48 protein-coding genes and 4 tRNA genes (1 of these 52 only partly in view) are annotated in these 43,000 nt (G+C 61.1%); 2 read left to right on the top strand and 50 right to left on the bottom strand.

Features of this window, described 5'->3' with window-relative positions; all coding sequences use genetic code 11:
* Positions 1-553 carry the 5' portion of a c-type cytochrome gene (locus tag FFS49_RS12280; RefSeq protein ID WP_011350684.1) on the bottom strand. Its footprint begins 101 nt before the window's first position, so the window shows 553 of its 654 coding nt (coding positions 1-553); the start codon lies at positions 551-553; the stop codon falls past the left edge of the window.
* 214 nt (positions 554-767) lie between these two features.
* Here FFS49_RS12280 and yihA point away from each other — a divergent pair, with 214 nt between their 5' ends.
* Positions 768-1,427: a ribosome biogenesis GTP-binding protein YihA/YsxC gene (gene yihA / locus FFS49_RS12285; protein ID WP_039366777.1), complete on the top strand. Its 660-nt coding sequence runs from the start codon at positions 768-770 to the stop codon at positions 1,425-1,427.
* A gap of 252 nt (positions 1,428-1,679) precedes the next feature.
* A complete protein-coding gene (gene hemB / locus FFS49_RS12290) occupies positions 1,680-2,678 on the top strand; it encodes a porphobilinogen synthase (RefSeq protein ID WP_105815682.1) in 999 nt (332 codons plus the stop codon).
* A gap of 154 nt (positions 2,679-2,832) precedes the next feature.
* Here hemB and dsbD read toward each other — a convergent pair whose 3' ends face one another.
* The 49 genes from dsbD to FFS49_RS12540 all read right to left on the bottom strand — a co-directional run bounded on the left by dsbD (position 2,833) and on the right by FFS49_RS12540 (position 40,830).
* Positions 2,833-4,695 (bottom strand): protein-disulfide reductase DsbD, encoded by a 1,863-nt coding sequence (dsbD, locus tag FFS49_RS12295; protein WP_105815683.1) that lies wholly within the window; start codon positions 4,693-4,695, stop codon positions 2,833-2,835.
* Positions 4,688-5,014, bottom strand: coding sequence for a divalent-cation tolerance protein CutA (cutA, locus tag FFS49_RS12300; RefSeq protein WP_105815684.1), 327 nt, complete (start codon positions 5,012-5,014; stop codon positions 4,688-4,690). The genes dsbD and cutA overlap by 8 nt, the downstream gene beginning before the upstream one ends.
* 202 nt (positions 5,015-5,216) lie before the next feature.
* A complete protein-coding gene (rplQ, locus tag FFS49_RS12305; protein ID WP_039366787.1) occupies positions 5,217-5,612 on the bottom strand; it encodes a 50S ribosomal protein L17 in 396 nt (131 codons plus the stop codon).
* Positions 5,613-5,749: 137 nt separating this feature from the next.
* Positions 5,750-6,727 (bottom strand): DNA-directed RNA polymerase subunit alpha, encoded by a 978-nt coding sequence (gene rpoA, locus FFS49_RS12310; RefSeq protein WP_006477176.1) that lies wholly within the window; start codon positions 6,725-6,727, stop codon positions 5,750-5,752.
* Between the two features lie 124 nt (positions 6,728-6,851).
* Entirely contained in the window at positions 6,852-7,475 is a 624-nt protein-coding gene (gene rpsD, locus FFS49_RS12315; protein WP_021161733.1) for a 30S ribosomal protein S4, read from the bottom strand.
* Between the two features lie 154 nt (positions 7,476-7,629).
* On the bottom strand, positions 7,630-8,031 hold the full coding sequence (gene rpsK / locus FFS49_RS12320; protein WP_004197937.1) for a 30S ribosomal protein S11: 402 nt from the start codon (positions 8,029-8,031) through the stop codon (positions 7,630-7,632).
* 28 nt (positions 8,032-8,059) lie between these two features.
* Positions 8,060-8,425, bottom strand: coding sequence for a 30S ribosomal protein S13 (gene rpsM / locus FFS49_RS12325; RefSeq protein WP_006477178.1), 366 nt, complete (start codon positions 8,423-8,425; stop codon positions 8,060-8,062).
* A 38-nt stretch (positions 8,426-8,463) separates the two neighbouring features.
* The gene (gene rpmJ / locus FFS49_RS12330; protein ID WP_004199844.1) at positions 8,464-8,580 is read right to left on the bottom strand and encodes a 50S ribosomal protein L36; all 117 of its coding nucleotides are present in this window, start codon (positions 8,578-8,580) and stop codon (positions 8,464-8,466) included.
* A 20-nt stretch (positions 8,581-8,600) separates the two neighbouring features.
* Complete coding sequence (gene infA / locus FFS49_RS12335; protein WP_004521905.1) at positions 8,601-8,819, bottom strand: translation initiation factor IF-1; 219 nt, start codon at positions 8,817-8,819, stop codon at positions 8,601-8,603.
* A 7-nt stretch (positions 8,820-8,826) separates the two neighbouring features.
* Entirely contained in the window at positions 8,827-10,176 is a 1,350-nt protein-coding gene (gene secY / locus FFS49_RS12340; protein WP_006482915.1) for a preprotein translocase subunit SecY, read from the bottom strand.
* Positions 10,177-10,218: 42 nt separating this feature from the next.
* Positions 10,219-10,653, bottom strand: a complete 435-nt coding sequence (gene rplO / locus FFS49_RS12345; protein ID WP_006477180.1) for a 50S ribosomal protein L15 — start codon at positions 10,651-10,653, stop codon at positions 10,219-10,221.
* 26 nt (positions 10,654-10,679) lie between these two features.
* Positions 10,680-10,862 (bottom strand): 50S ribosomal protein L30, encoded by a 183-nt coding sequence (gene rpmD, locus FFS49_RS12350; RefSeq protein WP_006400644.1) that lies wholly within the window; start codon positions 10,860-10,862, stop codon positions 10,680-10,682.
* A gap of 15 nt (positions 10,863-10,877) precedes the next feature.
* Entirely contained in the window at positions 10,878-11,396 is a 519-nt protein-coding gene (gene rpsE / locus FFS49_RS12355; RefSeq protein WP_006482895.1) for a 30S ribosomal protein S5, read from the bottom strand.
* Positions 11,397-11,410: 14 nt separating this feature from the next.
* The gene (rplR, locus tag FFS49_RS12360; RefSeq protein WP_006477183.1) at positions 11,411-11,776 is read right to left on the bottom strand and encodes a 50S ribosomal protein L18; all 366 of its coding nucleotides are present in this window, start codon (positions 11,774-11,776) and stop codon (positions 11,411-11,413) included.
* Positions 11,777-11,788: 12 nt separating this feature from the next.
* Positions 11,789-12,319 (bottom strand): 50S ribosomal protein L6, encoded by a 531-nt coding sequence (gene rplF, locus FFS49_RS12365; RefSeq protein ID WP_006758786.1) that lies wholly within the window; start codon positions 12,317-12,319, stop codon positions 11,789-11,791.
* 18 nt (positions 12,320-12,337) lie between these two features.
* Entirely contained in the window at positions 12,338-12,733 is a 396-nt protein-coding gene (gene rpsH, locus FFS49_RS12370) for a 30S ribosomal protein S8 (RefSeq protein ID WP_011350677.1), read from the bottom strand.
* Positions 12,734-12,747: 14 nt separating this feature from the next.
* Positions 12,748-13,053, bottom strand: coding sequence for a 30S ribosomal protein S14 (rpsN, locus tag FFS49_RS12375; protein ID WP_011350676.1), 306 nt, complete (start codon positions 13,051-13,053; stop codon positions 12,748-12,750).
* A 7-nt stretch (positions 13,054-13,060) separates the two neighbouring features.
* A complete protein-coding gene (rplE, locus tag FFS49_RS12380) occupies positions 13,061-13,600 on the bottom strand; it encodes a 50S ribosomal protein L5 (protein ID WP_006477186.1) in 540 nt (179 codons plus the stop codon).
* Between the two features lie 16 nt (positions 13,601-13,616).
* Positions 13,617-13,925, bottom strand: coding sequence for a 50S ribosomal protein L24 (rplX, locus tag FFS49_RS12385; RefSeq protein WP_006477187.1), 309 nt, complete (start codon positions 13,923-13,925; stop codon positions 13,617-13,619).
* Between the two features lie 9 nt (positions 13,926-13,934).
* Positions 13,935-14,303, bottom strand: a complete 369-nt coding sequence (rplN, locus tag FFS49_RS12390) for a 50S ribosomal protein L14 (protein ID WP_006482918.1) — start codon at positions 14,301-14,303, stop codon at positions 13,935-13,937.
* Between the two features lie 309 nt (positions 14,304-14,612).
* Positions 14,613-14,885 carry a 30S ribosomal protein S17 gene (rpsQ, locus tag FFS49_RS12395; protein WP_006477189.1) on the bottom strand — a complete coding sequence of 91 codons (273 nt, stop codon included), beginning with the start codon at positions 14,883-14,885 and terminating at the stop codon, positions 14,613-14,615.
* Positions 14,882-15,076, bottom strand: a complete 195-nt coding sequence (gene rpmC / locus FFS49_RS12400; protein WP_006400652.1) for a 50S ribosomal protein L29 — start codon at positions 15,074-15,076, stop codon at positions 14,882-14,884. The genes rpsQ and rpmC overlap by 4 nt, the downstream gene beginning before the upstream one ends.
* 9 nt (positions 15,077-15,085) lie before the next feature.
* Positions 15,086-15,502 (bottom strand): 50S ribosomal protein L16, encoded by a 417-nt coding sequence (gene rplP / locus FFS49_RS12405; RefSeq protein WP_006482873.1) that lies wholly within the window; start codon positions 15,500-15,502, stop codon positions 15,086-15,088.
* A gap of 2 nt (positions 15,503-15,504) precedes the next feature.
* Entirely contained in the window at positions 15,505-16,305 is an 801-nt protein-coding gene (gene rpsC, locus FFS49_RS12410; protein WP_006482899.1) for a 30S ribosomal protein S3, read from the bottom strand.
* 11 nt (positions 16,306-16,316) lie between these two features.
* A complete protein-coding gene (rplV, locus tag FFS49_RS12415) occupies positions 16,317-16,646 on the bottom strand; it encodes a 50S ribosomal protein L22 (RefSeq protein WP_004199272.1) in 330 nt (109 codons plus the stop codon).
* A 12-nt stretch (positions 16,647-16,658) separates the two neighbouring features.
* A complete protein-coding gene (rpsS, locus tag FFS49_RS12420) occupies positions 16,659-16,934 on the bottom strand; it encodes a 30S ribosomal protein S19 (RefSeq protein ID WP_004199273.1) in 276 nt (91 codons plus the stop codon).
* Positions 16,935-16,944: 10 nt separating this feature from the next.
* A complete protein-coding gene (gene rplB, locus FFS49_RS12425; RefSeq protein ID WP_006482900.1) occupies positions 16,945-17,772 on the bottom strand; it encodes a 50S ribosomal protein L2 in 828 nt (275 codons plus the stop codon).
* Positions 17,773-17,774: 2 nt separating this feature from the next.
* Positions 17,775-18,089, bottom strand: coding sequence for a 50S ribosomal protein L23 (gene rplW, locus FFS49_RS12430; RefSeq protein WP_004199275.1), 315 nt, complete (start codon positions 18,087-18,089; stop codon positions 17,775-17,777).
* A complete protein-coding gene (gene rplD / locus FFS49_RS12435; protein WP_011350675.1) occupies positions 18,086-18,706 on the bottom strand; it encodes a 50S ribosomal protein L4 in 621 nt (206 codons plus the stop codon). The genes rplW and rplD overlap by 4 nt, the downstream gene beginning before the upstream one ends.
* The gene (gene rplC / locus FFS49_RS12440; RefSeq protein WP_006482922.1) at positions 18,706-19,356 is read right to left on the bottom strand and encodes a 50S ribosomal protein L3; all 651 of its coding nucleotides are present in this window, start codon (positions 19,354-19,356) and stop codon (positions 18,706-18,708) included. The genes rplD and rplC overlap by 1 nt, the downstream gene beginning before the upstream one ends.
* A 178-nt stretch (positions 19,357-19,534) precedes the next feature.
* Complete coding sequence (gene rpsJ / locus FFS49_RS12445; RefSeq protein ID WP_004199280.1) at positions 19,535-19,846, bottom strand: 30S ribosomal protein S10; 312 nt, start codon at positions 19,844-19,846, stop codon at positions 19,535-19,537.
* A gap of 287 nt (positions 19,847-20,133) precedes the next feature.
* A complete protein-coding gene (gene tuf, locus FFS49_RS12450) occupies positions 20,134-21,324 on the bottom strand; it encodes an elongation factor Tu (RefSeq protein WP_011350666.1) in 1,191 nt (396 codons plus the stop codon).
* Positions 21,325-21,363: 39 nt separating this feature from the next.
* Positions 21,364-23,466 carry an elongation factor G gene (gene fusA / locus FFS49_RS12455; RefSeq protein ID WP_039339232.1) on the bottom strand — a complete coding sequence of 701 codons (2,103 nt, stop codon included), beginning with the start codon at positions 23,464-23,466 and terminating at the stop codon, positions 21,364-21,366.
* Between the two features lie 123 nt (positions 23,467-23,589).
* Positions 23,590-24,060 carry a 30S ribosomal protein S7 gene (gene rpsG, locus FFS49_RS12460; RefSeq protein ID WP_006477195.1) on the bottom strand — a complete coding sequence of 157 codons (471 nt, stop codon included), beginning with the start codon at positions 24,058-24,060 and terminating at the stop codon, positions 23,590-23,592.
* Positions 24,061-24,232: 172 nt separating this feature from the next.
* On the bottom strand, positions 24,233-24,613 hold the full coding sequence (gene rpsL, locus FFS49_RS12465) for a 30S ribosomal protein S12 (protein ID WP_006400662.1): 381 nt from the start codon (positions 24,611-24,613) through the stop codon (positions 24,233-24,235).
* 227 nt (positions 24,614-24,840) lie between these two features.
* Positions 24,841-26,688, bottom strand: coding sequence for a DNA helicase RecQ (recQ, locus tag FFS49_RS12475; RefSeq protein ID WP_039339229.1), 1,848 nt, complete (start codon positions 26,686-26,688; stop codon positions 24,841-24,843).
* A 198-nt stretch (positions 26,689-26,886) separates the two neighbouring features.
* Positions 26,887-31,131, bottom strand: coding sequence for a DNA-directed RNA polymerase subunit beta' (gene rpoC / locus FFS49_RS12480; RefSeq protein ID WP_105815686.1), 4,245 nt, complete (start codon positions 31,129-31,131; stop codon positions 26,887-26,889).
* A gap of 21 nt (positions 31,132-31,152) precedes the next feature.
* Entirely contained in the window at positions 31,153-35,259 is a 4,107-nt protein-coding gene (gene rpoB / locus FFS49_RS12485; protein WP_039339224.1) for a DNA-directed RNA polymerase subunit beta, read from the bottom strand.
* Between the two features lie 377 nt (positions 35,260-35,636).
* Positions 35,637-36,011 (bottom strand): 50S ribosomal protein L7/L12, encoded by a 375-nt coding sequence (gene rplL / locus FFS49_RS12490; protein ID WP_021161757.1) that lies wholly within the window; start codon positions 36,009-36,011, stop codon positions 35,637-35,639.
* A gap of 63 nt (positions 36,012-36,074) precedes the next feature.
* Entirely contained in the window at positions 36,075-36,572 is a 498-nt protein-coding gene (gene rplJ / locus FFS49_RS12495) for a 50S ribosomal protein L10 (RefSeq protein WP_021161756.1), read from the bottom strand.
* Between the two features lie 308 nt (positions 36,573-36,880).
* Entirely contained in the window at positions 36,881-37,579 is a 699-nt protein-coding gene (gene rplA, locus FFS49_RS12500) for a 50S ribosomal protein L1 (protein WP_006482906.1), read from the bottom strand.
* On the bottom strand, positions 37,580-38,011 hold the full coding sequence (gene rplK / locus FFS49_RS12505; RefSeq protein WP_006477201.1) for a 50S ribosomal protein L11: 432 nt from the start codon (positions 38,009-38,011) through the stop codon (positions 37,580-37,582).
* 142 nt (positions 38,012-38,153) lie between these two features.
* Entirely contained in the window at positions 38,154-38,711 is a 558-nt protein-coding gene (gene nusG / locus FFS49_RS12510) for a transcription termination/antitermination protein NusG (RefSeq protein WP_006400672.1), read from the bottom strand.
* A gap of 1 nt (position 38,712) precedes the next feature.
* Positions 38,713-39,093 (bottom strand): preprotein translocase subunit SecE, encoded by a 381-nt coding sequence (gene secE, locus FFS49_RS12515; protein ID WP_006482892.1) that lies wholly within the window; start codon positions 39,091-39,093, stop codon positions 38,713-38,715.
* 42 nt (positions 39,094-39,135) lie between these two features.
* Positions 39,136-39,211 (bottom strand) — tRNA-Trp (locus tag FFS49_RS12520).
* Between the two features lie 59 nt (positions 39,212-39,270).
* Positions 39,271-40,461, bottom strand: coding sequence for an elongation factor Tu (tuf, locus tag FFS49_RS12525; RefSeq protein WP_011350666.1), 1,191 nt, complete (start codon positions 40,459-40,461; stop codon positions 39,271-39,273).
* A 66-nt stretch (positions 40,462-40,527) separates the two neighbouring features.
* Positions 40,528-40,602: transfer RNA gene (locus FFS49_RS12530), tRNA-Thr, on the bottom strand.
* 24 nt (positions 40,603-40,626) lie between these two features.
* Positions 40,627-40,700: transfer RNA gene (locus FFS49_RS12535), tRNA-Gly, on the bottom strand.
* Positions 40,701-40,744: 44 nt separating this feature from the next.
* Positions 40,745-40,830: transfer RNA gene (locus FFS49_RS12540), tRNA-Tyr, on the bottom strand.
* Between the last annotated feature and the right edge of the window lie 2,170 nt (positions 40,831-43,000).

Consider the following 43,000-nt stretch of genomic DNA (forward strand, 5'->3'; position numbering starts at 1 on the left):
CACCCTGCTGGAACGCGGTCAACTGCGCGACCGTGTAATCGGCCCACTGCCCCGACAGACGCGGGTACTGGACCGGGATCCCTTGCCCTGTCGGCCCGTGGCAGCTCGCGCAGGCGGGTACGCCCTTCTCCGCGATGCCGCCGCGATAGATCTTCTGGCCGATCGGCACGGTTGCCGCATCGCGTGCGGTGCCGAGCTTCGTCGTCTGCGACCCGTAGTACGCGGCGACGTTGCGCATGTCGTCCGCGCTCAGCGCGCTCGCGAATCCGACCATCACCGCGTTGGTACGCACCGGCCCCTTCGCGCCCGGTTGCGTCTTGAAGTCGTTCAACTGCTTGACCAGATATTCGGGATGCTGGCCGGCAAGCTTCGGGAAACTGCCCGACGCGCTATTGCCGTCGGCGCCGTGACACGACGCGCAGACCTGCCCGGCAATCGCCTTGCCACGGTCGAGATCCGGCTTTGCCGCATCCGCCGCGTTTGCCTCCGCTACGAAACCTACGAACCCTGCTGCAACCTGAAGCACCATCAGAGACTTGCACAGTCGATTCATTCGCACACCCTGTTTCGTCTTGTGGGAATTTGAGGTTCTGCAAAAAACGACGGCGTTCAGTCTACCGCAGAAGCTACATAAAAGCGCGAGGCAGGCGCCCGGTAGCCTTCGGTAAAACCGCCATATTGTACAATATCGTGTTGAAAGCTCCGGCGCCTATCGGGGCTACCCCGCCTCCACCAAGCGGCTCGCGCCGCCCGTCCTTCCGGTTCCCATGGCCTTTCTGCTCCATCAAGCCCGCTTCTACACGACCGTCAACCATCTGCGCGACCTGCCGCCGACGGTCCAGCCGGAAATCGCGTTCGCGGGCCGCTCGAATGCCGGCAAGTCGACGGCGATCAACGTGCTGTGCAACCAGAAGCGGCTCGCCTTCGCGTCGAAGACGCCCGGCCGCACGCAGCACATCAACTACTTCTCGGTCGGCCCGGCCGCCGAGCCCGTCGCGAATCTCGTCGACCTGCCCGGCTACGGCTACGCGGAAGTGCCCGGCGCCGCCAAGGCCCATTGGGAAATGCTGCTGTCGTCCTACCTCGCGACCCGCTCGCAGCTCTGCGGCCTGATCCTGATGATGGATTCGCGCCGTCCGCTGACCGATCTCGACCGGCGCATGATCGAGTGGTTCGTACCGACCGGCAAGCCGATCCACACGCTGCTGACGAAGTGCGACAAATTGACGCGGCAGGAAAGCATCAACGCGCTGCGGACCACGCAAAAGGGGCTCGATGCGTATCGTGACCAGGGTGTTCAGGGCAAGCTGACGGTTCAGCTGTTCTCGGCGATGAAGCGCATTGGGCTCGACGAGGCGCACGAGCTGATCGAAAGCTGGGTGCGGCCGTCCGCCGCCGACGAAAAAAGCGAGCCTGTAGCACAATGATCGGGCAACGCGCGGCCGGGATCGGCGGCGCGCACCTGACGGCGCCTGCGGTTTCGGCCGGCTCATAAAAAAACCCGCCGTTGAACGGCGGGTCAAACAGCCTAATCGAAAAACGACAGGCACCCGCTCAGGGAGGAGAAGCGGGGAGTTGCACGCAGCGCGTGCCGCTCGATCGCTATCATATACCAACGCTCCCGAAAATGACCTAAGGGTTCCGTAAGGTCTTACTGCCCTGATTTCTACCCAATCGCCATGAGCTTCCATCCGCTTCATCGTCCGCGCCGGATGCGCCGCGACGACTTCTCCCGGCGCCTGATGCGCGAAAACCGCCTGACCACCGACGACCTGATCTATCCGGTGTTCGTCGTCGAAGGCACCAACGAACGGCAGCCGGTGCCGTCGATGCCCGGCGTCGAACGCGTGTCGGTCGATCTGTTGATGCACGTCGCCGAGCAGTGTGTCGAACTGGGCGTGCCCGTGCTGTCGCTGTTCCCGGCCATCGAGCCGTCGGTGAAAACGCCTGACGGCCGCGAGGCGGCCAATCCGGAAGGCCTGATCCCGCGCGCGGTGCGCGAGCTGAAGAAGCACTTCCCCGAACTCGGCGTGCTGACCGACGTCGCACTCGATCCGTACACGAGTCACGGCCAGGACGGCGTGCTCGACGAAAACGGCTACGTGATCAACGACGACACGATCGAGATCCTGATCGATCAGGCGCGCGCGCAGGCGGAAGCCGGCGTCGACATCGTCGCCCCGTCGGACATGATGGACGGCCGCATCGGCGCGATCCGCGAAATGCTGGAAAGCGACGGCCATATCCACACGCGGATCATGGCCTATTCGGCCAAGTTCGCATCGGCGTTCTACGGCCCGTTCCGCGACGCGGTCGGCTCGGCATCGAATCTGGGCAAGGGCAACAAGATGACCTACCAGATGGATCCCGCGAACAGCGACGAAGCGCTGCGCGAAGTGCGCCTGGACATCGACGAAGGCGCCGACATGGTGATGGTCAAGCCGGGCATGCCGTACCTCGACATCGTGCGCCGCGTGAAGGACGAGTTCCGCTTCCCGACCTACGTGTACCAGGTGAGCGGTGAATACGCGATGCTGAAGGCCGCCGCGATGAACGGCTGGCTCGACCACGACAAGGTCGTGCTCGAATCGCTGCTCGCGTTCAAGCGCGCGGGCGCCGACGGCGTGCTCACGTACTTCGCACTCGACGCCGCGCGTCTGCTGAAAGCGCAACGCTAAGCACCTGCCTGCAGGCGAAAAGACAAACGGCGGGACACTTCGGTGTCCCGCCGTTTTTTGTTTGCCGTCGATCGCGGCCGCATGCCTTGTCGATCGTCAGCTCATCTCACGCGAGCGCGCCGGTTCGCCACCAGCGCGCTCGCGACCCGCATGGTCATACCGTCGGGACCGCAGCCCGGTCGAGGCTGCGCAGGAACGTCTCGGCCGCCTGATAGCCGACCACGCGCCCGATCTCGTTGCCGCTTCTATCGAAGAAGATGATGCCCGGCGGCCCGAACAGGTTGAAGCGTTTCAGCAGCGCCTGGTCGTCCGGGTTGTTCGCCGTGACATCCGCGCGCACGAGGTGAAGCCGCGCGAGCCGCGCCTGCACGCGTGCGTCGGTAAACGTCAGATGCTCCATCTCCTTGCAACTCACGCACCAGTCGGCGTAGAAATCGAGCATCACGGGCTGGCGCGACGTCTTCAGCAGCGTGTCGAGTTCGCCACTCGAGCGCACCGATGCGAATGCGGGCCCATCCTGCGCGGCGGCGGCGCCTGCCGCCGCCGTGCCGCCCGACGCAACCGTGCGTGCCGCCAGCACCGCCAACGGCTTGACCGGATCGGTCGATCCCGCGGCCAGGCCGACGAGCAGCGTGGCCGCCCAGATCGCGAGCGCAGCGCCCACGCCACGGCCGAGGCGACGCCAGATCGACGTGGCGCCGGCGTTCGGCGTGAACAGCCCGAGCGCCGCGGCCGCGATCAGCAACCACAACGCGGCGAGCACCATCTTCAGGCCACCGGCAAGCACCGGCCACACGATCCACAGCGCGGCTGCGAGCAGCACGATGCCGAAGAACACCTTCACGCCGTCCATCCATGCGCCGGCGCGCGGCAGTACCGTCCCGGCACCGACGCCGACGACCAGCAGCGGCACGCCCAGCCCCAGCCCCATCGCGAACAGCGCGGCACCGCCGAGCAGCGCATTGCCCGTGTGCGCGATGAAGGCGAGCACCGCAAACAGCGGCGCCGTCATGCATGCGCCGACGACCAGTGCGGACAGCGCGCCCATCGCCGCGACCGCGGCGAAATGGCCGCCCTGGCGCGCGCTCGATGCCCCGGCCGCGCCGTTCTGCCAGCGCGCGGGCAGCGCGATGTCCTTGCCCGAGATCAGCGAGACGGCAAACGCGGTCAGCAGCACGCCGAACGCACCGAGCACCCACGGGTTCTGCAGCCACGCGCCGAGGCTCTGGCCGACCAGCGCCGCGGCGATGCCGAGCACCGTGTACACGAGCGCCATGCCGACCACATAGGTCAGCGACAGCGCGAAGCCGCGCGCATGCGTCGCGCGTGTGCCCTGGCCGATGATGATCGCCGACACGATCGGAATCATCGGATACGAACACGGCAGGAGGCTCAGCACGACGCCCGCGACGAAATACAGCGCGACGATCGTGAAGAAGCCATGCCCTTCGAGCAGCGACTGCGCGAAATCGGCGCTCGTGACCTTGTCGAACCAGCTGCCCGCGGCCGCCGCATCGCCGGACGACGGCGACTGTGACGACGAAGCGGCGCCCAGCGCGGCGCCGTCGACCTTCACGACGTGCTCGGCCGGCGGATAGCAGATGCCCTCGTCCGCGCACCCCTGCGACGTCACCGCGAGCTCGAACGGGCCGGCCGCCTGCTTGACGGGCACGTGCACGACGACTTCGTCACGGTAGGTCTCGACATTCTTCTGGAACGTCTGGTCGAACTTCACGTGGCCGGGCGGGAATTGCGGATCGCCCAGCGTCGCCTGCCCGCTCTTCACCGCGAACGCGAACCGCTCGCGGTACAGGTAATAGCCATTGGCGACCTTGAAGCGGACTTCCACCTGTCCCGGCGATTCGCTCGCGCTGAACTTGAACGCCACCGACGGATCGAGGAAATCGTCGGCCGCACGCGCGACCGACAGGCCGCCCAGCACGAGCATGAACGACAACAGGACTGCGAGGAATCGCAGCGCGCGCACGCGCACGGGAAGCGCCATACCGTTAAACATGAAATAGACGTTGAGTTTCGCTGGTCACCCACTGGCCGTACGCGGCCGATGCCGTCGTCTGCCACGAGACGATTTCGGGCGTCTCGTAAGGATGATGCGCGAGAATAAATCGCTCCAGTTCGAGCGCCCGCACGGGGCTCGTCTTGAACAGCAACTGGATCTCGTCGGCCGTTTCGACCTTGCCTTGCCAGTGATAGCGCGACTTGATCGCACCGAGCTCCGACACGCACGCGGCAAGCCGCGCATCGAGCGCACCGTCTGAAAGCGTCCTGGCGGTCTCGGCATCGGGCACCGTCATCAACATCAGCACCACTATCATCCGCGCCCTCCTGGCTGGTCTATCGGCTCCTGCCGACGCGGATTGCCCATCTGGAACGCGCGCCGGCTGCCCCGTATCGTAGCGCAGCGCGCGCAACGCTGCCGGCACCGCCCTGCGACAATCGATCGCAGCCGGCGCCCGAAAAACAAAAAGGGCCAAGCAGTTGCTCGGCCCCTTTCAGATACTGCTGCGTACCGGAAGCTTACTCAGCTTCTTGCACGTCTGCCGTTTCGTCGACTTCCGGACGATCGAGCAGCTCGACCAGTGCCATCGGTGCGTTGTCGCCCACGCGGAAGCCGAACTTCAGCACGCGCAGGTAGCCGCCCGGACGGTTCGCGAAACGCGGACCGAGCACGTCAAACAGCTTCGCCACCGAGTCACGATCGCGCAGGCGGTTGAACGCCAGGCGACGGTTTGCCAGCGACGGCTTCTTGCCGAGCGTGATCAGCGGCTCGACGACTTTACGGAGTTCCTTCGCCTTCGGCAGCGTCGTCTTGATGACTTCGTGCTCGATCAGCGAGTTGGACATGTTACGGAGCATAGCCAGACGGTGGCTGCTCGTGCGGTTCAGTTTCCGCAGACCATGACGATGGCGCATTTCAGTTTCCTTGATTCAAAGTTTTGATCCAGCTCTTCTATCGCACCCCATGGGTGCACGGGCCGGTAACGAAAAAAAGCAAGATGCGGATTTTAAAGGAAAATCCGCATCTTTGCCAACTACAGTAACAACCAGGCTTACTTGTCGAGACCAGCCGGCGGCCAGTTTTCGAGCTTCATGCCCAGCGTGAGACCGCGCGAAGCGAGCACTTCCTTGATCTCGTTGAGCGACTTGCGACCGAGGTTCGGCGTCTTCAGCAGCTCGTTTTCCGTGCGCTGGATCAGGTCGCCGATGTAGTAGATGTTCTCGGCCTTCAGGCAATTCGCCGAACGAACCGTCAGCTCGAGATCGTCCACCGGACGCAGCAGGATCGGATCGATCTGCGGTGCACGCGACGGCGCTTCGGCTGCCGTTTCCGTGCCTTCCAGCGCCGCGAACACGGACAGCTGGTCGACCAGGATGCGGGCCGATTGACGGATCGCTTCTTCCGGCGTGATCACACCGCTCGTCTCGATGTTCATCACGAGCTTGTCGAGGTCGGTACGCTGCTCGACACGTGCGCTTTCGACGGCGTAGCTCACGCGGCGAACCGGCGAGAACGATGCGTCGAGGACGATGCGGCCGATGATCTTGGCCGTGTCTTCGCCGTAGCGACGAACGTTGCCGGGCACATAGCCGCGACCCTTTTCGATCTTGATCTGAACGTCGAGCTTGCCACCCTTCGACAGGTGCGCAATCACGTGATTCGGGTTGATGACTTCGCAGTCGTGAGCCAGCTCGATATCGCCGGCCGTGACAACTCCTTCACCTTCCTTGCGCAGCGTAACCGTCACTTCGTCACGGTTATGCAGCTTGAACACCACGCCCTTCAGGTTCAGCAGCAGGTTGACGACGTCTTCCTGCACGCCATCCAGCGTCGAGTACTCGTGCACCACGCCCGCGATCGTCACTTCGGTCGGCGCGTAGCCAACCATCGACGACAGCAGCACGCGGCGAAGCGCATTGCCCAAGGTGTGGCCGTAACCGCGTTCGAACGGTTCCATGACCACCCTCGCGTGGTTCTCGCCCAGCGATTCCACGGCGATGATCTTGGGTTTCAGCAAACTGGTTTGCATGGGCTTTCCTTTTCAATACCCTCGGCTCGTTACACCGATAAGGCTGACCGGTAACAACCAGAAAATAAACAGCCGAGGCCCCTCCTTGCGCAACGCAATCGGGGTACCTCGGCCGTCAATCGGATTAACGCGAATACAATTCGACGATCAGGCTTTCGTTGATGTCGCCTGCGATTTCAGCGCGTTCCGGCATTTGCTTGAACGTGCCTTCGAACTTCTTCGCATCGACTGCAACCCAGCTCGGCATGCCGCCTTGCTCGGCCAGCGACAGCGCTTCGACGATACGTGCCTGCTTCTTCGCCTTTTCGCGGATCGCGACGATGTCACCTGCCTTCACTTGCTGCGACGGGACGTTCGCGACGACGCCGTTCACGGTGATCGACTTGTGGCTCACCAGCTGACGCGCTTCAGCGCGGGTCGAGCCGAAGCCCATGCGATACACGACGTTGTCGAGACGCGACTCGAGCAGTTGCAGCAGGTTTTCACCCGTGTTGCCCTTGCGGCGGTCGGCTTCAGCGAAGTAGCGGCGGAACTGACGCTCCAGCACGCCGTAGATACGCTTGACCTTCTGTTTTTCGCGCAGCTGCGTACCGTAGTCGGACGTACGTGCGCCCGAGGTACGGCCGTGCTGACCCGGCTTGCTGTCGAGCTTGCACTTGTCGGCGAGCGAGCGGCGCGCGCTCTTCAGGAACAGGTCGGTGCCTTCACGGCGGGACAGCTTGGCCTTCGGGCCGATATAACGTGCCACTTTGCATTCCTCTATCAATCAGTCACGCAGATCTGAATCCGCGCTAGTTCGCGCCCTTTGGGGCGAACGGTGGGCTTAGTCAATCAAAAAAGCAACGCCCGTCGACGCTGAGCGGCGACAGGCAATGTGCTAGCACGAACGTGCCAGCACACCTTTAGATACGACGACGCTTCGGCGGACGGCAGCCGTTGTGCGGAATCGGGGTGACGTCCGAAATCGCGGTGATCTTGATGCCGAGGCCGTGCAGTGCGCGCACTGCCGACTCACGACCCGGGCCCGGGCCCTTGATCCGCACTTCCAGATTCTTCACGCCGTATTCCATCGCGACGCGGCCAGCCGACTCGGCTGCGACCTGGGCAGCGAACGGCGTCGATTTGCGCGAGCCCTTGAAGCCCTGACCGCCCGACGTCGCCCATGCCAGTGCGTTGCCTTGGCGATCGGTGATCGTGATGATCGTATTGTTGAACGACGCGTGAACGTGAACCACGCCTTCAGCGACGTTCTTCTTAACCTTCTTGCGAACGCGTTGCGCCGCGGTGTTCGAAGCCTTAGCCATTACGTTTTCCTGTAACTGTCAGTTCCGCTTACTTCTTCAGCGCTTGCGCTGCACGACGCGGACCCTTGCGAGTACGTGCGTTCGTACGCGTACGCTGACCGCGCATCGGCAGGCCCTTGCGATGACGAACACCACGGTAGCAACCGAGGTCCATCAGGCGCTTGATGTTCATCGTCACTTCACGGCGCAGATCGCCTTCGACGACAAACTTGCCCACTTCTTCACGCAGCTTTTCCAAGTCTGCGTCGGTCAAGTCCTTGACCTTCTTCGAAAAATCGACGCCAGCTGCCACGCAGATGCTGCGCGAACGGGTGCGGCCGACACCAAAGATTGCCGTCAGGCCGATCTCGGTGTGCTGGTGATTCGGGATGTTAACCCCTGCGATACGAGCCATTGTTTTTCCTCAAACAAAAAGCGCAAACAAACGCGCGGTCAGCCTTGGCGCTGCTTGTGGCGCGGATCCGAGCTGCAGATCACGCGAACGACGCCTTTGCGCTTGATGATCTTGCAATTGCGGCAAATGCGCTTAACCGATGCCATCACTTTCATGATAATACCCTTTTTTCAAATCACTTCGCCCGGAACACGATCCGCGCACGAGACAGATCGTAAGGCGTCAATTCAACCGTCACCTTGTCGCCCGGCAGGATGCGGATGTAGTGCATCCGCATCTTTCCGGAAATATGCCCCAACACGACATGGCCGTTTTCCAGCTTCACGCGGAAGGTCGCATTCGGGAGGTTTTCAATCACCTCACCCTGCATCTGGATTACATCGTCTTTGGCCATAGTCCTTTCAACGCATCGGGATGTTGCCGCCCTTGAAGTTTGCCTTCTTGAGCAGTGACTCATACTGTTGCGACATAACGTACGACTGCACCTGCGCCATAAAGTCCATCGTGACGACGACAATGATCAGCAGCGACGTTCCACCAAAATAAAACGGCACGTTCCAGCGCAGCACCAGAAACTCCGGCAGCAGACACACGAAGACGATGTAGATCGCACCGGCCAGCGTCAGACGCGTGAGGATGCGGTCGATATATCGTGCGGTCTGGTCGCCCGGGCGGATACCCGGAACAAACGCGCCGCTCTTCTTCAGGTTGTCTGCGGTTTCCCTGCTGTTGAACACCAGTGCGGTGTAGAAGAAGCAGAAAAACACGATCGCCAGCGTGTACAGCAGCACATAGACCGGCTGGCCCGGCTTCAGCGCTTCCGCAACGTTATGCAACGTATTGGAAATCCAGCTTCCCGTCGGCTGACCGGTACTGAACCAGCCGAGAATCGTTGCCGGGAACAGAATGATCGACGATGCGAAGATCGGCGGAATCACACCCGACATGTTCAGCTTCAGCGGCAGATGCGACGACTGCCCACCGTAGATCTTGTTGCCGACCTGGCGTTTCGCGTAGTTCACGAGGATCTTGCGCTGACCGCGTTCGATGAACACGACCAGGTAAGTCACCGCGGCGATCAGGACGACGATGATGATCGCCGAAATGATGCTCATCGAACCCGTACGCACCAGCTCGAACAACCCACCCACGGCATTCGGGAACCCTGCTGCGATCCCGCCGAAGATGATGATCGAGATACCGTTGCCCAGACCACGCTCGGTAATCTGCTCGCCGAGCCACATCAGGAACATCGTGCCCGTAACCAGCGTCACGACCGTCGTCAGACGGAACAGCATGCCGGGATCGGTGACGAGGCCCGGCTGGTTTTCCAGCGCAGCCGCGATACCGAACGCCTGGAAGGTCGCGAGCACCACGGTGAAATACCGCGTGTACTGCGTGATCTTCCGTTGCCCTGCCTGCCCTTCCTTCTTCAGCGCCTCGAGCTGCGGCGAGACAATCGCCAGCAACTGCATGATGATCGACGCCGAAATGTACGGCATGATCCCCAGCGCAAAGATCGTGAAGCGGGAAAGCGCGCCACCCGAGAACATGTTGAACATGCCCAGGATGCCGCCCGCCTGGCTCTGGAACAGCTTAGCCAGTTGATCCGGATCGATGCCCGGCACGGGAATGTGCGCGCCGATGCGATAGACGATCAGCGCCAGGAGCAAGAACATTGCTCGCCGGCGCAGATCGCCGAATTTCGCCGTGCTTCGACCGGGTTTTGCAAGACTCGGGCTGTTAGCCAAGTACCTTCTCCGATGAATGCAAGTGACGACGCGCTACGCGTGTCACTCGGCGAACGAACCGCCAGCCGCTTCGATCGCAGCGCGCGCACCCTTGGTGGCACCGAGACCCTTCACGACGATCTTGCGCTTCAGTTCGCCCGTCGCGATGATCTTTGCGCTCTTCGTCAGCTCACCGACCAGGCCGGCTTGCTTCAGTGCGAGCAGATCGATCTCGTCGACCGGCAGCTTCTCGAGGTCGCTCAGGCGCACTTCACCGACGAATTCCTTCGTCAGCGACGTGAAACCGCGCTTCGGCAGACGACGTTGCAGAGGCATCTGACCGCCTTCGAAACCGACTTTGTGGAAGCCGCCCGAACGCGATTTCTGACCCTTGTGACCACGGCCAGCCGTCTTGCCGAGGCCCGAACCGATGCCACGGCCGACGCGACGCTTGGCGTGCTTGGCGCCAGCTGCCGGCTTCAGGTTATTCAATTCCATATCAACTCCTTGATCCGTAGGGCCGCTTACGCGATGACCTTAACGAGGTACGAGACCTTGTTGATCATGCCGCGGACCGCCGGCGTGTCCTGAAGCTCGCTGACCGAGTTGAGTCGGCGCAGGCCCAGGCCACGCACGGTCGCGCGGTGCGATTCGCGGGTCCCGATCAGGCTCTTAACGAGCTGAACCTTGACAGTTTTTTCAGACATGGTGACCACCCGGGCTTAGCCCAAAATTTCTTCGACGGACTTGCCGCGCTTCGCCGCGATGTCTGCCGGGGTGGACTGCTTGCGCAGACCGTCCAGCGTGGCGCGAACGAGGTTGTACGGGTTCGTCGAACCGTGGCTCTTTGCCACGACGTTCTGAACGCCCATCACGTCGAACACTGCGCGCATCGGGCCGCCGGCGATCACGCCCGTACCTGCCTTCGCCGGAGCGAGGAGGACAGCGGATGCGCCATGCTTGCCGTGCACTTCGTGTTGCAGCGTGCCGTTCTTGAGCGGCACCTTGAACATGTTGCGGCGAGCTTGTTCCATTGCCTTCTGGACAGCGACCGGCACTTCCTTCGCCTTGCCCTTGCCCATACCGATGCGGCCATCACCGTCGCCAACCACGGTCAGTGCGGCGAAGCCGAGAATACGGCCACCCTTCACGACCTTGGTCACGCGATTGACCGAAATCATCTTTTCGCGAAGGCCGTCGTCGCGCTCGTCAGCCTGAACTTTCGCTTGCATCTTTGCCATGACGAATTCCTTCCTTAGAACTTGAGCCCAGCTTCGCGAGCTGCCTCAGCCAGCGCCTTGACGCGGCCGTGGTAGCGGAAGCCCGAGCGGTCGAAGGCGACGGATTCGATGCCGGCAGCCTTTGCCTTTTCGGCAATACGCTTGCCGATCAGCGTCGCAGCATTGACGTTGCCGCCCTTGCCCGACTTGTCGGCCAGTTCTGCGCGCACTTCAGCTTCGAGCGTCGACGCGCTGGCGAGCACCTTGGTGCCGCAGGGCGAGAACACTTGAGCGTAGATGTGCGTGTTCGTGCGATGCACGGCGAGACGCGCGACCTGCAGCTCAGCGATCTTGATACGCGTCTGGCGAGCGCGGCGCAGGCGAGATTGAGTCTTATCCATGATTGCGCACCCTTACTTCTTCTTCGTTTCTTTGAGGATCACAACCTCGTCGGAATAGCGCACGCCCTTGCCCTTGTAGGGCTCCGGCGGACGGTAACCGCGGACTTCCGCAGCCACTTGACCGACTTGTTGCTTGTTGATCCCCTTGATCACGATTTCGGTTTGCGTCGGGGTTTCTGCCTTGACGCCTTCCGGCATCTGGTGCACCACCGGGTGCGAGAAACCCAGCGACAGGTTCAGCTTGTCGCCTTGCGCTTGCGCACGATAACCGACGCCAACCAGCGTCAGCTTGCGCTCGAAACCCTTCGTCACGCCGTGCACGGCATTCGCGATAATCGCGCGCATCGTGCCCGACAGTGCATTTGCTTCGCGGCTTTCGTCCACCGGCGACAGGTTCAGCGTGCCGTCGTTGTTCGCCACGTTCACGAGCGGATTGATCGCTTGCGTGATGGTGCCCAACGGGCCCTTGACGGTGATCGCACCGTCGGCCAGCTTGACTTCCGCGCCTTGCAGCGCGATCGGGCTCTTACCTACTCGAGACATGTTTCTCTCTCCTCGGCTTTAAGCGACGTAGCAGATGACTTCGCCGCCGACGCCGGTAGCGCGCGCCTTGCGGTCGGTCATCACGCCCTTCGGCGTCGACACGATGGCCACACCGAGGCCATTCATGACCTGCGGGATGTCGTTACGGCCGCGGTACACGCGCAGGCCAGGCTTCGACACGCGTTCGATGCGCTCGATAACCGGACGGCCAGCGTAGTACTTCAGCGCGATATTCAGTTCGGACTTCGCACCTTCCGCCTTCACGGCGAAATCGTCGATATAGCCTTCGTCTTTCAGGACTTGCGCGATTGCAACCTTGACTTTCGACGAGGGCATCGACACCGATACCTTCTCGACCATCTGCCCGTTGCGGATGCGAGTCAGCATATCGGCGATAGGATCACTCATGCTCATTTACGTTTCTCCTATTACCAGCTCGCCTTGGTCAGGCCAGGAATCTCGCCACGGAATGCGATTTCACGAATCTTGTTACGCGCGAGGCCGAATTTACGGAACGTGCCACGCGGACGGCCCGTGATCGCGCAGCGGTTACGCTGGCGGGTCGGGTTTGCGTTGCGGGGCAGTTGCTGCAGCTCAAGGCGTGCTTCGTAGCGCTCTTCTTCCGACTTGCTTTGGTCTTCGACGATCGCCTTCAGCGCATCGCGCTTTGCTGCGAACTTCGCGACCAGGCGGGCGCGCTTCTTTTCACGTTCGATCAGTGCCAGTTTAGCCACGGTAACCTCAGTTTCTGAACGGGAACTTGAAGCTGGCGAGCAGAGCCTTTGCTTCGTCGTCGGTCTTCGCAGTCGTCGTGATGCTGATGTTCAGCCCACGCAGTGCGTCGATCTTGTCGTAGTCGATTTCGGGGAAAATGATCTGCTCTTTCACACCGATGTTGTAGTTGCCACGGCCATCGAAAGCACGACCCGACACACCGCGGAAGTCACGCACGCGGGGCAGGGCGACCGTCACGAAACGGTCGAGGAATTCGTACATTGCCTGGCCACGCAGCGTCACCATCGCGCCGATCGGGTAACCCTGGCGGATCTTGAAGCCTGCGATTGCCTTGCGCGCCTTCGTCACGACCGGCTTCTGACCAGCGATCTTCGTGAGGTCGCCAACGGCGTTCTCGATGATCTTCTTGTCAGCGATCGCTTCGCCAAGACCCATGTTCAGCGTGATCTTGGTGATGCGCGGCACTTCCATGACCGACTTGTAACCGAACTTCTCGATCAGGCCGGGCACAACCTTTTCTTTGTAAAACTCTTGAAAACGAGCCATTTTTTACTCCGCTGCGTCAGGCGCTCAGTACAGCACCGGTCGTCTTCAGGAAGCGAACTTTCTTGCCTTCCTCGACCTTGATGCCAACACGCGACGCCTTGCCATTCGCGTCGACCAGTGCGACGTTCGAAATATGCAGGGGCATCGTCTTCGCTTCCACGCCGCCAGTCGTACCCTTCATCGGGTTCGGCTTCACATGCTTCTTGACGAGGTTGATACCTTCAACCGTCACATGCTCTGCACCGACTGCCAGCACGACGCCGCGCTTGCCCTTGTCCTTGCCAGTGACGACGATGACTTCGTCACCTTTGCGAATCTTGTTCATCGCGACTCCTTACAGCACTTCCGGCGCCAGCGAAACGATCTTCATGAATCGTTCGCTACGCAGCTCACGCGTGACCGGCCCGAAGATACGGGTGCCGATCGGCTCGAGCTTGTTATTCAAAAGCACAGCGGCGTTGCCGTCGAACTTGATCAGCGAGCCGTCTTGACGGCGCACGCCCTTGGCGGTGCGGACCACCACGGCGTTGTAAATTTCGCCTTTCTTCACGCGCCCGCGCGGCGTTGCCTCTTTGACGCTCACCTTGATGATGTCGCCAATGCCGGCATAACGACGCTTCGAGCCGCCGAGCACCTTGATGCACAGGACTTCACGTGCACCCGTGTTGTCGGCTACTTCGAGCCGAGATTCGGTCTGGATCATGGTTTGTCTTTCCCAACTTAATCCGGATGCACCACCATGATGCATTCGGTCAGTCTTGGTCCCGTCAGCCAATCGGCTGCTTGGGTTGGAACAGCAGCGACGGCAAACGAAACCCGCCATCGCAATTCGGTGAATCTTTCGGACAGGCAGGCGCCAGTCCGCTTCCCCCACCAACTTCGCCCGCGACGGGGCTCCCATAAAGAGGGAAGACCAGGATTATAACAAATAATCCTGGTCACGCAAGCAAATACTTTGCGATTTCAAGCACTTCGCGGAGAAGTGCCTGTTACTGCCTACTGCGCTGCCCGCTTAGATGACGCGAGCTGCTTCGACGAGGCGCGACACCGTCCAGGCCTTCGTCTTCGAAACAGGACGAGTTTCCTGGATTTCGACGAGATCGCCTTCGTTGTAGGTGTTCGCTTCATCGTGCGCGTGGTACTTCTTCGAACGCACGACATACTTGCCGTAGATCGGGTGCTTGACGCGGTGCTCGATCAGCACGGTGACGGTCTTGTCCATCTTGTTGCTGACGACCCGACCGACCAGCGTCCGCTTCAGCGAGGTTTTCACGCTATCGTTCATTTCTGGTTCGCCTTCTGAGTCATGACGGTCCGCACACGTGCGATGTCGCGACGAACCTTCTTCAGCTGGCTCGTGTTGGTGAGCTGCTGGGTCGCGAGTTGCATGCGCAGGCCGAATTGCGCCTTCAGCAGGTCCGCCAGCTCCTTGTTGAGCGCGGCCTGGTCTTTCTGGAGAAGTTCGGAAGCCTTCATATTTTCTCCTTAGGCGCCGAGCTGGCGCACGATGAACGCCGTCTTCAGCGGCAGCTTGGCTGCAGCCAGACGGAACGCTTCGCGTGCCAGTTCTTCGGTTACGCCGTCCATTTCATAGAGCATCTTGCCCGGCTGAATCTCGGCGACGTAGTACTCCGGGTTACCCTTACCGTTACCCATACGCACTTCGGCCGGCTTCTGCGAAATCGGCTTGTCCGGGAAGATCCGGATCCAGATGCGGCCGCCACGCTTGATGTGACGCGTCATTGCACGACGCGCCGCTTCAATCTGGCGTGCGGTCAAACGACCGCGACCGATAGCCTTCAGGCCGAATTCACCGAACGACACTGCGTTGCCGCGCGTCGCCTTGCCGGTGTTACGACCCTTCTGCTCTTTACGATACTTTCTGCGTTTCGGTTGCAGCATCGTTATTCTCCAGTCTTGCCGTCTTCGGGCTTGCCGGCGCCACGGCGCGGTGCGCCACGACGAGCACCCGGAGCGCCGCCTTCGCCGTCACGGCGCGGACGACGGTCGCCCGGACGCGCATTGCGACGCGGACGCTTGTCTTCGGCTACTTCTTCCACCACCGGTGCGTCGTTGCGGCCGAGCGTATCGCCCTTGTAGACCCACACCTTGACGCCGATGATCCCGTAAGTCGTCTTCGCTTCCGAAGTCGCGTAGTCGATATCAGCACGCAGCGTGTGAAGCGGCACGCGACCTTCGCGATACCATTCCGTACGAGCGATTTCGATACCGTTCAGACGGCCTGCGCTCATGATCTTGATGCCTTGGGCACCCAGACGCATCGCGTTCTGCATCGCACGCTTCATCGCGCGACGGAACATGATCCGGCGCTCGAGCTGTTGCGTGATCGAGTCAGCGATCAGCTGAGCATCGGTTTCCGGCTTGCGGATTTCTTCGATGTTGACGTGAACCGGCACGCCCATGCGGCGTTGCAGTTCCGTCTTCAGCTGTTCGATATCCTCGCCCTTCTTGCCGATGACCACGCCCGGACGCGAGCTGTAAATCGTGATGCGCGCGTTCTTCGCCGGACGCTCGATGACCACCCGACCGACCGAAGCGTTCTTCAGCTTCTTCTTCAGGTATTCACGAACACCGATGTCTTCCTGCAGCATCGCCGCGAAATTGTTGTTGTTCGCGTACCAACGCGAAGCCCAATTGCGGCTGACAGCCAGGCGGAAGCCAGTCGGATGAATTTTCTGTCCCATCGTATGGCTCCTTAATTCCCGACCGTCACAGTGATGTGACAGGATTGCTTCTCGATGCGGTTACCGCGGCCCTTGGCGCGCGCGGTGAAACGCTTGAGCGATGCAGCCTTGTCGACGTAGATGCTCTTGATCTTGAGCTCGTCGATATCAGCGCCTTCGTTGTGCTCCGCATTCGCGATTGCCGACAGCACAACCTTCTTCACGATGCCAGCCGCCTTCTTCGGCGAGAACGTCAGAACGTTCAGCGCCTTGTCGACCGGCAAACCGCGGATCTGGTCAGCCACAAGGCGCGTTTTCTGCGCCGAGATGCGGGCACCGCGATGAATTGCTTTCACTTCCATCTTGATTGCCCCTTATTTCTTGGCCTTCTTGTCGGCTGCGTGACCCTTGAACGTACGGGTCAGTGCGAACTCGCCAAGCTTGTGGCCGACCATGTTTTCCGAGATGTACACCGGAACGTGTTGACGGCCGTTGTGAACAGCGATCGTCAGGCCGATGAAATCCGGCAGAATCGTCGAGCGACGCGACCAGGTCTTGATCGGCTTTTTGTCGCGCGAAGCTGCAGCCGCCTCAACTTTCTTCAGCAAATGGGCGTCGCAGAACGGACCTTTTTTAACAGAACGTGCCATTGCCTACTCCTTAACGCTTGTGACGGCGCTGGACGATCATCGTCGTCGTGCGCTTGTTGCTACGGGTGCGATAACCCTTAGCCGGCGTACCCCACGGGCTAACCGGATCGCGACCTGCAGCCGTCTTGCCCTCACCACCACCGTGCGGGTGATCAACCGGGTTCATCGCAACGCCACGCACCGTCGGGCGGATACCGCGCCAGCGGTTCGCGCCAGCCTTGCCGATCTGGCGCAGGCTATGCTCTTCGTTGCCGACTTCACCGATCGTTGCACGGCACTCGATGTGCACACGGCGGATTTCGCCCGAACGCAGACGAACCTGCGCGTAGACGCCTTCACGTGCCAGCAGCATGGCCGACGTACCAGCCGAACGCGCCATTTGCGCGCCCTTGCCCGGCAGCATCTCGATGCAGTGGATCGTCGTACCGACCGGAATGTTGCGGATCGGCAGCGTGTTGCCTGCACGGATCGGCGCTTCCGAACCCGACATCAGCTGTTGGCCGACGGTCAGGCCCTTCGGGGCGATGATGTAGCGACGTTCGCCGTCTGCGTAGAGCACCAGCGCGATGTTCGCGCTACGGTTCGGGTCGTACTCGAGACGCTCGACCTTTGCCGGGATGCCATCCTTCGTGCGACGGAAATCGACGATACGGTAGTGCTGCTTGTGACCACCACCCTTGTGACGCGTGGTGATACGACCGTTGTTGTTACGGCCGGCGGTCGAGCTCTGCGAGTCGAGCAGTGCCGCGAACGGCTTACCCTGGTGCAGATTCTTGTTGACCACCTTGACCATCGCGCGGCGACCCGGCGATGTCGGCTTAACTTTAACGATTGCCATGATTACTTGGCCTCCGCTTCAAAGTTGATTTCCTGGCCGGGCTTCAGGCAAACGTACGCCTTCTTCACGTCCTTGCGACGGCCCATCGAACGGCCGAAGCGCTTTTGCTTGCCCTTCTGAACCAGCACGTTGACCGAATCAACTTCAACCTTGAACAGCAGCTCGACAGCCGCCTTCACTTCCTGCTTCGTGGCATCCGGTGCGACTTCGAACACGACTTGCTCGTTCTTGTCGGCAACCAGCGTCGCCTTTTCCGAGATCACCGGTGCGAGCAGGACCTGCATCAAACGATGATCGTTCTTGCGAATCTCGCTCATGACAGCAACTCCTCGATCTGGGCGACCGCAGCCTTCGTGACCAGCACTTTCTTGAAGTAGATCAGCGAGAGCGGGTCAGCGTAGCGCGGCTCGACAATTGCCACGTGCGGCAGGTTGCGCGATGCCAGGTACAGGTTCTCGTCGACCGTGTCGGTGATGATCAGCACGGAGTCGAGACCCATGGTCTTGAATTTTTCGGCCAGCAGCTTGGTCTTCGGCGCTTCGAGGATGATGTCCTCGACGACCGACAGACGGCCTTCACGGGCCAGCTGCGAGAAGATCGAGCAGAGACCTGCGCGATGCATCTTCTTGTTGACCTTGTGCGAGAAGTTTTCTTCCGGCGAATTCGGGAAGATACGACCACCGCCACGCCACAACGGGCTCGACGACATACCGGCACGAGCGCGACCCGTACCCTTCTGGCGCCACGGCTTCTTCGTCGTGTGCTTGACTTGCTCACGGTCCTTCTGTGCGCGGTTACCTTGGCGAGCGTTCGCCTGGTAAGCGACGACGACCTGGTGGATCAGCGCTTCGTTGTAGTCACGACCGAACACGACGTCCGATGCGTTGACCACTGCACCTTCCTGACCATTTTCGTTCAGGAGCTTGAGTTCCATTATTTCGCCCCCTTGGTCTTGACGGCCGGCGTCACGAAGACCTTGCCGCCCTTCGCGCCCGGAATCGCACCCTTCACGAGCAGCAGCTTGCGCTCTGCGTCGATACGAGCGATTTCGAGGTTCTGCACCGTCACCGTCACGTCACCCATGTGACCCGTCATGCGTTTACCCGGGAAAACACGACCCGGATCCTGCGCCATACCGATCGAGCCCGGCACGTTGTGCGAGCGCGAGTTACCGTGCGTAGCACGGCCGGAGGAGAAGTTGTAACGCTTGATCGTACCGGCGTAGCCCTTACCGATCGACACGCCTTGCACGTCGACCTTCTGGCCCACTTCGAAAAGATCTGCACCGACCACGGCGCCATTCGACAGCTCGGCTGCCTTGGCCGCGTCAATGCGGAATTCCTTGAGGATTTCACCGGCTTCGACACCGGCTTTGGCGAGATGACCTGCCAGCGGCTTCGTCACGCGCGAGGCACGACGGGAGCCGAATGCAACCTGCACGGCCGTGTAGCCGTCGGTTTCAACAGTCTTGATCTGCGTCACGCGGTTGTCCGACACGTCCAGCACGGTGACGGGAATCGAATCCCCTTCCGCCGTGAAGATACGGGTCATGCCAACCTTGCGACCTACGAGTCCAAGGCTCATCATTTTCTCCATTCCCGACTGCGATTGGTCGGGGCTGATTTACAAAATGCCGGGCACGCAAGGCCCAACTTTTTTTGCGCGAATACGCGAAAAGCCAAGCATTATAGCCCGCCCTCGCGTTTTCCGCAAGCAATCAAAGACTTAGCGCCGCCCGGCAAGCCGACCGGCGCTGGAAGCCTTACTGCAGCTTGATTTCCACGTCGACGCCAGCCGGCAGGTCGAGCTTCATCAGCGCGTCAACCGTCTTGTCGGTCGGATCGACGATGTCCATCAGGCGCTGGTGGGTACGGATTTCGAGCTGATCGCGCGACGTCTTGTTGACGTGCGGCGAACGCAGGATGTCAAAACGCTGAATGCGCGTCGGCAGCGGCACCGGGCCACGGACGATTGCGCCAGTCCGCTTCGCGGTATCGACGATCTCGGCAGCCGATTGATCGATCAGACGATAGTCGAATGCCTTCAGGCGAATGCGGATTTTCTGTTGCTGCATGACGATTCCTTGGAAAGAGCGAGGCGATGTTGCATCGCCGGACACTAAAAGAACGTGAAACATGACGCCTGCGGGGAGCGAGACATCAGGTTCCGGACGGTACTTCCACTGCTAAGCCCGCGATTCTACACGAAATTCTGGAGCGATGGTGCGAGTTTCTCGCCCCGCGCTTTCGCGTGACGGAAAAACAAAACCGGGTGCCAGCGCAAGCTGGACACCCGGTTTCGGCGGTACGGACTGCATACCGCGGAATCGCGGACCCCGTCGGGATCCGCGGATCGTCGATATTACTCGATGATCTTGGCGACGACGCCGGCGCCGACCGTACGGCCGCCTTCGCGGATTGCGAAGCGCAGACCTTCTTCCATCGCGATCGGAGCGATCAGCTTCACCGTGATCGACACGTTGTCGCCCGGCATCACCATTTCCTTGTCCTTCGGCAGCTCGATCGAGCCCGTCACGTCCGTCGTACGGAAGTAGAACTGCGGACGGTAGTTGTTGAAGAACGGCGTGTGACGGCCGCCTTCGTCCTTGCTCAGCACGTACACTTCAGCCGTGAAGTGCGTGTGCGGCGTGATCGAACCCGGCTTCGCCAGAACCTGGCCACGCTCCACGTCTTCACGCTTCGTGCCGCGCAGCAGGATACCAACGTTGTCGCCCGCTTGACCTTGGTCCAGCAGCTTGCGGAACATTTCAACGCCCGTGCAGGTCGTCTTCACCGTCGGCTTGATACCGACGATTTCGATTTCTTCGCCGACCTTCACGATGCCGCGCTCAACGCGACCCGTCACGACCGTACCACGGCCCGAGATCGAGAACACGTCTTCAACCGGCATCAGGAACGCGCCGTCAACTGCACGCTCCGGCGTCGGGATGTACGTGTCCAGCGCGTCGGCCAGGCTCATGATCGCCACTTCGCCCAGCTCGCCCGTGTCGCCTTCCAGCGCCAGCTTCGCCGAACCCTTCACGATCGGCGTGTCGTCGCCCGGGAAGTCGTACTTCGACAGGAGTTCGCGAACTTCCATCTCGACCAGCTCGAGCAGTTCAGCGTCGTCCACCATGTCGCACTTGTTCAGGAACACGATGATGTACGGAACGCCAACCTGACGTGCCAGCAGGATGTGCTCGCGCGTTTGCGGCATCGGGCCGTCTGCTGCCGAGCAAACCAGGATCGCGCCGTCCATCTGCGCTGCGCCCGTGATCATGTTCTTCACATAGTCAGCGTGGCCCGGGCAGTCGACGTGTGCGTAGTGGCGGTTAGCCGTTTCGTACTCGACGTGTGCCGTGTTGATCGTGATGCCGCGCGCCTTTTCTTCCGGTGCCGCGTCGATCTGGTCGTATGCCTTCGCTTCGCCGCCGAACTTCTTCGTCAGAACCGTCGTGATCGCTGCCGTCAGCGTCGTCTTGCCGTGGTCAACGTGACCAATCGTACCAACGTTCACGTGCGGCTTGGTCCGCTCGAATTTACCTTTTGCCATGATTCTCTTCTTTCAAAAATTATCGATTGAGATAACGATTTACTTCGACTTCGCGCTGATGATCGCGTCAGCAACGTTGCGCGGAGCTTCAGCGTAGTGCTTGAACTCCATCGTGTACGTTGCACGACCTTGCGTCAGCGAGCGCAGCGACGTCGAGTAACCGAACATTTCCGACAGCGGTACTTCGGCGCGCACGATCTTGCCGCCGCCAACCATGTCTTCCATGCCCTGGACGATACCGCGACGGCCCGACAGGTCGCCCATCACGTTGCCCATGTAGTCTTCCGGCGTCTCGACTTCGACAGCCATCATCGGCTCGAGGACGACCGGGTTCGCCTTGCGCATCGCTTCCTTGAACGCCATCGAACCGGCCATGCGGAACGCGTTTTCGTTCGAGTCAACGTCGTGGTACGAACCGAACGTCAGGTGAACCTTCACGTCGACGACCGGGAAGCCAGCCAGCACGCCCGACTTCAGCGTGTCCTGGATACCCTTGTCGACCGCCGGGATGTATTCACGCGGAATCACACCACCCTTGATCTCGTCGAAGAACTCGTAGCCCTTGCCTTGTTCGTTCGGCTCGAGCGTGATGACTGCGTGACCGTACTGGCCGCGACCACCCGACTGCTTGACGAACTTGCCGTCGACGTCCTTCGCCGTCGAACGGATCGTTTCGCGGTATGCAACCTGCGGCTTGCCGACGGTTGCTTCCACGCCGAATTCACGCTTCATCCGGTCGACCAGAATTTCGAGGTGGAGCTCGCCCATGCCCGAAATGATGGTCTGGCCCGACTCTTCGTCGGTCTGCACGCGGAACGACGGATCTTCCTGAGCCAGACGGTTCAGTGCGAGGCCCATCTTTTCCTGGTCAGCCTTGGTCTTCGGCTCGACAGCCTGCGAAATCACCGGCTCCGGGAACACCATGCGCTCGAGCACGATCGGATTTGCCGGATCGCACAGCGTGTCGCCGGTGGTCGCTTCCTTCAGGCCGACCGCAGCAGCGATGTCGCCTGCACGGACTTCCTTGATTTCTTCACGCTGGTTCGCGTGCATCTGCAGAATACGGCCGAGGCGTTCCTTCTTGCCCTTGGTCGAGTTCAGCAGCGTGTCGCCCGAGTTGACGACGCCCGAGTACACACGGAAGAAGATCAGCTGGCCGACGAACGGGTCGGTCATGATCTTGAACGCGAGCGACGAGAACTTCTCTTCGTCCGACGCCTTGCGTTCTGCTTCTTCACCGTTCTCGAGCTCGCCCTTGACCGGCGGGATGTCGACCGGCGACGGCAGGAAGTCGATCACGGCGTCGAGCATACGCTGCACGCCCTTGTTCTTGAACGCGGTACCGCACAGCATCGGCTGGATTTCGCACGCGATCGTACGGTCGCGCAGCGCCTTGACGATGTCGGCTTCCGGCAGATCGCCTTCTTCCAGGTACTTGTTCATCAGGTCTTCGCTGGCTTCAGCAGCCACTTCGACCATCTTCTCGCGCCATTCCTTGCAGGTCTCTGCGAGCTCGGCCGGGATGTCGACGTAGTCGAACTTCGTGCCTTGCGACGCTTCGTCCCAAATGATCGCCTTCATCTTGATCAGGTCGACGACGCCCTTGAAGTTTTCTTCCGCGCCGATCGGCACCACGACCGGAACCGGGTTCGCCTTCAGGCGCAGACGGAGCTGGTCGTAGACCTTGAAGAAGTTCGCGCCGGTACGGTCCATCTTGTTGACGAACGCGAGACGCGGCACCTTGTACTTGTTCGCCTGGCGCCACACCGTTTCCGACTGCGGCTGCACGCCGCCCACTGCGCAGTACACCATGCACGCGCCGTCGAGCACGCGCATCGAGCGCTCGACTTCAATCGTGAAGTCGACGTGGCCCGGGGTGTCGATGATGTTGATGCGGTGTTCCGGATAGTTGCCGCCCATGCCCTTCCAGAAGGCGGTGGTAGCAGCGGACGTGATCGTGATGCCACGCTCCTGTTCCTGCTCCATCCAGTCCATCGTGGCTGCGCCGTCGTGGACTTCACCGATCTTGTGGTTCACACCGGTGTAAAACAGAATGCGCTCGGTCGTCGTCGTTTTGCCGGCGTCGATGTGAGCGCTAATACCGATATTGCGGTAGCGCTCGATAGGAGTCTTGCGAGCCACTTTGATCCTCTACTGGGATGACACGATGCAGCGCTGCTGCATCATGCTTCAACACAAACGGGCGAGGCGCCTGAAAAGCGCACCCGCCCGGAATTTATTTCCGCTAAAAGCCCAGCCAGGCGCTTAGAAACGGAAATGCGAGAACGCGCGGTTGGCTTCTGCCATGCGGTGAACTTCGTCGCGCTTCTTCATCGCGCCGCCACGGCCTTCGGCCGCTTCGGAGAGTTCACCTGCCAGGCGCAGGGCCATCGACTTCTCGCTACGCTTCTTCGCAGCCTCACGCAGCCAGCGCATCGCCAATGCCATACGACGCGACGGGCGCACTTCGACCGGAACTTGATAGTTGGCACCACCAACGCGACGGCTCTTCACTTCGACCACCGGCTTGACGTTGTTGAGCGCAACCGTGAACACTTCCAGCGGGTCCTTGCCACCCTTGGTCTGGATTTGTTCGAATGCGCCATAAACGATGCGCTCTGCGACCGACTTCTTGCCGGACAGCATCAGCATGTTCATGAACTTGGCTACATCAACGTTACCGAACTTCGGATCCGGCAACACTTCCCGCTTGGGGACTTCGCGACGACGCGGCATGATTCTTCCTTTACTTGTTCAGTTGGAGCTGGTTCCAGCTCCGCGGCCACCAACAAACCCGATCACATCTTCACGACTAACCAGCTTGGCCGGGTGACCACTTACTCGACAGCACCGGCAATCCGGCACTCCCGCCTTGACCGCCCTGTGGCGATCCCTGATCAAAAACTGCTTACTTTGCAGCCTTTGCACGCTTCGCGCCGTACTTCGAGCGCGCTTGCTTACGGTCCTTGACGCCCTGGGTATCCAGCGAGCCGCGAACCATGTGGTAACGCACACCCGGCAAGTCCTTCACACGGCCGCCGCGGATCAGCACAACCGAGTGTTCCTGCAGGTTGTGGCCTTCACCGCCGATGTACGAAATCACTTCGAAGCCGTTCGTCAGACGAACCTTGGCGACCTTACGGAGTGCCGAGTTCGGCTTCTTCGGCGTCGTCGTGTACACACGGGTGCACACGCCGCGACGCTGGGGGCAGTCCTGCAGGGCCGGGCTCTTGCTCTTCGTCGTTTCCGACTGACGGCCTTTGCGAACCAGTTGGTTGATGGTTGGCATTGTTTATTCCTGAAATTGAACAAAATCTGCGCATCGATTTCGGGCAAAGCGAGAATCGACGCACAGTTGACTTCCGAACCGGCGAAACGGGTGCGAACGTTGGAACGCGACTCGGCCCACCGAATACCGGAACCCAGCATGATATTCCGGAAATGCCAACTAAGTCAACGGCTTGCGTGATTCGCCAGCCGGACGCGTGGTTTACCGGAAGGGTCGGAACACCTGTGTCAGGCCGACTCGACGACGTCGATGATCTCGTCGCCGAAGCGCTCGAGCTTGCGCACGCCCATGCCGGGGATATGGCGCAGGTCGTCGATCGTCTCCGGCGCGTTGCGTGCGATCTCGGCAAGCGTCGCGTCGTGGAAGATCACGTAGGCGGGCACGCCGTCCGTTTTCGCGGTTTCCGCACGCCACGCGCGCAGCGCATCCCACCGTGCGCGCTCACGCGTGCCCATGCCGGCCGTCGGATCGACGCGCGTACCGCTGCGGCTCGACGACTGGCGCGTGCGCTGCGGCTTCACGTAGCGGCGCAGCGTGACCTTCTCCTCGTTCTTCAGCACGGGCTTCGCGGCCTCGGTCAGCATCAGTGCGCCGAAGCCGCCATGGTCGACGGCCAGGTAGCCGTACGCGACGAGCTGCCGGAAAATCGCACGCCACTCCGGCTCGGACAGCGCCGCGCCGATTCCGAACGTGCTGAGCTGGTCGTGGCCGCGCTGCAACACCTTCTCGGTGCGCCCGCCGCGCAGGATTTCGATCAGGTGGCTCGAGCCGAAATTGAAGCCGCTCGCGCGCTGCGCGCGGAACACGCACGACAGCGCCATCTGCGCCTCGCGCGTCGCGTCCCATGAATCGGGCGGCTCGAGGCACGTGTCGCAGTTGCCGCACGGCTTGCTCTCCTCGCCGAAGTAGTTCAGCAGCCTCACGCGGCGGCACGAGATCGTCTCGCACAGCCCGAGCAGCGCGTCGAGCTTCGACGTCTGGACGCGCTTGTGTGCGTCGTCCGCATCGGATTCGTCGATCATCTTGCGCTGCTGGACGACGTCGCCGAGGCCATACGCCATCCATGCATTCGCGGGCATCCCGTCGCGGCCGGCGCGGCCGGTTTCCTGGTAGTAGCCTTCGACGCTTTTCGGCAGATCCAGGTGCGCAACGAAGCGCACGTCCGGCTTGTCGATGCCCATGCCGAACGCGATCGTCGCGCACATCACGATGCCTTCCTCGCGCTGGAACATTTCCTGGTGCTTCTGCCGTACCTCGAATTCCATCCCCGCGTGATACGGCAACGCACGCACGCCCTGCGCCTTCAGCCATTCGGCCGTTTCCTCGACCTTGCGGCGTGACAGGCAATAGACGACGCCTGCATCCGTCGTACCGTCGGCATTCGTGTGTTCGGCGCGGATGAAATCGAGCAGTTGCGAACGCGCGTTGTCCTTTTCGACGATCCGGTAGCGGATGTTCGGGCGGTCGAAGCTCGATATGAACACGCGTGCATCGTCGAGCGCGAGACGGTGGATGATCTCGTCGCGCGTGATCGCATCGGCCGTGGCGGTCAGCGCGATGCGCGGCACCGACGGGAACCGCTCGTGCAGCACCGACAGCTGAATGTACTCCGGGCGGAAATCGTGCCCCCATTGCGACACGCAGTGCGCTTCGTCGATCGCGAACAGGCCGATCTTCGCGCGCTCGAGCAGGTCGAGGAAGCGCCCCGTCATCAGCCGCTCCGGCGCGACGTAGAGCAGATCGATCTCGCCTTCGCGCAACGCGCGCTCGGTCGCCGCAGCCTCGGCGCCCGACTGCGTCGAATTCAGGTACGCGGCGCGCACACCCACTTCGCTCAGTGCGGCGACCTGGTCCTGCATCAGCGCGATCAACGGCGACACGACGATGCCGGCGCCCTGCCCGGCCTCGCGGCGCAGCAGCGCGGGAATCTGGTAGCACAGCGACTTGCCGCCACCGGTTGGCATCAGCACGAGGCAATCGCCGCCGCCGGCGACGTGTTCGACGATCTCGCCCTGCTGGCCGCGAAATGCGGGATAACCAAATACTTCGTCGAGGATTTCGAGGGCGCGGGACATGAATGAGGAGAGGGACGGCTAAGCGATGACCGCAATTTTAACAACCCGCTCGCGCGACGCGTGGCGAATCATGCGGATTTGGCCGATTGGCCAGGATTCGTTCACTCGCATGAACGACGGACGAAAAAAAAACGCCCGGCAGAACCGGGCGGTTTCGGTGACAGCGAGGTAAGGCAAGGCGGCTCGCGCCGCCCGCACTTACTCGGCTGCCGGGTGTTGCTGCGGCTCTTCTGCCGGCGCGCTCGGCGTGCCGAAGTCGAATGCCTCTTCCGCTGCGATCTGGTCGAAACGCTCGCGATCCGACGATTCCTTCGCCTTGCGTGCCTTGTGGAACGCGAGACCCGTACCGGCCGGAATCAGACGGCCGACGATCACGTTTTCCTTCAGGCCACGCAGATCGTCGCGCTTGCCCATGATCGCCGCTTCGGTCAGCACGCGGGTCGTTTCCTGGAACGATGCCGCGGAGATGAACGAGTCGGTCGACAGCGATGCCTTCGTGATACCGAGCAGCACGTTGTCGTACGAAGCCGGACGCTTGCCCTCGGCGATCATGCGATCGTTCTCGTCCAGCATGTCGGAACGCTCGACCTGTTCGCCCGGGATGAAGCGCGTATCGCCGTTGTCGGTGATCTGCACACGACGCAGCATCTGGCGAACGATCACCTCGATGTGCTTGTCGTTGATCTTCACGCCCTGCAGACGATACACGTCCTGCACTTCGTCGACGATGTAGCGCGACAGCGCCTCGATACCCTGCAGACGCAGGATGTCGTGCGGATCGGCCGGACCGTCCACGATCATTTCGCCCTTGTTGACGACCTGGGCATCGTGAACCAGAACCTGCTTTTCCTTCGCGATCAGGAACTCGTGCTGATTGCCCTCGAGGTCCGTGATGACGAGACGCTGCTTGCCCTTCGTGTCCTTACCGAACGACGTCGTACCGGTGACTTCCGCGAGAATGCCGGCATCCTTCGGCGAACGCGCTTCGAACAGTTCCGCCACCCGCGGCAGACCGCCGGTAATGTCACGCGTCTTCTGCGCTTCCGTCGGGATACGTGCGAGCACTTCACCGACCTGCACCTGCTGACCATCCTTCACGGTGATCAGTGCGCCGACCTGGAAGCCGATCTGCACCGCGTGCTCCGTGCCCGGAATCTTCACTTCTTCGCCGTTCGCGTCGAGCAGCTTGACCTGCGGACGCACGCTCTTCGAAGCTTGCGAGCCACGACGCTTCACGTCGATCACGACCAGCGTCGACAGGCCGGTCACGTCGTCGATCTGCTTCGCGACGGTCACGCCTTCCTCGACGTTCTCGAACTTCACCGTACCACCGTACTCGGTGATGATCGGACGCGTCAGCGGATCCCACGTGGCGAGCTGCGTGCCTGCCTTGATCGTCGCACCGTCGAGCTGCAGCAGCGTCGCGCCGTACGGCACTTTGTGACGCTCGCGCTCGCGACCGAAATCGTCGGTGATCATCGCTTCGCCCGAACGGGAAATGACGATCTGCTCGCCCTTCGCGTTCGTGACGTAGCGCATCGTCGCCGTGAAGCGCACGATACCGTTGCTCTTCGCTTCGACCGACGAAGCCACTGCCGCACGCGATGCCGCACCACCGATGTGGAACGTACGCATCGTCAGCTGCGTGCCCGGTTCACCGATCGACTGTGCCGCGATCACGCCGACTGCTTCGCCGACGTTCACGAGCGAGCCGCGGCCGAGGTCACGGCCGTAGCAGGCTGCGCACAGGCCGTAACGCGTTTCGCAGGTCAGCGGCGTGCGCACGCGCACTTCGTCGATGCCGAGGCGTTCGATTTCCTCGACCGCCGTTTCGTCGAGCAGCGTGCCAGATTCGTACACCGTTTCCTGCGTTTCCGGGTTCACGACGTCGGCAACCGCAACGCGGCCGAGGATACGGTCGCGCAGCGCTTCGACGACTTCACCGCCTTCGACGAGTGCCTTCATCGCCACGCCGTTCGACGTGCCGCAATCGTCTTCCACCACGACCAGATCCTGCGTGACGTCGACGAGACGACGCGTCAGGTAACCCGAGTTCGCGGTCTTCAGTGCCGTATCAGCCAGACCCTTACGTGCACCGTGGGTCGAGATGAAGTACTGCAACACGTTCAGACCTTCGCGGAAGTTCGCGGTAATCGGCGTCTCGATAATCGAGCCGTCCGGCTTCGCCATCAGGCCACGCATACCGGCCAGCTGACGAATCTGAACCGCCGAACCCCGGGCGCCCGAGTCGGCCATCATGTAGATCGAGTTGAACGATTCCTGGCGCGTTTCCTTGCCGTCGCGGTCCGTCACCGGCTCCGTCGACAGCTGCTCCATCATCGCCTTGCCGACCGCTTCCGACGTTGCCGACCAGATGTCGACCACGTTGTTGTAGCGCTCCTGCGCGGTGACGAGACCCGACATGTACTGACGGTCGTACTCCTTCACCTTCTTCGCGGCGTCGCCGACGATCGTTTCCTTCTGCGGCGGCACGAGCATGTCGTCCACGCAGATCGAGATGCCGGCACGCGTCGCGAGACGGAAACCCGACTGCATCAGCTGGTCGGCAAACACCACCGTCGCACGCAGACCGCACTTGCGGAACGCCGTGTTGATCAGGCGCGAGATTTCCTTCTTCTTCAGCGGCTTGTTCAGCACCGAGAACGGCAGGCCGTGCGGCAGGATCTCCGACAGGATCGCGCGGCCGACGGTCGTCGCGTACAGCGAGATCTTCGGCACGAACGGCGGTGCGCCTTCCGACTTGTCTTCGTTGTGGACCATTTCGGTGATCCGCACGTTGACGCGCGATGCCAGCTCGACTTCCTTGTTCTCGTACGCGCGGATCACTTCCGACACGCCCGTGAACGACAGGCCTTCGCCCTTGGCGTTAACCGCTTCGCGGGTCGCGTAGTACAGACCCAGCACGATATCCTGCGACGGCACGATCGACGGATCGCCGTTGGCCGGGAACAGCACGTTGTTCGACGCCAGCATCAGCGTACGCGCTTCCATCTGCGCTTCGAGCGACAGCGGCACGTGAACGGCCATCTGGTCACCGTCGAAGTCGGCGTTGAACGCCGCGCAGACGAGCGGGTGCAGCTGGATTGCCTTGCCTTCGATCAGCACCGGCTCGAACGCCTGGATACCGAGACGGTGCAGCGTCGGCGCACGGTTCAGCATCACCGGGTGCTCGCGGATCACCTCTTCGAGAATGTCCCACACCACCGGCGTCTGGTTCTCGACTTCCTTCTTCGCAGCCTTGATGGTCGTCGCGACGCCCATCACTTCCAGCTTGTTGAAGATGAACGGCTTGAACAGCTCGAGCGCCATCAGCTTCGGCAGACCGCACTGGTGCAGCTTCAGCGTCGGGCCGACCACGATGACCGAACGGCCCGAGTAGTCGACGCGCTTGCCCAGCAGGTTCTGACGGAAACGACCGCCCTTGCCCTTGATCATGTCGGCGAGCGACTTCAGCGGACGCTTGTTGGCGCCCGTCATCGCCTTGCCGCGACGACCGTTGTCGAGCAGCGAGTCGACGGCTTCCTGCAGCATCCGCTTTTCGTTGCGGACGATGATTTCAGGTGCCTTCAGCTCGAGCAGACGCTTCAACCGGTTGTTACGGTTGATCACGCGGCGATACAGGTCGTTCAGGTCCGACGTCGCGAAACGGCCGCCGTCCAGCGGCACGAGCGGACGCAGTTCCGGCGGCAGCACCGGCAGCACTTCGAGGATCATCCACTCGGGCTTGATGCCCGAGCGCTGGAATGCCTCGAGGACCTTCAGGCGCTTCGCGTACTTCTTGATCTTCGCTTCCGAGCCGGTGTTCTTCAGCTCGGTGCGCAGCGTCTCGACCTGCTCGTCGATGTTGATCGCGCGCAGCAGCTCACGCACGCCTTCCGCGCCCATTTCGGCACGGAATTCGTCGCCGTATTCCTCGACCTTGTTGTAGTAATCCTCTTCGGTCATGATCTGCCGCGCCTTCAGCGGCGTCATGCCCGGTTCGATCACCACGTATGCTTCGAAGTACAGCACGCGTTCGATGTCGCGCAGCGTCATGTCGAGCACCATGCCCAGACGCGACGGCAGCGACTTCAGGAACCAGATGTGAGCGACCGGCGAGGCCAGCTCGATGTGGCCCATCCGTTCGCGACGCACCTTCGCCAGCGTCACTTCGACGCCGCACTTCTCGCAGATCACGCCGCGGTGCTTCAGACGCTTGTACTTGCCGCACAGGCACTCGTAGTCCTTGATCGGCCCGAAGATCTTCGCGCAGAAGAGACCATCGCGTTCCGGCTTGAACGTACGGTAGTTGATGGTCTCCGGCTTCTTCACTTCGCCGAACGACCACGAACGGATCTTGTCGGGCGAGGCCAGACCGATCTTGATCGCGTCGAAAACTTCTTCCTGTTGGACTTGCTTGAATAGATCGAGCAGAGCTTTCATTGCTTTCTCTCCGTAGTCCGATTAATTGCGGTCGAGATCGATATCGATACCGAGCGAGCGGATTTCCTTCACGAGCACGTTGAAGGATTCCGGCATGCCTGCATCGATCACGTGGTCGCCCTTGACGAGGTTTTCGTACACCTTCGTCCGGCCGGTCACGTCGTCCGACTTCACCGTCAGCATTTCCTGCAGCACGTAGGACGCGCCGTACGCTTCGAGTGCCCACACTTCCATTTCACCGAAACGCTGGCCACCGAACTGCGCCTTACCACCCAGCGGCTGCTGCGTGACGAGCGAGTACGGGCCGGTCGAACGCGCGTGCATCTTGTCGTCGACCAAGTGGTGCAGCTTCAGGTAGTGCATGTAGCCGAGCGTCACGCGACGTTCGAACATTTCACCCGTGCGGCCGTCGTACAGACGGACCTGGTTCTTCGACGGGTTCATGCCGAGCTGTTCAGCGATGTCGTCCGGGAACGCGAGGTCGAGCATCTTGCCCATTTCTTCCTCGGTCGCACCGTCGAACACCGGCGTTGCGAACGGCACGCCTTCGCGCAGGTTCTTCGCGAGTTCGAGGATCTCTTCGTCGGTGAAGCTTTCCAGATCTTCCTGGCGGCCCGAGTCGTTGTAGATCTTCGTCAGGAACACGCGCAGTTCCTCGATCTTCGCCTGACGCTGCAGCATTTCGCCGATACGCCAGCCGAGGCCCTTCGCGGCCCAGCCGAGGTGCACTTCCAGAACCTGACCCACGTTCATCCGCGACGGAACGCCCAGCGGGTTCAGCACGACGTCTGCCGGGCGGCCATCGGCCATGTACGGCATGTCTTCGATCGGAACGATCTTCGACACGACACCCTTGTTACCGTGACGGCCTGCCATCTTGTCGCCAGGCTGCAGGCGACGCTTGACCGCGAGGTACACCTTGACCATCTTCAGCACGCCCGGCGGCAGTTCGTCGCCTTGCGTGAGCTTCTTGCGCTTCTCTTCGAACGCGAGGTCGAACTGGTGACGCTTTTCTTCGATCGAGTTCTTGATCGCTTCGAGCTGCGCCGCTGCTTCGTCGTCCGCGAGGCGGATGTCGAACCAGTGGTAGTGGTCGAGATCTTCCAGGTAAGCCTGGTCGATCTTCGTACCCTTCGCGAGCTTCTTCGGACCGCCGTTCGCGACCTTGCCCACGAGCATGCGTGCGAGACGCTGGAACGCGTCGCCTTCCACGATGCGCAGCTGGTCGTTCAGGTCGAGACGGTAACGCTTCAGTTCATCGTCGATGATCTGTTGCGCACGCTTGTCGCGCTGGATGCCTTCACGCGTGAACACCTGGACGTCGATCACGGTGCCGCTCATGCCCGACGGCACGCGCAGCGACGTGTCCTTCACGTCCGAAGCCTTCTCGCCGAAGATCGCGCGCAGCAGCTTCTCTTCCGGCGTCAGCTGGGTCTCGCCCTTCGGCGTGACCTTGCCGACCAGCACGTCGCCTGCTTCGACTTCAGCACCGATGTACACGATGCCCGATTCGTCGAGACGGCCGAGCTGGACTTCCGCCAGGTTCGAGATGTCGCGCGTGATTTCTTCCGGCCCGAGCTTCGTGTCGCGTGCAACGACGTTCAGCTCTTCGATGTGGATCGACGTGTAGCGATCGTCGGCCACGACCTTCTCCGAGATCAGGATCGAATCCTCGAAGTTGTAGCCGTTCCACGGCATGAACGCGATCAGCATGTTCTGGCCGAGCGCGAGCTCGCCCAGGTCCGTCGAGGCGCCGTCGGCCAGCACGTCGCCGCGCGAGACCTTGTCGCCCATCTTCACGATCGGACGCTGGTTGATGTTCGTGTTCTGGTTCGAACGCGTGTACTTGATCAGGTTGTAGATGTCGACACCGACTTCACCTGCGACTGCTTCGTCGTCGTTCACGCGAATCACGATACGGCCTGCGTCGACATAGTCGACGACGCCGCCGCGGAACGCCTGGACCGTCGTACCCGAGTCGACCGCACAGGTGCGCTCGATGCCCGTACCGACGACCGGCTTTTCCGGACGCAGACACGGCACGGCCTGACGCTGCATGTTCGAACCCATCAATGCACGGTTCGCGTCATCGTGCTCGAGGAACGGAATCAGCGAAGCTGCCACCGACACGATCTGCGACGGCGCGACGTCCATGTACTGGATACGGTCAGGCGTGACCATCATCGTTTCGCCGGCTTCACGCGACGACACGAGTTCGTCGATCAGCTGGCCGTTCTCGTCGATCGCGGCGTTTGCCTGAGCGATCATGTAGCGGCCTTCCTCGATCGCCGACAGGTAGTCGATCTGGTCGGTCACCTTGCTGTCCACGACCTTGCGGTACGGCGTCTCGAGGAAGCCGTACTCGTTAAGGTGCGCATACAGTGCGAGCGAGTTGATCAGGCCGATGTTCGGACCTTCCGGCGTTTCGATCGGGCACACGCGGCCATAGTGGGTCGGGTGCACGTCGCGGACTTCAAAGCCAGCGCGCTCGCGCGTCAGACCGCCCGGGCCCAGTGCGGAAACACGACGCTTGTGCGTGATTTCCGACAGCGGGTTGGTCTGGTCCATGAACTGCGACAGCTGGGACGAACCGAAGAACTCGCGAATCGCCGACGAAATCGGCTTCGAGTTGATCAGGTCGTGCGGCATCAGGTTTTCGCTTTCGGCCTGGCCGAGGCGTTCCTTGACCGCGCGCTCGACACGCACGAGACCGGCGCGGAACTGGTTTTCCGCCAGTTCGCCGACGCAACGCACGCGACGGTTGCCGAGGTGGTCGATGTCGTCCACTTCGCCCTTGCCGTTGCGCAGCTCGACGAGGATCTTGATCGTCGCGAGGATGTCGTCGTCCTGCAGCGTCATCGGGCCGGTGATCTCGTCACGGCTGACGCGGCGGTTGAACTTCATACGGCCGACCTTCGACAGGTCGTACGCTTCTTCGCTGTAGAACAGACGGTTGAACAGCGCCTCGACTGCTTCCTCGGTCGGCGGCTCGCCCGGACGCATCATGCGGTAGATCGCGATGCGCGCGGCCGTCTTGTCGGTCGTTTCGTCGACACGTAGCGTCGACGAGATGTACGGGCCCTGGTCCAGGTCGTTCGTGTAGAGCGTCTGGATGTCCTTGATGCCCGCTTCGCGCAGCTTCTCGAGCACGCTTTCCGTGACTTCGTCGTTCGCGCTCGCGATCACTTCGCCGGTGTCGCCATCGACGACGTTCTTCGCCAGCACGCGGCCGAGCAGATAGTCTTCCGGCACCGAGATGAACTTGGTCTTCGCGGCTTCGAGGTCGCGAATGTGCTTCGCGTTGATCCGCTTGTCCTTTTGGACGATGACCTTGCCATCACGATCCGTGATGTCGAAGCGCGCGACTTCACCACGCAGGCGCTCGGGCACGAACTCGAGTTGCGCGCCTTCGTCCATCAGCGTGAAGTTGTCGAACACGAAGAAGTTCGCGAGGATCTGTTCCGGCGTGAGGCCGATGGCCTTCAGCAGGATCGTGACCGGCATCTTGCGGCGACGGTCGACGCGGAAGTACAGGATGTCCTTCGGATCGAATTCGAAGTCGAGCCACGAGCCGCGGTACGGAATGATCCGTGCCGAGAACAGCAGCTTGCCCGAGCTGTGCGTCTTGCCCTTGTCGTGTTCGAAGAACACGCCCGGCGAACGGTGCAGCTGCGAGACGATGACACGCTCGGTGCCGTTGATGACGAACGAGCCCGTCGGCGTCATGAGCGGAATTTCGCCCATGTACACTTCCTGCTCTTTCACTTCCTTGACGACCGGCTTGTTCGGCGATTCCTTGTCGAGGATGACAAGGCGGACCTTCGCGCGCAGCGCGGAGCAGTACGTCAGGCCGCGCTGCTGGCATTCCTTGATGTTGAATGCCGGCGCGGACAACGCATAGCTCACGAACTCGAGACGTGCGAAACCGTTGTGCGAAACAATGGGAAATACCGATGTGAACGCAGCCTGCAAACCTTCAGGCTTGCGTTGCGTGGCCGGCACATCGGCTTGCAGAAACGTGCTGAATGATTCAAGCTGGGTAGCCAGCAAGAAAGGAACTTGGTGAACGATGGGGCGCTTCGCGAAACTCTTGCGAATGCGCTTCTTCTCGGTGAAGGAATATTGCATACGATCTCCGAATCACGGCGGGTGCTATCGAGGCGGAATACCTGGACGTTTCAAACCCGAGTGTTCACCGACTGAGACCCGATGGCCGTCCGACGGCTTGAACGAGCCGAGAAGCTTGGTGGTTGGCCGCTACCAACCGCTGGCTGACGGCAGCGGATGCCTGTGTTGCCCGCTACCCGACCAAACTTGCCTTCTGCAGTCGCTTCAGAAGACAAAGAGAACCGCCATTCGTGACCAATGACAACGATCAGGCGGTTTTCTTTGGCTTCTGGGGCCGATTATTCGGGCTCCCGAATGAGTGCCAGAATAACGTCCCCACAAAGCACAAAAAGGCCGGCGGTGAAAATACCGCCAGCCTTCGCACAGCGCGCCGAAACTTACTTGACTTCGACCTTCGCGCCTGCTTCTTCCAGCTTCTTCTTGGCTTCTTCAGCAGCAGCCTTGTCGACGCCTTCCTTGACAGCCTTCGGTGCGCCGTCAACGACGTCCTTCGCTTCCTTCAGGCCCAGGCCCGTCAGTTCGCGAACTGCCTTGATGACTGCAACCTTGTTGCTGCCTGCTTCAGCCAGAACGACCGTGAATTCGGTCTTCTCTTCTGCTGCAGCAGCTGCGCCGCCGCCTGCCGGGCCAGCGACTGCCACTGCAGCTGCCGACACGCCAAACTTCTCTTCGAATGCCTTGACCAGTTCGTTCAGTTCCAGAACGGTCATCCCTTCGACTGCTGCCAGGATGTCTTCTTTTGCGATTGCCATTTGAAATACTCCTAAATTGAATTCGGATACAGCCAGCGATCAATGACGCTGATGCACGTTCGATTACGCAGCTTCCGCTTGCTTCTTCTCGGCCAGCGCGGCCAGAGCGCGCGCGAAGCCCGAAACAGGCGATTGCATAACGAACAGCAGCTTCGAGAGCAGTTCTTCGCGGCTCGGGATGCTTGCCAGCGCTTGCACGCCAGCCTTGTCCATCACCTTGCCATCGAACGAACCAGCCTTGATGACCAACTTGTCATTGCTCTTGCTGAAGTCGTTGACGACCTTAGCAGCAGCAATTGCATCTTCCGAGATGCCGTAGATCAACGGGCCAGTCATCTGCTCTGCCAGCGGAGCAAACGGCGTACCTTCAACAGCGCGACGCGCCAGCGTGTTCTTCAACACGCGCAGGTAAACCTGTTGCTCACGCGCTTTCGCGCGCAGCTTGGTCAGATCGCCAACCGCAATTCCACGATACTCAGCCAGCACAACGGTCTGGGCCTTCGCGACTTGCGCGGAAACCTCAGCGACGACGGCTTGCTTGTCTTCTCTATTAAGCGGCACGGTTAGCCTCCAGAAACGATACGTTCGGCGTGGCCGGCATGGCCGAAACCTCACGTACCTCGTTCAACAACGGCGTCCGACCTCGTTAGGAGTATTTCCACCTCACGCCGGGAATCGCTTCGCGGCCTGCGGCTTCACCACTGCAAAACTTTTTCGGGTTCGCCATCTGCGTTGGCTTGAATTAAGGGATCACCTGACTGCTGCGCCCCACCAACGGTCTTTGATAACCGGTTGCCCGCCCTACCGCACGAACAACCGCCCAAAGCCCATGTAGGCCGCTTCGCAAACGAAGCGGCCCGAATACTTGCTTACTGTGCTGCCAGCGTAGCCTGGTCGACACGGACGCCGACGCCCATCGTGCTCGACAGTGCGATCTTGCGCAGGTAGACGCCCTTGCTCGTTGCCGGCTTTGCCTTCTGCAGCGCTTCGATCAGTGCCGACAGGTTCGAACGCAGTGCGGTCGGCTCGAACGATGCACGGCCGATGGTCGCGTGGATGATACCGGCCTTGTCGACACGGAATTGCACCTGACCAGCCTTCGCGTTCTTGACGGCGGTCGCGACGTCCGGCGTGACCGTACCGACCTTCGGGTTCGGCATCAGGCCGCGCGGGCCGAGGATCTGACCGAGCGTACCGACGATACGCATCGTGTCCGGCGAAGCGATCACGATGTCGAAGTCCATCTGGCCAGCCTTGATCTGCTCTGCCAGGTCTTCCATACCGACGATTTCCGCGCCTGCAGCACGTGCTTGCTCAGCCTTCTCGCCTTGCGCGAACACAGCAACGCGAACCGACTTGCCCGTACCTGCCGGCAGAACGACCGAACCACGAACGACTTGATCCGACTTCTTCGCATCGATGCCGAGCTGGACTGCGACGTCGATCGACTCGTCGAACTTCGCGCTCGCGCATTCCTTCACGAGGCTCAGTGCGTCTTCGATCGCGTACAGCTTTTGACGATCAACCTTGGCAGCAAATGCCTGACGGCGCTTGGAGATCTTAGCCATTTACACGCCCTCCACAGTGATGCCCATCGAGCGTGCGCTACCAGCGATGGTGCGAACGGCTGCGTCCAGATCAGCTGCCGTAAGGTCCGGCATCTTGGTCTTCGCGATTTCTTCAGCTTGAGCGCGCGTGATCGAACCGACCTTGTCGGTGTGCGGCTTGCTCGAGCCCTTGTCCACCTTCGCCGCCTTCTTGATCAGGACGGTCGCCGGCGGCGTCTTCATCACGAACGTGAAGCTCTTGTCAGCGAATGCCGTGATGACCACCGGCACCGGCAGACCCGGCTCCATGCCTTGAGTCTGCGCGTTGAACGCCTTGCAGAACTCCATGATGTTCAGGCCGCGCTGGCCCAGTGCCGGACCGACCGGCGGCGACGGGTTGGCTTTACCTGCAGGGATCTGCAGCTTGATAAAGCCGATAATCTTCTTTGCCATTTGTGAACCTCATTGGAACGCCGGAGAAGGCGTTCGGTGAGTAATAACGCGCTTTCGCCACTGGCTACTGACGCTCCTCAACGGCCATGACGCGGGCCGTAAGCGCGAAGGTGGGCAGCCGAGGCTGCCCACCGAATCGGGATCAAACTTTTTCGACCTGGCCGAACTCGAGTTCGACCGGGGTGGATCGACCAAAGATGGTGACCGACACACGCACGCGCGATTTTTCGTAGTTGACTTCTTCGACGGTGCCATTGAAGTCCGTGAACGGGCCTTCCTTGACACGCACCATCTCGCCGACTTCGAACAGGGTCTTCGGGCGCGGCTTCTCAACGCCTTCCTGCATCTGCGACATGATCTTCTCGACTTCCTTCGGGGAAATCGGGGTCGGGCGGTTACGCGCACCGCCGACGAAACCGGTGACCTTCGCAGTGTTCTTCACGAGGTGCCACGTTTCGTCCGTCATTTCCATCTCGACCAGCACGTAGCCGGGGAAGAAACGACGCTCGGTCACTGCCTTGTGGCCACCTTTGACTTCGACCACTTCTTCGGTCGGAACCAGGATCTGACCGAATTTGTCCTGCATGCCAGCACGTTCGATGCGCTCCTGAAGCGCACGTTGCACGCTCTTCTCCATACCGGAGTAGGCGTGCACGACGTACCAACGCTTTCCGCTCGGGGATGCCGGAGTATCGCTCATATCATTTCCAACCCAGAATCGCCGAGAAAATCACCCATTCGATCGATTTGTCACTCAACCAGAGGAAAATCGCCATCACGAGCACGAAACCGAACACGACGAGTGTAGTTTGCGTTGCTTCTTTGCGGGTGGGCCAAACGACCTTCCGGACTTCCTTGTACGAATCCTTGGCAAAAGCGATGAGGCTCTTGCCAGGTGCGGACATCAGCCCGACGGCCACGCCGGCGATGATACCTACCGCCAACGCGGCACCGCGGACATACCACTGCTGATTGGCCAGCCAGAAGAAGCCCACGAATCCGGCCAAGACCAACAATACGCCCAGGGCCAGCATCAGCTTATCGCCGGAGGTATTTACAGTTTCGACGGATGGATTCGCCATAACACCTTAAAACAAATGCCACGTAGGACACGTGGCTATTTTTGGCAGGGGCAGAGGGAATCGAACCCCCAACCTTCGGTTTTGGAGACCGACGCTCTGCCAGTTGAGCTATACCCCTAAACCATGCTGGGGCTGGCTGTTGCCAGCCCCAAAACTGTCGATCAACGAATAACTGGCTTACTCGATGATCTTGGCGACGACGCCGGCGCCGACCGTACGGCCGCCTTCGCGGATTGCGAAGCGCAGACCTTCTTCCATCGCGATCGGAGCGATCAGCTTCACCGTGATCGACACGTTGTCGCCCGGCATCACCATTTCCTTGTCCTTCGGCAGCTCGATCGAGCCCGTCACGTCCGTCGTACGGAAGTAGAACTGCGGACGGTAGTTGTTGAAGAACGGCGTGTGACGGCCGCCTTCGTCCTTGCTCAGCACGTACACTTCAGCCGTGAAGTGCGTGTGCGGCGTGATCGAACCCGGCTTCGCCAGAACCTGGCCACGCTCCACGTCTTCACGCTTCGTGCCGCGCAGCAGGATACCAACGTTGTCGCCCGCTTGACCTTGGTCCAGCAGCTTGCGGAACATTTCAACGCCCGTGCAGGTCGTCTTCACCGTCGGCTTGATACCGACGATTTCGATTTCTTCGCCGACCTTCACGATGCCGCGCTCAACGCGACCCGTCACGACCGTACCACGGCCCGAGATCGAGAACACGTCTTCAACCGGCATCAGGAACGCGCCGTCAACTGCACGCTCCGGCGTCGGGATGTACGTGTCCAGCGCGTCGGCCAGGCTCATGATCGCCACTTCGCCCAGCTCGCCCGTGTCGCCTTCCAGCGCCAGCTTCGCCGAACCCTTCACGATCGGCGTGTCGTCGCCCGGGAAGTCGTACTTCGACAGGAGTTCGCGAACTTCCATCTCGACCAGCTCGAGCAGTTCAGCGTCGTCCACCATGTCGCACTTGTTCAGGAACACGATGATGTACGGAACGCCAACCTGACGTGCCAGCAGGATGTGCTCGCGCGTTTGCGGCATCGGGCCGTCTGCTGCCGAGCAAACCAGGATCGCGCCGTCCATCTGCGCTGCGCCCGTGATCATGTTCTTCACATAGTCAGCGTGGCCCGGGCAGTCGACGTGTGCGTAGTGGCGGTTAGCCGTTTCGTACTCGACGTGTGCCGTGTTGATCGTGATGCCGCGCGCCTTTTCTTCCGGTGCCGCGTCGATCTGGTCGTATGCCTTCGCTTCGCCGCCGAACTTCTTCGTCAGAACCGTCGTGATCGCTGCCGTCAGCGTCGTCTTGCCGTGGTCAACGTGACCAATCGTACCAACGTTCACGTGCGGCTTGGTCCGCTCAAATTTACCCTTGGCCATTTTCGACTCCCAGAAGGAATTTCACAGGTTGCGCCGCGCGCAAACAAGACACTGACTTTTTACTGCTGGTGCCCATGGGCAGGATCGAACTGCCGACCTCTCCCTTACCAAGGGAGTGCTCTACCACTGAGCCACATGGGCGCTTTACGCTTCAACTTCGCGGTCTGGAGCGGGTGAAGGGAATCGAACCCTCGTCGTAAGCTTGGAAGGCTTCTGCTCTACCATTGAGCTACACCCGCACGGGCCACAAACGATTCCTTACCGCTCACTGCGCTGATAATCTTGGTGGAGGAGGTTGGATTCGAACCAACGTAGGCGTAAGCCAACAGATTTACAGTCTGCCCCCTTTAGCCACTCGGGCACCCCTCCGTAGAGAACTGACGATTATGGGGGTGCATCGCACTTCTGTCAAGCGGACCTGGAAGATTATTTTCACTTTCTTCCCGACACCTGCTTGACCACCGATCTCCCGCCCTTGCCCGGCTAAGGCAAGCATGGGTCCTACTGATCAGTGCCACATCTTCGTCAGACTTCGCCCTCAACGTCGATCTGCATCTTCGCTGAAAACGAAAGACCGCCATAATACGACCTCTTTCGCACTCTGCCAAGCAGGTAAACGAAAAATTTCCGCAAATTTCGTGCCGGGTGGATTCGATGATCCGTCCCCGGTACTTTTCGGGATACTGCCGGCGATCTCACGCGTTGTGTGGCCGCACCTGCAGGCGATATACACGACGAGCCTTTCATGCGTTTCCGGGCAACAGCTTCGGGCTCTGCGGCCGGCTCTGCCGACCGGAAGTCATGGGCGCGACCGACCTTTGCCGACTTCAGCGACAGGCGCGATACCGTCACCGGTCAACTGCCCGCCTCCGGTTCGGATCCTCATGGCTCTGACAGCGCATGCGGCCGTTCCGTCGGGCACCTGGCGTCGCCAAGTACGATCGCCAAGATCCGCCGGCAGACGCTGGCTGACAGCCACGCTCGCCCGGCAACCGTGGTGCAAGCCACATATGATCGACTGAAGCCCGCACTAGATGTCGGGGGCCGCGGCGCGGCGCACGTCGGCTCCGCTGGGGTATACCCGTTAAGCCAAGATGCGATCGCATATGCGTGGCTACTCAACGATGCGTCCATGTATCTTGTCGGCACTGGCGATAACGCACCCGAACGTGAATCCGGCAGCCCAGCCTGCATCGATCCATTGCAGCCATTACTCGCCGGCGATATGCGACCTCGCCCAGGCCTGCCCCGCAGGCTTGTCCAAGCGATCTCGGCGAACATTCTGCAATGTGCCGCCCACTGCATCTTGCCGTCGCACAAGCCGACGAACGTCAGTATCTGGTCGGTCTATCGGAGCGAATCCTTCGGCATACAAGCGCCATCCCGCGTGCCCGTACGATGCTCGTCTCGTGCAGCTGAGCATCAATGCCTGCGCAGGGTTAGACGCCGGCGCGTTTTCCGCTCCGCATCAGTCCGACAACGACGAAGGAAAGCCGGCATGCGACATCCAGTCTTCAGCATCTACTGCTCGCCACCCGGCGTTGGTCGTGCCAATCCAAGAGCAAGGCCGGAACATGACGTGCCGGTTTTCGCCCGTCGATGGCTCCGTACTTCGCGATCCGAGTACCGCATGCACGGTGCGATCGGCCGGCGTCGACGCCGGCGGCACACACGTCGCGTTCATGGGCGAAGGGCGTGACTGCTTTGGCCGCACGACCAATTCACTCGAAGAAGTATGTGTTGCGCGATGGGCAGCCCGTGCTCGCCCAAAAGAACAGCACGGATTTCCGGTGCTATCCGGTCGATGAACTCGCGGACGCGCAGCTCGCGCTACGCCTCGATTTTTGGCTCCCACTGGTTACGTGTGTCCGTTTCCTCGAATGCGTCGACTTGAGCGAAGATGCAAGGAATTGAGACGCGAACAACTCTGGATAACCTCACGATGCCATCCCGGGCGCATCCGTCTTCATTCGCTCGATGGGGAAACAGTCGCTCAGCGCTCGCGGCAAGAACACGTCCAGAACGTCCGATAGAGGCACCCCGTTACCCGGGTCTTGCTGACGGTTCACGCGGTAACGGAGGTCGCGGAACATGTTCGATCGGCACGGAATCGCAATGGTGATTTTAGGGCGTGGATGAGCTCAATACGCCGATGAACGACGCCCGATAGCCGGCAATCGAAAAGTTGGCGATGCCACATCGGGCTACATCCCGCGATGCTCAAATCTACGCGGAGAGGTGCAGCGGAAGGGCGGATGTTTGAATGTGGGCTTCGGCCAGCGCCCGCCACGAGTGCGGCGCCAGCTCGATCGATTTGATCAGCGGCGCAGAGCTGTGAATTGCTCGAGAACGGCAGACGCCTAGATCGGCGCGTTCGGCGCCCCGGCTCCAGGCAGGCCGCCCGCCTCGATCCCTTGTGCATTTCTGCCGCGCCAATGCAAAAACCCCCGCCTTTCGGGCGGGGGTTTCTGGCTTAGGGAGCCTGACGATTACCTACTTTCACACGGGAATCCGCACTATCATCGGCGTAGAGTCGTTT

The organism is Burkholderia sp. 4NA327C6 (assembly GCF_005502655.1).
Taxonomy (GTDB): domain Bacteria; phylum Pseudomonadota; class Gammaproteobacteria; order Burkholderiales; family Burkholderiaceae; genus Burkholderia; species Burkholderia contaminans.

Excerpts from the sequence above, each read along its gene's own strand:
- yihA (WP_039366777.1), top strand. The coding sequence starts at position 768 with ATGGCCTTTCTGCTCCATCAAGCCCGCTTCTACACGACCGTCAACCAT.
- hemB (WP_105815682.1), top strand. The coding sequence starts at position 1,680 with ATGAGCTTCCATCCGCTTCATCGTCCGCGCCGGATGCGCCGCGACGAC.
- dsbD (WP_105815683.1), bottom strand. The coding sequence starts at position 4,695 with ATGTTTAACGGTATGGCGCTTCCCGTGCGCGTGCGCGCGCTGCGATTC.
- cutA (WP_105815684.1), bottom strand. The coding sequence starts at position 5,014 with ATGATAGTGGTGCTGATGTTGATGACGGTGCCCGATGCCGAGACCGCC.
- rplQ (WP_039366787.1), bottom strand. The coding sequence starts at position 5,612 with ATGCGCCATCGTCATGGTCTGCGGAAACTGAACCGCACGAGCAGCCAC.
- rpoA (WP_006477176.1), bottom strand. The coding sequence starts at position 6,727 with ATGCAAACCAGTTTGCTGAAACCCAAGATCATCGCCGTGGAATCGCTG.
- rpsK (WP_004197937.1), bottom strand. The coding sequence starts at position 8,031 with ATGGCTAAGGCTTCGAACACCGCGGCGCAACGCGTTCGCAAGAAGGTT.
- rpsM (WP_006477178.1), bottom strand. The coding sequence starts at position 8,425 with ATGGCTCGTATCGCAGGGGTTAACATCCCGAATCACCAGCACACCGAG.
- rpmJ (WP_004199844.1), bottom strand. The coding sequence starts at position 8,580 with ATGAAAGTGATGGCATCGGTTAAGCGCATTTGCCGCAATTGCAAGATC.
- infA (WP_004521905.1), bottom strand. The coding sequence starts at position 8,819 with ATGGCCAAAGACGATGTAATCCAGATGCAGGGTGAGGTGATTGAAAAC.
- rplO (WP_006477180.1), bottom strand. The coding sequence starts at position 10,653 with ATGGAATTGAATAACCTGAAGCCGGCAGCTGGCGCCAAGCACGCCAAG.
- rpmD (WP_006400644.1), bottom strand. The coding sequence starts at position 10,862 with ATGTCTGAAAAAACTGTCAAGGTTCAGCTCGTTAAGAGCCTGATCGGG.
- rpsE (WP_006482895.1), bottom strand. The coding sequence starts at position 11,396 with ATGGCAAAGATGCAAGCGAAAGTTCAGGCTGACGAGCGCGACGACGGC.
- rplR (WP_006477183.1), bottom strand. The coding sequence starts at position 11,776 with ATGGATAAGACTCAATCTCGCCTGCGCCGCGCTCGCCAGACGCGTATC.
- rplF (WP_006758786.1), bottom strand. The coding sequence starts at position 12,319 with ATGTCTCGAGTAGGTAAGAGCCCGATCGCGCTGCAAGGCGCGGAAGTC.
- rpsH (WP_011350677.1), bottom strand. The coding sequence starts at position 12,733 with ATGAGCATGAGTGATCCTATCGCCGATATGCTGACTCGCATCCGCAAC.
- rplE (WP_006477186.1), bottom strand. The coding sequence starts at position 13,600 with ATGGCTCGTTTTCAAGAGTTTTACAAAGAAAAGGTTGTGCCCGGCCTG.
- rplX (WP_006477187.1), bottom strand. The coding sequence starts at position 13,925 with ATGAACAAGATTCGCAAAGGTGACGAAGTCATCGTCGTCACTGGCAAG.
- rplN (WP_006482918.1), bottom strand. The coding sequence starts at position 14,303 with ATGATCCAGACCGAATCTCGGCTCGAAGTAGCCGACAACACGGGTGCA.
- rpsQ (WP_006477189.1), bottom strand. The coding sequence starts at position 14,885 with ATGAACGATAGCGTGAAAACCTCGCTGAAGCGGACGCTGGTCGGTCGG.
- rpmC (WP_006400652.1), bottom strand. The coding sequence starts at position 15,076 with ATGAAGGCTTCCGAACTTCTCCAGAAAGACCAGGCCGCGCTCAACAAG.
- rplP (WP_006482873.1), bottom strand. The coding sequence starts at position 15,502 with ATGCTGCAACCGAAACGCAGAAAGTATCGTAAAGAGCAGAAGGGTCGT.
- rpsC (WP_006482899.1), bottom strand. The coding sequence starts at position 16,305 with ATGGGACAGAAAATTCATCCGACTGGCTTCCGCCTGGCTGTCAGCCGC.
- rplV (WP_004199272.1), bottom strand. The coding sequence starts at position 16,646 with ATGGAAGTGAAAGCAATTCATCGCGGTGCCCGCATCTCGGCGCAGAAA.
- rpsS (WP_004199273.1), bottom strand. The coding sequence starts at position 16,934 with ATGGCACGTTCTGTTAAAAAAGGTCCGTTCTGCGACGCCCATTTGCTG.
- rplB (WP_006482900.1), bottom strand. The coding sequence starts at position 17,772 with ATGGCAATCGTTAAAGTTAAGCCGACATCGCCGGGTCGCCGCGCGATG.
- rplW (WP_004199275.1), bottom strand. The coding sequence starts at position 18,089 with ATGAGCGAGATTCGCAAGAACGATCATCGTTTGATGCAGGTCCTGCTC.
- rplD (WP_011350675.1), bottom strand. The coding sequence starts at position 18,706 with ATGGAACTCAAGCTCCTGAACGAAAATGGTCAGGAAGGTGCAGTGGTC.
- rplC (WP_006482922.1), bottom strand. The coding sequence starts at position 19,356 with ATGAGCCTTGGACTCGTAGGTCGCAAGGTTGGCATGACCCGTATCTTC.
- rpsJ (WP_004199280.1), bottom strand. The coding sequence starts at position 19,846 with ATGCAGCAACAGAAAATCCGCATTCGCCTGAAGGCATTCGACTATCGT.
- tuf (WP_011350666.1), bottom strand. The coding sequence starts at position 21,324 with ATGGCAAAAGGTAAATTCGAGCGGACCAAGCCGCACGTGAACGTTGGT.
- rpsG (WP_006477195.1), bottom strand. The coding sequence starts at position 24,060 with ATGCCGCGTCGTCGCGAAGTCCCCAAGCGGGAAGTGTTGCCGGATCCG.
- rpsL (WP_006400662.1), bottom strand. The coding sequence starts at position 24,613 with ATGCCAACCATCAACCAACTGGTTCGCAAAGGCCGTCAGTCGGAAACG.
- recQ (WP_039339229.1), bottom strand. The coding sequence starts at position 26,688 with ATGTCCCGCGCCCTCGAAATCCTCGACGAAGTATTTGGTTATCCCGCA.
- rpoC (WP_105815686.1), bottom strand. The coding sequence starts at position 31,131 with ATGAAAGCTCTGCTCGATCTATTCAAGCAAGTCCAACAGGAAGAAGTT.
- rpoB (WP_039339224.1), bottom strand. The coding sequence starts at position 35,259 with ATGCAATATTCCTTCACCGAGAAGAAGCGCATTCGCAAGAGTTTCGCG.
- rplL (WP_021161757.1), bottom strand. The coding sequence starts at position 36,011 with ATGGCAATCGCAAAAGAAGACATCCTGGCAGCAGTCGAAGGGATGACC.
- rplA (WP_006482906.1), bottom strand. The coding sequence starts at position 37,579 with ATGGCTAAGATCTCCAAGCGCCGTCAGGCATTTGCTGCCAAGGTTGAT.
- rplK (WP_006477201.1), bottom strand. The coding sequence starts at position 38,011 with ATGGCAAAGAAGATTATCGGCTTTATCAAGCTGCAGATCCCTGCAGGT.
- nusG (WP_006400672.1), bottom strand. The coding sequence starts at position 38,711 with ATGAGCGATACTCCGGCATCCCCGAGCGGAAAGCGTTGGTACGTCGTG.
- secE (WP_006482892.1), bottom strand. The coding sequence starts at position 39,093 with ATGGCGAATCCATCCGTCGAAACTGTAAATACCTCCGGCGATAAGCTG.
- tuf (WP_011350666.1), bottom strand. The coding sequence starts at position 40,461 with ATGGCCAAGGGTAAATTTGAGCGGACCAAGCCGCACGTGAACGTTGGT.